General features: G+C 32.9%; 54 protein-coding genes (2 of these 54 running past the window's edge). 28 read left to right on the forward strand and 26 right to left on the reverse strand.

Features of this window, described 5'->3' with window-relative positions; translation table 11 throughout:
- The 4 genes from JBL43_RS04200 to JBL43_RS04215 all read left to right on the forward strand — a co-directional run.
- Positions 1-277, forward strand: the 3' portion of a protein-coding gene (locus tag JBL43_RS04200; protein WP_198840223.1) for a nitrophenyl compound nitroreductase subunit ArsF family protein. It extends 161 nt beyond the left edge of the window; 277 of the gene's 438 nt are visible here — the last part of the coding sequence; its start codon lies off the left edge, out of view; its stop codon occupies positions 275-277.
- A complete protein-coding gene (locus tag JBL43_RS04205; RefSeq protein WP_198840224.1) occupies positions 278-988 on the forward strand; it encodes an aromatic aminobenezylarsenical efflux permease ArsG family transporter in 711 nt (236 codons plus the stop codon).
- Between the two features lie 163 nt (positions 989-1,151).
- On the forward strand, positions 1,152-1,880 hold the full coding sequence (locus JBL43_RS04210; protein WP_198840225.1) for a hypothetical protein: 729 nt from the start codon (positions 1,152-1,154) through the stop codon (positions 1,878-1,880).
- Between the two features lie 247 nt (positions 1,881-2,127).
- Positions 2,128-2,934 (forward strand): polysaccharide deacetylase family protein, encoded by an 807-nt coding sequence (locus tag JBL43_RS04215; RefSeq protein ID WP_198840226.1) that lies wholly within the window; start codon positions 2,128-2,130, stop codon positions 2,932-2,934.
- 19 nt (positions 2,935-2,953) lie between these two features.
- Here JBL43_RS04215 and JBL43_RS04220 read toward each other — a convergent pair whose 3' ends face one another.
- Both JBL43_RS04220 and JBL43_RS04225 read right to left on the reverse strand, forming a co-directional pair.
- Entirely contained in the window at positions 2,954-3,346 is a 393-nt protein-coding gene (locus tag JBL43_RS04220) for a hypothetical protein (protein WP_198840227.1), read from the reverse strand.
- Positions 3,347-3,689: 343 nt separating this feature from the next.
- The gene (locus JBL43_RS04225) at positions 3,690-4,037 is read right to left on the reverse strand and encodes a hypothetical protein (RefSeq protein WP_198840228.1); all 348 of its coding nucleotides are present in this window, start codon (positions 4,035-4,037) and stop codon (positions 3,690-3,692) included.
- Positions 4,038-4,279: 242 nt separating this feature from the next.
- Here JBL43_RS04225 and JBL43_RS04230 point away from each other — a divergent pair, with 242 nt between their 5' ends.
- Positions 4,280-5,176, forward strand: a complete 897-nt coding sequence (locus JBL43_RS04230) for an SMP-30/gluconolactonase/LRE family protein (protein ID WP_233098687.1) — start codon at positions 4,280-4,282, stop codon at positions 5,174-5,176.
- A gap of 99 nt (positions 5,177-5,275) precedes the next feature.
- On the opposite strand, the gene JBL43_RS04235 is transcribed toward JBL43_RS04230, so the two are convergent.
- Complete coding sequence (locus JBL43_RS04235) at positions 5,276-6,250, reverse strand: hypothetical protein (protein WP_198840229.1); 975 nt, start codon at positions 6,248-6,250, stop codon at positions 5,276-5,278.
- A gap of 204 nt (positions 6,251-6,454) precedes the next feature.
- The gene (trxA, locus tag JBL43_RS04240; protein WP_117882225.1) at positions 6,455-6,814 is read right to left on the reverse strand and encodes a thioredoxin; all 360 of its coding nucleotides are present in this window, start codon (positions 6,812-6,814) and stop codon (positions 6,455-6,457) included.
- 263 nt (positions 6,815-7,077) lie between these two features.
- Between trxA and JBL43_RS04245 the strand changes: the two genes are divergently transcribed.
- The 5 genes from JBL43_RS04245 (at position 7,078) to JBL43_RS04265 (ending at position 11,933) form a co-directional block, all read left to right on the forward strand.
- Positions 7,078-7,455 carry a DoxX family membrane protein gene (locus JBL43_RS04245; protein WP_198840230.1) on the forward strand — a complete coding sequence of 126 codons (378 nt, stop codon included), beginning with the start codon at positions 7,078-7,080 and terminating at the stop codon, positions 7,453-7,455.
- Between the two features lie 89 nt (positions 7,456-7,544).
- Positions 7,545-9,692 (forward strand): prolyl oligopeptidase family serine peptidase, encoded by a 2,148-nt coding sequence (locus JBL43_RS04250; protein WP_198840231.1) that lies wholly within the window; start codon positions 7,545-7,547, stop codon positions 9,690-9,692.
- A 1-nt stretch (position 9,693) separates the two neighbouring features.
- The gene (locus JBL43_RS04255; RefSeq protein WP_198840232.1) at positions 9,694-10,161 is read left to right on the forward strand and encodes a hypothetical protein; all 468 of its coding nucleotides are present in this window, start codon (positions 9,694-9,696) and stop codon (positions 10,159-10,161) included.
- A gap of 157 nt (positions 10,162-10,318) precedes the next feature.
- Positions 10,319-11,284, forward strand: a complete 966-nt coding sequence (locus JBL43_RS04260) for an ABC transporter ATP-binding protein (RefSeq protein ID WP_198840233.1) — start codon at positions 10,319-10,321, stop codon at positions 11,282-11,284.
- A gap of 175 nt (positions 11,285-11,459) precedes the next feature.
- Complete coding sequence (locus JBL43_RS04265; RefSeq protein ID WP_198840234.1) at positions 11,460-11,933, forward strand: hypothetical protein; 474 nt, start codon at positions 11,460-11,462, stop codon at positions 11,931-11,933.
- 100 nt (positions 11,934-12,033) lie between these two features.
- On the opposite strand, the gene JBL43_RS04270 is transcribed toward JBL43_RS04265, so the two are convergent.
- The 13 genes from JBL43_RS04270 to JBL43_RS04330 form a co-directional block, all read right to left on the reverse strand.
- Positions 12,034-12,477 carry a GreA/GreB family elongation factor gene (locus JBL43_RS04270; RefSeq protein ID WP_198840235.1) on the reverse strand — a complete coding sequence of 148 codons (444 nt, stop codon included), beginning with the start codon at positions 12,475-12,477 and terminating at the stop codon, positions 12,034-12,036.
- Between the two features lie 2 nt (positions 12,478-12,479).
- Complete coding sequence (locus tag JBL43_RS04275; RefSeq protein ID WP_198840236.1) at positions 12,480-13,091, reverse strand: 4'-phosphopantetheinyl transferase family protein; 612 nt, start codon at positions 13,089-13,091, stop codon at positions 12,480-12,482.
- Entirely contained in the window at positions 13,088-13,342 is a 255-nt protein-coding gene (locus JBL43_RS04280; protein ID WP_198840237.1) for an acyl carrier protein, read from the reverse strand. The genes JBL43_RS04275 and JBL43_RS04280 overlap by 4 nt, the downstream gene beginning before the upstream one ends.
- A gap of 16 nt (positions 13,343-13,358) precedes the next feature.
- On the reverse strand, positions 13,359-14,630 hold the full coding sequence (locus JBL43_RS04285; RefSeq protein ID WP_198840238.1) for a beta-ketoacyl-[acyl-carrier-protein] synthase family protein: 1,272 nt from the start codon (positions 14,628-14,630) through the stop codon (positions 13,359-13,361).
- A complete protein-coding gene (locus tag JBL43_RS04290) occupies positions 14,627-15,061 on the reverse strand; it encodes a 3-hydroxyacyl-ACP dehydratase FabZ family protein (RefSeq protein WP_198840239.1) in 435 nt (144 codons plus the stop codon). The genes JBL43_RS04285 and JBL43_RS04290 overlap by 4 nt, the downstream gene beginning before the upstream one ends.
- Positions 15,062-15,064: 3 nt before the next feature.
- On the reverse strand, positions 15,065-15,574 hold the full coding sequence (locus tag JBL43_RS04295; RefSeq protein ID WP_198840240.1) for a MepB family protein: 510 nt from the start codon (positions 15,572-15,574) through the stop codon (positions 15,065-15,067).
- Between the two features lie 17 nt (positions 15,575-15,591).
- A complete protein-coding gene (locus JBL43_RS04300) occupies positions 15,592-15,897 on the reverse strand; it encodes a hypothetical protein (protein WP_198840241.1) in 306 nt (101 codons plus the stop codon).
- Between the two features lie 232 nt (positions 15,898-16,129).
- Complete coding sequence (locus JBL43_RS04305) at positions 16,130-16,924, reverse strand: enoyl-ACP reductase FabI (RefSeq protein ID WP_198840242.1); 795 nt, start codon at positions 16,922-16,924, stop codon at positions 16,130-16,132.
- The gene (locus JBL43_RS04310; RefSeq protein ID WP_198840243.1) at positions 16,918-17,970 is read right to left on the reverse strand and encodes a type III polyketide synthase; all 1,053 of its coding nucleotides are present in this window, start codon (positions 17,968-17,970) and stop codon (positions 16,918-16,920) included. The genes JBL43_RS04305 and JBL43_RS04310 overlap by 7 nt, the downstream gene beginning before the upstream one ends.
- Positions 17,967-18,680, reverse strand: coding sequence for a methyltransferase domain-containing protein (locus JBL43_RS04315; protein WP_198840244.1), 714 nt, complete (start codon positions 18,678-18,680; stop codon positions 17,967-17,969). Before JBL43_RS04315 ends, JBL43_RS04310 begins: the two co-directional genes overlap by 4 nt.
- Entirely contained in the window at positions 18,677-19,804 is a 1,128-nt protein-coding gene (locus tag JBL43_RS04320; RefSeq protein ID WP_198840245.1) for an NAD(P)/FAD-dependent oxidoreductase, read from the reverse strand. Before JBL43_RS04320 ends, JBL43_RS04315 begins: the two co-directional genes overlap by 4 nt.
- Before the next feature lie 2 nt (positions 19,805-19,806).
- The gene (locus JBL43_RS04325) at positions 19,807-20,334 is read right to left on the reverse strand and encodes a YceI family protein (RefSeq protein ID WP_198840246.1); all 528 of its coding nucleotides are present in this window, start codon (positions 20,332-20,334) and stop codon (positions 19,807-19,809) included.
- A 10-nt stretch (positions 20,335-20,344) separates the two neighbouring features.
- Entirely contained in the window at positions 20,345-21,454 is a 1,110-nt protein-coding gene (locus tag JBL43_RS04330) for an NAD(P)/FAD-dependent oxidoreductase (RefSeq protein WP_198840247.1), read from the reverse strand.
- Between the two features lie 129 nt (positions 21,455-21,583).
- On the opposite strand from JBL43_RS04330, the gene JBL43_RS04335 reads away from it, so the two are divergent.
- A complete protein-coding gene (locus JBL43_RS04335) occupies positions 21,584-22,147 on the forward strand; it encodes a DNA-3-methyladenine glycosylase I (RefSeq protein ID WP_198840248.1) in 564 nt (187 codons plus the stop codon).
- 280 nt (positions 22,148-22,427) lie between these two features.
- Here JBL43_RS04335 and JBL43_RS04340 read toward each other — a convergent pair whose 3' ends face one another.
- Positions 22,428-23,468, reverse strand: coding sequence for an SRPBCC family protein (locus JBL43_RS04340; protein WP_198840249.1), 1,041 nt, complete (start codon positions 23,466-23,468; stop codon positions 22,428-22,430).
- 162 nt (positions 23,469-23,630) lie between these two features.
- Between JBL43_RS04340 and JBL43_RS04345 the strand changes: the two genes are divergently transcribed.
- Positions 23,631-25,655 (forward strand): dipeptidyl-peptidase 3 family protein, encoded by a 2,025-nt coding sequence (locus tag JBL43_RS04345; protein WP_198840250.1) that lies wholly within the window; start codon positions 23,631-23,633, stop codon positions 25,653-25,655.
- Between the two features lie 46 nt (positions 25,656-25,701).
- Entirely contained in the window at positions 25,702-26,640 is a 939-nt protein-coding gene (gene rsgA, locus JBL43_RS04350; protein WP_198840251.1) for a ribosome small subunit-dependent GTPase A, read from the forward strand.
- A 230-nt stretch (positions 26,641-26,870) separates the two neighbouring features.
- On the opposite strand, the gene JBL43_RS04355 is transcribed toward rsgA, so the two are convergent.
- On the reverse strand, positions 26,871-27,854 hold the full coding sequence (locus JBL43_RS04355; RefSeq protein WP_198840252.1) for a Gfo/Idh/MocA family protein: 984 nt from the start codon (positions 27,852-27,854) through the stop codon (positions 26,871-26,873).
- A gap of 71 nt (positions 27,855-27,925) precedes the next feature.
- On the opposite strand from JBL43_RS04355, the gene JBL43_RS04360 reads away from it, so the two are divergent.
- The gene (locus tag JBL43_RS04360; protein ID WP_198840253.1) at positions 27,926-29,404 is read left to right on the forward strand and encodes a Na+/H+ antiporter NhaC family protein; all 1,479 of its coding nucleotides are present in this window, start codon (positions 27,926-27,928) and stop codon (positions 29,402-29,404) included.
- A 63-nt stretch (positions 29,405-29,467) separates the two neighbouring features.
- Here the strand turns inward: JBL43_RS04360 and JBL43_RS04365 are convergent, their stop codons facing one another.
- Positions 29,468-29,971 (reverse strand): GNAT family N-acetyltransferase, encoded by a 504-nt coding sequence (locus tag JBL43_RS04365; protein WP_198840254.1) that lies wholly within the window; start codon positions 29,969-29,971, stop codon positions 29,468-29,470.
- Positions 29,972-30,025: 54 nt separating this feature from the next.
- Positions 30,026-30,685, reverse strand: coding sequence for a hypothetical protein (locus JBL43_RS04370; RefSeq protein ID WP_198840255.1), 660 nt, complete (start codon positions 30,683-30,685; stop codon positions 30,026-30,028).
- Positions 30,686-30,838: 153 nt separating this feature from the next.
- Here JBL43_RS04370 and era point away from each other — a divergent pair, with 153 nt between their 5' ends.
- The 4 genes from era to JBL43_RS04390 all read left to right on the forward strand — a co-directional run bounded on the left by era (position 30,839) and on the right by JBL43_RS04390 (position 34,003).
- Entirely contained in the window at positions 30,839-31,717 is an 879-nt protein-coding gene (gene era, locus JBL43_RS04375; RefSeq protein ID WP_198840256.1) for a GTPase Era, read from the forward strand.
- A gap of 185 nt (positions 31,718-31,902) precedes the next feature.
- Complete coding sequence (locus JBL43_RS04380) at positions 31,903-32,475, forward strand: hypothetical protein (RefSeq protein WP_198840257.1); 573 nt, start codon at positions 31,903-31,905, stop codon at positions 32,473-32,475.
- A gap of 214 nt (positions 32,476-32,689) precedes the next feature.
- A complete protein-coding gene (locus JBL43_RS04385) occupies positions 32,690-33,226 on the forward strand; it encodes a TlpA family protein disulfide reductase (RefSeq protein ID WP_198840258.1) in 537 nt (178 codons plus the stop codon).
- Positions 33,227-33,241: 15 nt separating this feature from the next.
- Complete coding sequence (locus JBL43_RS04390; RefSeq protein ID WP_198840259.1) at positions 33,242-34,003, forward strand: thioredoxin family protein; 762 nt, start codon at positions 33,242-33,244, stop codon at positions 34,001-34,003.
- A 92-nt stretch (positions 34,004-34,095) separates the two neighbouring features.
- On the opposite strand, the gene JBL43_RS04395 is transcribed toward JBL43_RS04390, so the two are convergent.
- Positions 34,096-34,656 (reverse strand): Mur ligase domain-containing protein, encoded by a 561-nt coding sequence (locus tag JBL43_RS04395; protein ID WP_198840260.1) that lies wholly within the window; start codon positions 34,654-34,656, stop codon positions 34,096-34,098.
- A 303-nt stretch (positions 34,657-34,959) separates the two neighbouring features.
- Here JBL43_RS04395 and JBL43_RS04400 point away from each other — a divergent pair, with 303 nt between their 5' ends.
- The 4 genes from JBL43_RS04400 (at position 34,960) to JBL43_RS04415 (ending at position 43,507) form a co-directional block, all read left to right on the forward strand.
- The gene (locus JBL43_RS04400; protein ID WP_233098688.1) at positions 34,960-41,436 is read left to right on the forward strand and encodes an alpha-2-macroglobulin family protein; all 6,477 of its coding nucleotides are present in this window, start codon (positions 34,960-34,962) and stop codon (positions 41,434-41,436) included.
- 129 nt (positions 41,437-41,565) lie between these two features.
- The gene (locus JBL43_RS04405; protein WP_198840261.1) at positions 41,566-42,507 is read left to right on the forward strand and encodes an endonuclease/exonuclease/phosphatase family protein; all 942 of its coding nucleotides are present in this window, start codon (positions 41,566-41,568) and stop codon (positions 42,505-42,507) included.
- 72 nt (positions 42,508-42,579) lie between these two features.
- Positions 42,580-42,771, forward strand: a complete 192-nt coding sequence (locus JBL43_RS04410; RefSeq protein ID WP_117881456.1) for a cold-shock protein — start codon at positions 42,580-42,582, stop codon at positions 42,769-42,771.
- Positions 42,772-42,979: 208 nt separating this feature from the next.
- The gene (locus JBL43_RS04415) at positions 42,980-43,507 is read left to right on the forward strand and encodes a hypothetical protein (RefSeq protein WP_198840262.1); all 528 of its coding nucleotides are present in this window, start codon (positions 42,980-42,982) and stop codon (positions 43,505-43,507) included.
- Between the two features lie 3 nt (positions 43,508-43,510).
- Here the strand turns inward: JBL43_RS04415 and dnaE are convergent, their stop codons facing one another.
- Positions 43,511-47,830 carry a DNA polymerase III subunit alpha gene (dnaE, locus tag JBL43_RS04420; protein ID WP_198840263.1) on the reverse strand — a complete coding sequence of 1,440 codons (4,320 nt, stop codon included), beginning with the start codon at positions 47,828-47,830 and terminating at the stop codon, positions 43,511-43,513.
- Between the two features lie 312 nt (positions 47,831-48,142).
- Here dnaE and JBL43_RS04425 point away from each other — a divergent pair, with 312 nt between their 5' ends.
- Positions 48,143-50,920: a WD40/YVTN/BNR-like repeat-containing protein gene (locus JBL43_RS04425; RefSeq protein ID WP_198840264.1), complete on the forward strand. Its 2,778-nt coding sequence runs from the start codon at positions 48,143-48,145 to the stop codon at positions 50,918-50,920.
- Between the two features lie 112 nt (positions 50,921-51,032).
- Here JBL43_RS04425 and kdsB read toward each other — a convergent pair whose 3' ends face one another.
- On the reverse strand, positions 51,033-51,785 hold the full coding sequence (kdsB, locus tag JBL43_RS04430) for a 3-deoxy-manno-octulosonate cytidylyltransferase (RefSeq protein ID WP_198840265.1): 753 nt from the start codon (positions 51,783-51,785) through the stop codon (positions 51,033-51,035).
- A gap of 238 nt (positions 51,786-52,023) precedes the next feature.
- Between kdsB and JBL43_RS04435 the strand changes: the two genes are divergently transcribed.
- From JBL43_RS04435 to JBL43_RS04445, 3 genes are all read left to right on the forward strand, one after another.
- A complete protein-coding gene (locus tag JBL43_RS04435; RefSeq protein ID WP_198840266.1) occupies positions 52,024-52,617 on the forward strand; it encodes a 30S ribosomal protein S16 in 594 nt (197 codons plus the stop codon).
- A gap of 63 nt (positions 52,618-52,680) precedes the next feature.
- Complete coding sequence (rimM, locus tag JBL43_RS04440; protein WP_198840267.1) at positions 52,681-53,211, forward strand: ribosome maturation factor RimM; 531 nt, start codon at positions 52,681-52,683, stop codon at positions 53,209-53,211.
- On the forward strand, positions 53,204-53,917 hold the full coding sequence (locus JBL43_RS04445; protein ID WP_198840268.1) for a tRNA1(Val) (adenine(37)-N6)-methyltransferase: 714 nt from the start codon (positions 53,204-53,206) through the stop codon (positions 53,915-53,917). The genes rimM and JBL43_RS04445 overlap by 8 nt, the downstream gene beginning before the upstream one ends.
- Here JBL43_RS04445 and JBL43_RS04450 read toward each other — a convergent pair whose 3' ends face one another.
- Complete coding sequence (locus JBL43_RS04450) at positions 53,918-55,288, reverse strand: saccharopine dehydrogenase family protein (RefSeq protein ID WP_198840269.1); 1,371 nt, start codon at positions 55,286-55,288, stop codon at positions 53,918-53,920.
- Positions 55,289-55,449: 161 nt separating this feature from the next.
- On the opposite strand from JBL43_RS04450, the gene JBL43_RS04455 reads away from it, so the two are divergent.
- Together JBL43_RS04455 and pckA are read left to right on the forward strand one after the other, a co-directional pair.
- Complete coding sequence (locus tag JBL43_RS04455) at positions 55,450-55,818, forward strand: DUF423 domain-containing protein (RefSeq protein WP_198840270.1); 369 nt, start codon at positions 55,450-55,452, stop codon at positions 55,816-55,818.
- A 68-nt stretch (positions 55,819-55,886) separates the two neighbouring features.
- Positions 55,887-57,503, forward strand: a complete 1,617-nt coding sequence (gene pckA / locus JBL43_RS04460) for a phosphoenolpyruvate carboxykinase (ATP) (RefSeq protein ID WP_198840271.1) — start codon at positions 55,887-55,889, stop codon at positions 57,501-57,503.
- Here pckA and JBL43_RS04465 read toward each other — a convergent pair.
- Positions 57,500-57,671, reverse strand: partial view of a DUF6146 family protein gene (locus JBL43_RS04465; protein ID WP_198840272.1) — the 3' end only. 242 nt of this gene lie beyond the right edge of the window; 172 of the gene's 414 nt are visible here — the last part of the coding sequence; the start codon falls outside the window, past its right edge — the gene reads right to left on this strand; the stop codon is at positions 57,500-57,502. The genes pckA and JBL43_RS04465 overlap by 4 nt on opposite strands.

Raw genomic sequence — 57,671 nt, forward strand, 5'->3', positions numbered from 1 at the left:
TGAAGCGAACACAAAATATACCTTAGACACTTATTTCACTAAACAGCTAAAAGCGAACCAAATTACATTTCAAGTAATTGATGTAGATAAAGAGGAGAATGAAAAAATTGCTGAAAAATTTGAGGCCTCAGGAACGGCTTTAATTCTTAATGTGATAAAAAATGGTAAAGAAAAACAAATTGATTTAACAGAATTTGCCTTTATGGAAGGAAATGACAAAGATGCTTTTTCTAAAGAATTAAAAACAAAAATTGATACGGAGCTAAAAACATTCTAAATGGAGTTTCTACAATCTCTTTTAGAGAATTACAACATCCCCATATTATCAGCATTTATACTCGGACTAATGACAGCCATTAGTCCATGTCCTTTAGCAACTAATATAACCGCTACAGCATTTATTTCTAAAAATATTTCTAGCAAACGGAAAGTTTTTTTAAGCGGATTATTATACTCTTTAGGAAGGGGATTTAGTTATACTGTGATTGGATTAATTTTATATTTTGGTGCAAGTAAATTTCATATAGCTCGTTTTTTCAATCAGAACGGAGAAAAATATTTAGGACCATTATTGATCATCATCGGTTTGATAATGCTTAACGTTATTAAACTCAATTTCTTGGGGAAATTGAACTTTCAAGAAAAACTATCCGATAAATTCAAGGATAAAGGTTTATTGGGTTCATTTCTGATAGGTGTAATTTTCGCGTTAGCCTTTTGTCCCTATAGCGGAGCTTTGTTTTTTGGTATGTTAATCCCAATGACCATTGCCTCTACAGAAGGACTCTATTTGCCTATAATATTTGCATTCGGAACAGGTTTACCAGTAATTTTATTCACCTATTTATTAGCATTTACCGCAGGTAAAGTTGGTATATTTTATAATAAAATTACAAAAATTGAAAAAGTAATGAGAACAGTTGCTGGTGGCGTTTTTATATTGACTGGATTGTATTACGTTTCCATTTTCACTGGAATATTGGAATAGATAAAGACTAAAAAGACATTTACATTTACACCAATCTACAAAAGTCTTAAAGGAACTTTTAAATTTTGATTTAACAATAAAATGCTGATACTAATAAAAGACCATTCGCTACGTTAATAAGTACACTACAGAATTGTATTTTTTAAATAAACCCAGTAAAAAAATGACTTGGAAAAACACTTTTACTACATTAGTTGTAGCACTTTCTACTTTAATTTTAATACAAATAGGTATCATAGTTCAATATGGATTTGGAACTATATTGAATCCCTTTGGGATAATAGGCTTTGCCGGTTTAATTATTTATTTCATTTACATTTATTTTTTAAACAAAGCATTTGAGGAAAATAAACATAATAATAATCTTAAAAACTTAGAGTATGCTAGCTATGTATTTATAGCATTAAATATAATTCCTATTGTTAGAAGTCTTTTTTTTATTACGCTAAGTTATCAAACTTTTAAAGTTACTATATGGTTAATTCCAATGCTAATAAACATATTAACTATAGGCTTGCTAATTCATTCTTTTCTTCTTAGAAAAAAGACATTTGGCCGTTTTCTGAAAATTAAAAATGACGAATTAGTTTATGACTTAGAATCTTTAAAACATAAATCTTTTGAAACAGACAAGCAAAGATTAGAAGTATGTAAATTATGTACAAACAGAACCTTTGATAAAAATGTTGGAATGGTATGTTCTTTAACTCACGTTAAACCAACTTTTAAGAGCATGTGTACTGATTTCAATTTAGATACTAAAGAATACCAAAAACGAGTTAATGAAGTCATCGAGAATGGTAAAAATTCAAAGAAGAAATCGGTTTGGGCATATATTATAACTGCAATTATTGTTATTAGAATCATTATTAGGATAATACAAAGTAGTTAATATCGTATTTTTTTTACAACTCACCTTGAGCATTAGAAATACACCATACACCGAGAACTTTTATAAAGTGCAGCCTACTTTTAGTACACTAAAAAATAGTGCACTAGCTGCATGATCCTCTTTTTCTTATCCAACAAGAGTCTACTTTAGTTTCTATTTGCTAAATTAGTAACTTACAAAAAGATTTATTGTACCTAAAAACTTTGTAATGTATTTAGGTGCAAAAAAGTAATATGAAATACTGGATATGAAAAACTTATACATTTATGCAATAGTAACAATTGTAACTGCCCAATTTTCATATGCTCAAAATTTAGAGAAAAGCTTTAAATGGCCTGAAAATAAAAAGGCTGCTGTCAGTTTAACTTTTGATGATGGTCAAGATTCTCATCTAGATAATGCCATACCATTACTAGACTCACTAAATGTTAAAGCAACTTTTTACTGTCCCGGAAATTCAGAATCTTTACATAACCGTACTTCTGAATGGAAAAAGATTGTTGAAAACGGGCATGAACTTGGTAATCATTCTCTCTTTCATCCCTGTGACGGTACCATACATGATTGGGTTAAACCTGAATACGACTTAAACAGATATACAAAAGCACAAATACGAACGGAATTATATACTGCTAACACATTGCTTAAAGCGATTGATGGAAAAATAAATAGAACGTATGCTTATCCCTGCTCAAACTTTAAAGTACAAGGTGACACTACCTATGTTGACGTAGTTAAGAAACTATTTTCAGCAGCAAGAAGTGATGGTCCAATACCAACCACTATGGAAAATATTGACATTAATTATATGCCAAGTTGGGATGTAAACAATAATACTGGTAAAGAACTAATTGCTTATGTAAAAGAGGCAAGAGATAATGGAACCATAGCCACATTTATGTTTCATAGTGTTGGAGGTGGTTATTTAAACGTTTCTACAGAAGCATTACAAGAGTTATTAATTTATCTTAAAGCCAACGAGAAAGATTATTGGGTAGATACCTTCTATAATATTACCCATTACATCAAGATGACATTAGACGCAACTGAATAAACTCGTATTAACCTTTGGGTTATTCGTCATCACTTTTAGCTTGTGTTACCTCTCTAAATGTAGGCAAAGCTTCACTAATACTGCCCACACCCTTTTTATTAACTTTAAAGGTTACATCCTTTGTTGTAGTAAACAATAGTACAGACATAAAAGATTTTCTGATATGCGATTTCACAACTTCATGGGCTTGTTCTAATGTAAGCTCATCTTCTTTATCTTCGGTATCTCTAGATCTATAGCGTAATTTTAGTAAGACCTTAAAGCCATCTTTCGAATAAATTGGTCTTAAAAATATATTTCTCAAATTAGGTTTACCAATAGTTTTAGCCATAGTTAACTTAGCAAAACGGCCATCTTGGACACTTTCTTTTACTTGTTCCCAGAAAAGAACAAACACATCTTGGTAGGGCATAATTTAAAGATTTTTTCGGAAGTATTTCGTTATATCAAAAGTAATACTAATTATTGAATTCATATATTAGAATCTATCTACATTACTCCGGTATCTGGATAATTAGCAATTAACAATAGTCAACAAACACTAAAAAAAGCTTATAAATTCGTTTTTAACAATAAAATACATCCTCAAACTATGAGGGTTACTAAGTGCAAAATTTAGCATATTTTTGTATTAATCAGGTCATGCATTTTTATCATTTTCGTTGTGATAATTTGACAACATAAAAATCAACAACTAATAAAAGACAATTAAATAATATGGAAATGACTCTAGAATATTGGAACAGCCTGGCAAATCAGCTCATTTTAATTAGTGCTTTGCTAAGTGGATTTTCCATTGCAATAGTTGCCAACCTTATCGTTTCCGATAAATCTGATAAACTAAGTAATAGACTGTTAAGAACGGCAACAGTATCGGCTGCTTGCTTTCTCGTAAGTGTTTTTGCAATGACTAAAATTTCAATGATTACAACACCAGGAGGATACCTAAAAAATGTGACTTCGAGTGACTTCATATTGCCAAGAATTATTGGAATGATATGCTTTATGCTAGGTTTATTCGCTCTAACAACTTTAATTGCACTTTCAGGCTGGACAAAATCAAGAAAGGCCGGAATATTTTCAACAGTTATAGGAGTTATCACCCTTCTATTAATTTTAATAACATTGACTGATTTTCATGCCAGTTGAGTTTAAAACCAATGCTAAAAATTATTAATTATCGATATGCAAAACGAATTTTCTATATATAACTATTCTTTAACCCATTTTTTTTAATTAACGGGAAAACTATTACAATGAAAATTCAATACACTACAATTGTTGGCAATATACTTCATGGAAAAGTCAAACGGTTTAACACCTGTAACTTCTTATAAATATAGTTATGAAAAAAACACCCATCATTAAAATAGCCTTGCTTTGCATGCTATTATACTCATTTTCTAAATCAAAGAACGACAACGATATTATAGCCAAAAATGAAAAAGTAACATTGGCGGGTACCGGATTTAAATTTACCGAAGGTCCTGCTGTAAATTCAAAGGGTCAGGTTTATTTTACAGATCAACCCAATGACAAAATTCATATTTGGGATCAAAAAAAAGGTATTTCACTTTATTTAGAAGGTACAAGAAGATCAAACGGAATGTACTTTAATGCAAAACAACAATTGGTTTCATGTGCCGATGAAAACAATCAATTGGTCTATTTTGACGAAAACAAAAAACTTCATGTAATACATGAAAATTATAAAGGCAAACACCTAAACGCTCCCAATGACTTATGGATTGCCCCTAATGGTGGCATCTATTTCACTGATCCTTATTATCACAGAGAATGGTGGAATAAAAATCATATTGAGCTTCAAGATACACATGGTGTCTATTATTTGAATTCAAATGGAAAAATATCTCGAGTTATTAATGACTTTAAAAAGCCCAATGGAATTATAGGTACACCTGATGGCAAAACAATCTACGTTGCGGATATTGAAGACAACAAAATATGGAAATACACTATTGAACCGGATGGTAATTTAAGCAATAAAACCTTTTTCGCACCTCATGGTAGTGATGGGATGACCATTGACAATAAGGGAAACGTATATTTAACTTCAGAAAAAATATGGGTATATAATTCAAAAGGTGATCTTATTAAAGAAATTGAAACTCCAGAAAAACCGAGTAATCTCTGTTTTGGCGGAAAGAAAAGAAACCTACTTTTTATTACAGCACGGACTTCCGTATATACACTAAAAATGAAAGTAAAAGGTGTTCATTAATAACAACGCCACCAAAACACTGCAGCACCACTATTAATATGACATATTTCACATTAAAGCCTACCTAAACATTCACCAATTTTCTTGGCTAATAAGGTATTAAAAGGGTAACTTAATAGATTCTGGATCAATAAAATCTTTGGTATAAGGATTTTCAAGAAAACTAAGTCGTGGCTTTTGAAATTGAAGAATATCCTCTTTTTCAATACCGTAAACTTGCCAATAATTAGAGAGTAATTGGGCAAATATATCCTCATCCCAAAGACCGAAAACTGGAGGCTTATCAGCGGTTTTAACTTCTATAATAATTCCACTGTCTTGGCTCTCAATATTATATTCTGGTTTGTACTGTAAAATATAATCTGAATAATGAAACCTTGCATACAACTCTTCAAACTGAACGGGATGTAAAACGTGACCTTCAATTTTATCTAGTAACTCTTTCTGTTTCTCACCAATTACTCCGTTATCTTGTAAACATGCAACAAAACCAAAACCATTGACACCAAACGAGAACATTAAATTTATAGCATCGTCGCGATAGCTAAAAATATCAGAAGAATATTTAAGTGGAAACACAGCTATACTCCAAGGTTTTTTCCCTTTAAAAGAAATTGGTTCTATTAAAGATTGTAGCATTAAATGGAAGTAACCAAAGCGTTTTCTAAGGGTCTGTGAAAGTTTAAAGTCTTCACCTTTCTTTAGCAGTCTATCTCTTTCATACACCATTTCGTAGTATAACAGACCATAAACCATTCTACCCGTCCATTGAAAAAGCAACTCTTGATCGAGTTCCTCCATTCCTTCAAAACCTTTTTTAAATGCAGCCTGAACTTTTACATCCAGCTCCTCAAAAGCTTTTTTTACGTCTGCTGAACATGGTAATTTAAGATCTGCATAGGTATACGCCTTACTTTTATCCATCATCTCAATTCTTTCATCTCCAAATTTAAAATGATCCATCAGCCATTCTGGAAAAACGGTAATATTTTCATTTGTCAAGTCTCCAGAAAGGAAGCAAAAATGTTCGTCAAAAATTAAATCTTTAAAAGGGTTAAAAAGTGATTGGGACATAGATATTCGAAAAATTAAGATTGATTTTATTTTGCAAATATAGTTATAAACCATTATTTACTTTGCTCAATACACACAGATATTATACTTATAAAAAATAGCTAAAACACGCACTTATTTCAGTACTATTTTAAACAAAAAACCCGCTTAAATTTTAAATAAGCAGGTTTTATTTTTTCTATATCAATAATTAAGCAATAAATACTACTTTGTTACCTTTAACACATCCTCAATAATTTTCTCTAATTGCTCTTTAGGTAAAGCTCCTTGTGCCATTTGTGGTTGGCCTTCTGCTGGACAAAATAGCATCGATGGAATACTTCTTATTGCAAAAGCAGCAGAAAGTTCTTGTTCTTTTTCAGTATCTACCTTATAAATATTTATTTTACCTCCGTATTCTTCACTCAATGCTTCCAACACAGGAGCAATCGCTTTACACGGTCCACACCAATCTGCATAAAAATCTATAATACAAGGCACATCACCCTCAAACGTCCATTCTTTGTTTTTTTCGAAATTAAAAACTTTTTCTAGAAAAGTCTCTTTCGTTAATAATTCTGTCATATTTTCTCTTTTTAATGAAACTCGATTTTTGAGAATTCTGACTTTTTGCAGAAGAACTCAACATCGAAAGTTGAACTAATCCTACTCTTTCAGCGGGATCATTAACTCATTTCTGTTATGTACTATTAAACACAATAACTATTCCGTTATTTTAATAAGACAAATTGACATATTTTAGATTAAAACACTGCAACTTAAGTTACAATTGTTAGTATTTTTAAGTTTTATCGTCTAAACCAGCTAACCTACTAAAATAGTTTATTATGAATTCAAAAGTAACACTCGTATTAAGAATACTATTAGGATTAATTCTTATCATTTTCGGTGCTAATAAATTTTATCCCTTTATGCCAGCTCCAACAGAAATGTCTGAAGGAGCCATGAATTTTATGGGAGCCCTAGGCAAAAGTGGCTATATGTTTCCACTTATTGGTGGTGTTGAAGTTATCGTTGGTCTTTTACTACTCTTAAAAAAATGGGTGCCTTTTGCATTGATTTTATTAGCTCCTGTGGCTGTAAATATGGTTTTATTTCACCTTGTTCTTGAACCGGGTAGTACGGCTCCGGCATTAGTGGTACTTGTTATAAATGCCATCCTTATTTATGCCAATTGGGACAAATTCAAAACATTATTTAACTAGTTAAATAAACAATAAATGGTTATAAGCATATCTTTAAGGATATGCTTTTTTTATGTATTTTTGTTAGACTCAAATAAAAATTTCATCTCATGAAAAAATATCCATTTTTTATCTTAATTGCCCTACTAATAATGTCTTGTAAAACCGAAAACACCATTGAAGAACAAACTGCATTGTCCTATCCTGAAACCAAAAAAGTAGATACGGTAACCAATTATTTTGGTACTGATATTAAAGATCCATACAGATGGTTAGAAGATGATATGTCTGATGAAACCGGACAATGGGTAGAAGCTCAAAACAAAGTAACTTTTGACTATTTAGATAAAATTCCTTATCGGGAAGAGCTTAAAAAACGATTAGAAAAATTATGGAATTATGAAAAAGTAGGCTCGCCTTTTAAAGAAGGTGATTACACCTATTTTTATAAAAATGACGGATTACAAAATCAATATGTAGTGTATCGTCAAAAAGGAGATACTGAACCTGAAGTCTTTTTAGATCCTAATACATTTTCAGATGACGGTACCACTTCTTTAGCAGGATTATCTTTTTCTAAAAATGGAAAATTGGCTGCCTATTCTATTTCAGAAGGAGGCTCTGACTGGCGTAAAGTAATTTTAATAGACGCCATTACTAAAGATATTAAAGAGGATACGTTAATTGATGTAAAATTTAGTGGTGTTTCTTGGAAAGGAAATGAAGGTTTTTATTATTCAAGTTATGACAAACCTAAAGGAAGTGAATTGTCTGCAAAAACAGATCAACACAAATTGTTTTATCACAAATTAGGGACTTCTCAAAAAGAGGATGCACTTATTTTTGGCGGTACAGCAGCAGAAAAAAACAGATATGTTGGCGGTAGCGTTACTGAAGATGATCGATATTTAATTATTTCAGCTTCTACGTCTACCTCTGGAAACAAGCTTTTCATCAAAGACTTACAAGACAAAACGAATACACTTAAAACTGTTGTAGACAATTACGATAGTGACACTTACGTTATTGAAAACGTTGGGAGCAAATTATATATTGTAACCAATAGAAATGCTCCAAATCAAAAAATTGTAACCGTTGATGCAGCAAACCCTACCCCTGAAAATTGGAAAGATTTTATTCCTGAAACGGAGAATGTTTTAAGTCCAAGTACTGGTGCTGGATATTTTTATACAACGTACATGGTAGATGCGGTTTCTAAAGTTATGCAATACGATATGGATGGTAAATTAATCCGTGAAGTGAAACTACCTGGAGTTGGTTCAGCAGGTGGTTTTGGTGGTAAAAAAGAGGCTAAAGAATTGTATTTTTCTTTTACCAATTACATCACTCCTGGTACTATTTATAAATTAGATCCTAAAAGTGGGGCTTATGAAGTTTATAAGAAACCGGAAATTATTGGTTACGACAGTAGTAATTTCGAATCTAAACAAGTGTTTTACACTTCGAAAGATGGAACAAAAGTACCTATGATTATTACGCACAAAAAAGGTTTAAAATTAGATGGTAAAAACCCAACTATTCTTTATGGATATGGTGGATTTAACATTAGCCTTACCCCAAGTTTTAGCATTGCCAATGCGGTTTGGCTAGAACAAGGTGGCGTGTATGCTGTACCTAATTTACGTGGTGGTGGAGAATATGGAAAAGCTTGGCACGACGCCGGAACACAACAGAAAAAGCAAAATGTATTTGATGATTTTATCGCAGCCGCAGAATATTTAATTGCTCAAAAATATACATCTTCAGACTATTTGGCCATCCGAGGTGGTTCTAATGGCGGACTACTAGTTGGGGCAACAATGACGCAACGACCTGATTTAATGAAAGTAGCCTTACCTGCTGTTGGTGTATTAGACATGTTACGTTATCATACCTTTACTGCTGGTGCAGGATGGGCCTATGATTACGGAACTGCGGACCAAAGCAAAGAAATGTTTGAATATTTAAAAGGATATTCACCAGTACATAATGTAAAAGAAGGTGTTCAGTACCCTGCAACATTGGTAACCACTGGAGATCATGATGATAGAGTTGTACCTGCACATAGTTTCAAATTTGCAGCTGAATTACAAGATAAGCAATCAGGTAATAATCCTACGTTGATTAGAATTGAAACCAATGCTGGTCACGGAGCAGGAACGCCCGTGGCAAAAACAATTGAGCAATATGCTGATATTTTTGGGTTTACACTTTACAATATGGGCATTACAGAATTAAAAAGCGATTTTAAAGATTAATTTGGAAAAGAACTTTATTTTCATTGAAGAAATGTCAATTTTCAAAAAGATATTCTTCTCGGTTTTTCTTGCCCTAGGAATAGTTATACTTTTATCTGGAGGAATCTTTTATGGTTTCATTATCTTGGGAATAGCTGCTAAATTCTTAATGCAGGAAGGTGTTGAATTAGATTTGCATAATTTGAAATATAGAGAACTAATTTCTTGGTATGGAATTAAATTTGGCAAATGGAAAACGCTCCCTGATATTGAATATGTTTCGGTCTTTGAAACTAAAAAAACAAGTAGGTTTAGAGCAGGTGGTGGTAATGCCACTCATGTTTCAGAAGTAATATTTAAACTTAACTTATTTTATCAAAGAAACAAACACATCACTCTACTGGCCTCGGAAAATAAAGACAAAGCCTTGGAAATAGGAAGTAATATTTCCAAAATATTAGGTGTGCAATTAAATAATGCCACAAAGTGATTTTAAGTATTAAAGACAGCTCTGACAAATTTCACTTGTCATTCCGACAGAGCGACCAAAGGAGTGACGAGGAATCTTTTAGATGACTTCTTCTATTAATGAGATTCCTCCTGCGTCGGAATGATAGTTTTTAATAGATAATGACAAATAATTAACAATGCTTCAAATAAAAAACATCTCTTTTGGGTACCATAAAACAACCGTTTTAGAAAACATTAGCTTTACCGTTAATCAAGGTGACGTATTGGCTGTAGTTGGTGAAAGTGGTTCAGGAAAAAGCACCTTACTAAAAATACTATATGGAGCATATGATTTAGAAAAAGGACAACTTTTTTGGAAGGACAAAGAAATTTTAGGTCCTAAATTCAATTTAATTACAGGACCTGATTATATGAAGTTCTTAACTCAAGAATTCGACTTAATGCCCTCCACTACTGTTGAAAAAAACATTGGCGAATTCCTTTCTAATTTTTACTTGAAAGAGAAAAAACGACGTACCGATGAACTGATTAAGGTTGTAGAATTAGAAGACTTTGCAAAAACCAAGGTTCGATTTTTAAGTGGTGGGCAAAAACAACGTGTGGCATTAGCGAAAGCTTTAGCCAATCAACCAGAAGTTTTGCTGTTAGACGAACCCTTTAGTCATATTGATAATTTCAGAAAACGTAGTTTACGAAGAAACCTGTTTGCACATTTAAAAGAAAATAACATCACTGCCATCGTAGCCACCCACGACCAAGAAGATGTACTACCTTATGCAGATACCATGATGGTAATCCATGATGGTAAAAAGGTTGAGATGGATACACCCCAGCGATTATTTAAGAATCCGAAAAATAAACTTACAGCATCCTTTTTTGCTGAATTCAATGAGTTTAAACTTTCAGAACTTACAGATTCAAATAAAAATGACATCATTTTAGTTTACACACATGAACTTAAACTTGCAGAAAATTCAAAATTAAAAGCTGTCGTAAAAAAATCTTATTTTAAGGGAAATCATTTTTTAATTGAAGCGGAATTTAATGAGCGAAATATTTATTTTGAACATGAAAACGAGCTAATTAAAAATGAAAATGTTTATTTAGAAATTCAGGAAAGTATTATCAATAAACGACTATAATATTTTTTTTAATTCTCCTTCTTTTAAGGAAGAGTGGATTTATGTGTGCGATAGCAAACCATAAAGACAAGGTGGTTAAGACTCCTCCGTCCAAAAACGCTATTACAAGCTATTAAAATTCTAACGAGACACCTCTCCTTGAATTAAGGGGAGGAGCTTATTTTAAACAATATATATGAGTAATTATAATGATATAGAAGAATTTCTAAAAGAATTAGAAAATATCAAAGCTCTTCCCACAGAAAGTAAAGAGGATATCGAAACCAATAAATTAGCAGAAAACGGAACTGAATATTTAATGAGTCATAATTGGTGCGATAGTATAGAAGATGGTTGGCTAGCTATATCATGGGGTTATATTTTATGTGTTTTTTTATTTAAAATTAAATCAAGTGTACCTGAAGTAGATGATTATATATGGATTGTTAATGGGGATATTCCAACAGCATATATAGATATTGAAAGTGCTAAATATCCGCCTGAGGTATTACAAAGCTACATTTTCTTGATGAACGATTGGATTGAAGCAGTAGAATTAGGTAATTCTACTGAAGATTGCTACCCCATTGAAGTACCTCCAACAAAAGAGTTTGCGACCAATCTCAAAAGCAGAATAAATTTTATAGAAAAAGAAATTTCAAAGTGGTAATTGAAATCAAGATTGTCAATAGTAATCTTGATTTTCAAAAGTATTAGTTCTCGATACACCACACAAAAAGTGTGGCACTCGAACAGACGAAATGATACGTTTAAATAACCTTTTCAATTACCACATTACCATTAAACTCAAAAGCATCTCCTTCTTTTTTACCCAATAATAATTTTCCAATGGGTGAAGCTACAGAAACCACATAATACGCCTCGTTCTCCATTTTAAATTCACCAGCACTAATCGCTAAAAAGTAATTGTGTTTATTGGTAAGCACCAAACTACCTAGCTTGACAATCTCTGAATTATCGTTTATCAAAACTCTATCCAAAATCATTTTCATTTGGTCGATAACGGCGAGTTGTTGCCCAGCCTTTTCCATTTCTAACTGTAACATAGCTCTACCCGTTTCATGCTTATCACCGGCACTACTTTTGGTTTCAGAATGTAGTGCTTTTTGATTCGACGAAATGATTTCCTTTACCGTATTTTCACGTTTTAAGACATAGCTTTGACAAGCCTCAAATAATTGTTTTTTGATCATATTTAATTTACAAAAGCATAAGCACCATACAACCCATGATGTGAAATAGAAATTGATGTTCTCTCGACAGCTCCTTGCTTAATTGAAGCTGAAAGGCTTAAGTTGCCTTTTTTATATTTAACGAATGGAATTCCATTGTTATTTTTTTCTATTTTCACTTTAATTACTGGAACCTTAAATTGATTTGCAACAGCTAATTTTAGATTTTCATAAGTTGTATTGTGTTGAATGTCATAGGTACCATTTTTAAGTTTGAAAAAACCGGATGTAATTGACTCATCCTTATTTAATGTCGCCAACGTATGAATATTTTCTTTTGATATTGTTGATGATGTATAGTAGGTCATTCCATTAACACAAACGATATTCTGAATATCATTTAGATCACATTCAAATTTCTTAGGTGCAAAAAACCGTGAATTATGTTGACGACTATAAATTTTATAAGCACTTTCTTTCATACTCCACAGTAACCAAACTGTAGTAAAAGAATCCGCTGTATTATTAATAATCAACTGTTCTTTTTTTGTGAATACTTTATCCAAAAAACCATTTCGTTTCCAATTGCTTTGGCTTTTGGCTATATCTAAATCAACTACATCATTACCAATCATTTTTCCGATAATTTAGTTTCTATAATTGCCATAGCTGCTTTTACAGAGAGCATTTTCTCCATGGCTTCATTGTCAATTTCTATATCAAATTCATCCTCTACATCTAAAATAACATCTACCAAATTGGCAGAATTAATTTTTAAATCATTTATAAAATCGGTATCCTCATTTAAATTTTCAAAAGCAACTTCATCTTGAATATAAGGTTTTACAATTTTTTTTAAAGATTCTATAAGTTCGTTTTTTTTCATTTTATTATCGTTAAATTTAAATTTCAAATTTCTTAAAAATGACACACGCATTTACATCTCCAAATCCGAAACTGGCTTTCGCTATCAAATTTAATTCTTTTTGAATGCATTTCTTTGGAATTTTATCCACATCAATAATTTTTACAATTTCAGGATGCACATCATCACAATTGATCGTTGGGACAATAAAACCTTCTTTCAATTGAATTATAGATGCCACACTTTCTATAGCTCCCGCTGCTGCTAAACAATGGCCAATCATCGATTTAGTGGATTGGATATATGGAAAATTAGTACCCGCTCTATTTAATGCCGTAACCCAATTCTCAATTTCATCTGGATCTTTAATGGTTGCGGTTAAATGTCCGTTAATTAAATCGATGTCATTAGCGTCTATATTTGCGTCGTCAATAGCATCTTTAATACATCGTTGGACTGCCTCTGCATTTGGAGCCGTCATTGTACCGCCATTACGCTGTCCGCCAGAATTTACGGCTCCACCTAAAACTTCGCCATATATTATAGCATTCCGTTCTAAGGCACTTTCCAAAGATTCTAACATCAAAGCTCCTGCCCCACTACCTGGCACAAAACCTGAAGCTGCTGCACTCATAGGTCGAGAACCTTGTTCCGGACTATCATTATGCTTATAAGTCATAACACGCATTGCGTCAAAGCCACCCCAAAGGTATGGACCATGGTCACTACAACTGCCAACTAACATTCGTTTCGCTTTTCCATTTTTTATCCGTTCAAACCCCATCAAAATGGCTTCTGTACCTGTTGAACATGCTGATGAATTGGTACTCACTTGATTACCTAGCCCTAACATACCACCAAGATACGCACTAACACCACTCGCCATGGTTTGAGCAACCACTGTACTGCCTAAACGCCGTACCTGTTTATCATCTAGTTTGTAAATAGCTTCTCTAAATTTTTCTACTCCCGAAGTGCCTGTTCCGAAAATGGTTCCACTATCAAAATCCACATTTTCATCGTCCATTGATAACCCGGCATCTTTCCAAGCATCAATTCCTGCTATGCATCCATATAAAATCCCGGAACTATTAAAATTTCGCAATTGCAACTCGGAAAAATATTCTGATTTTTTTTCTTCCGAAATAGTAGGAATTCCACCAATACAACAAGAAAAATTCAAGGCGGATAATTCTTGACGAAACCTAATTCCAGATACCCCATTTTTGATGGCATTGGTAAAATCACTAAGACCTACTCCATTAGGAGCAACAACACCAAGACCAGTTATAACAACACGTTTTTTCATTTTATCATGCCTGAAATAGAGCCTCTACATACCAATTCATTAGAAGCATTTAACATTTTTACTTTACATTTCAATTTATTAAATCTAAAATATTCTTTCTCTGATATCACGGTAACTTTTTCATTAGGATACACGGGAAGGTAAAAATCAACAACCTGAGATGTCAACGCAATTTTAGGTCTATTATCTTCAGAAATATTGTTAGCCATCAAGTGAATTCCTAAACAAACTACACCAATCTGAGCCATAACTTCTGTTAAAATAACACCTGGCGTTATCGGGTTGTCTTTAAAATGACCTTTATAAAAATATTCGTCGCTTTTAAAGGTATAGCTCCCTTCAATTCCATTTTCAGAAACAGCAACGAGCTCTTCAACAAACAAAAAAGGATGCTGGTATGGCAAGTTCGATATAATTTCTTCTGGAGTCATATTTTAGTTTTCATTTAGCATAAAAAGCTCCTGTGCTTTAGCTACATCTATTGTACCATCCGTTATCTTTAAAAAATAGTTCAGTTGCCATTTTTGTGTTCGTATGGCTTGCTTGTTTAGAGCCTCATCCCACGGTGGATAAACTCTAAATCCTCTTTTACCTTCTTTAACTTTAGTAGACACTATTCCTTTTGAAACAAGTACTGACTTCGGAAAAACAAACTGTCCTATTTCATTTTCTTTTACCGTCGAAATAATCACCAAATCAAAATCATCATCAACATGAAACGGAGCTATTGGACCATTAAATACTCTTTTCCACAATGTAACAAATTGCCCCACTTTTGTTGGTGTAATTTTCGCCTTTCTATATAGAACTATTTTTTCATTAATTGTAAATCGGCATGCCCAATACTCCTTACTTTCTTCTTCAAATTCAGGGTTACTAAAATCGAATTTCATAGAAACCAGTTCTTGAATTAAAGAAAGTTGGTTTATTATATTTTTATTCATGAACTCAACTTAAATCTTTATTTACTAGAGAATCTACCATTAAACTTATTTTCAATAAAAATCAAATAATGGGACATATTTAAAATATCATTGTTTCCTTTAATTTCCAAAACAGCATATCTTACCTCATCATTCTCAGATTCAATTCCATTAGCCCAATCAACAATTACATAATCAGGTTGATTTTCTTTTACGGTCTGAATGCTAGTTCCGCTATCTAACGAATCCATCCATTTAATTGTATCATTATAGTAGTTATGACAACTAGTGTTTAATACCATGATAAATAGAAAAATTGAATAACACTTTGATACTCTTTTCATTTTATTTTATTTGATTAAACATTAATCAGACAAACTTTAAAAATAACCACCCCGCCCAAAATATTATTTGTTAAATTTGAACTATCAATTGGGCACCCCTCCTTGAAAAAAGGAGGGGAATTATTACGTTTCTATAATAATAATAGTAATATAATAATAATTTTCAAAAATTTAGAGCTATCCATAGTACACATCCACCTCCTTCGAAGAGTTCTTTCCTTTAAATACTCCATCAACTTAAACGCTCACCACCATCTACCGGAATGATACAACCGTTAATCCACCTTGCTTCGTCTTTACATAATAAGTATACTACGTTAGCGACATCTTCTGGCGTAGTTAAACGCTTAAATGGGCTTCGCAATAAGGTATGCTCTTTTATCTTTTCACTTCCTGGTATTGCTCTTAATGATGCTGTATCTGTAACTCCAGCTTGTATACAATTTGCTTTAATACCAAATGGAGCGAATTCCAATGCTATATTTCTGGTTATGGCTTCTAAAGCCGTTTTCGCTGCAGAAACCGCCGCATAATTTGGCCATGGTTTCGAATTCCCTTCACTGGTAAAACTTATTATTCTACTATCTTCGGCAAATAAATCAACATCAAATAGAGCTTTTGTCCAATCAAATAAACTAAAGGCCATCGCATCTAAGGTTAAGTGAAAATCGTCATTTTTTAAGGTAGGTTTATCATAAGCAACCATTGGTTTTAAATTTCCTTTGGCAACACTATGTACCATCACTTTCAACTTTCCTTTATCACCTAATTTATCGATAATCTTTTCAATAATATCAGTTCTTGATGCTGGTTTAAAAGCATCTTCATTAAAAGAAAGTAACGCTATCCCCTCTTGTTGAATTACCAAAAATTCCTTTTCAATTTGAGGCATTTCTGAACGTCTGTTTCTATGGACAATTATAATATTAAGTCCATGTTTTGCTAATTTTTTAGCCGTTGCTAAGCCTAGGCCACTAGAACCTCCTAAAATCAATGCCCATTCGTTATGTTGAAATTCTTTTACCATTTTAATAAAACTCTTTGTGCTGAAAAACCCGGACCAAAACTCAACATTAATCCAATATCGCCTTTTGGTAATTTTTTATTCATAAACCGTTCTAATACATATAAAACGGTTGCACTAGACATATTTCCATATTGTTTCAATACATCTTTTGTATCATCTATGTTTTTACCTAATGTGCCAAATAACTCTTCAACGGTTTGTACTATTTTTTTTCCTCCAGGGTGAAAAATAAGATGATCTACATCTTCTATCTTTAATTTATTTCTTTCTAAAAACGGATGTACAATAGCAGGAAAATGATTGGCAATTGTTTCCGGCACCGACTTATCTAAAATCATTTGCAGACCTGAATTCCGCAATTTAAAACCCATCATTTTTTCGGCGTCATAAAAATGATACATGGCATCATCTAAAATTTCTGGACCTTCTTCATTTTCATAAGAAGATAAGATAACAGAAGCTGCTCCGTCTCCAAAAATAGCAGCACTCACAATATTAACCATAGAATAATCGTCTAGCTGAAAAGTAGCTGTAGGCGATTCAACTGCAATTACTGCGGCCCGCTTATTTGGATTCGCTTTTAAAAAGTTCTTCGCATAAATAATACCTGAAACTCCTGCGGCACATCCCATTTCGGTTACTGGTAACCGAACAATATCTTGACGCATTTTTAAACGATTAATTAAATAGGCATCTAAAGAAGGAATCATTATGCCCGTGCAACTGACGGTAATTATAAAATCTATATCCTCAGCATTTAATTTCGCTTTATTCAATGATTTTTGCAATGCAGACTCTGCCAATTTGATAGACTCTCTGCTATAAATATCATTCTTTTCTTCAAAGGATGAATTTAAAAAAACTTCATGAGCATCCATAATGGAATAGCGTTTATCTACGCCTGCATTTTCAAACAACTTTATTACTTTTCTTTGAAAACGTTCCTCTTGACCTGTTAACCAAGTTTTTATATATGGTAAAATCTCCTTGGTAGTTCTCGTATATTGTGGTAGTTGTTTTGCAACTGCTGTTATTTTTACACTCATTTATTTTGAATTATCCACTGAAAACGAAAAGCCCATTTCCAACTAATTTCACTTTTAACATTCAATTCATTAGACATTTCCTCCAACTCTTTTCTTTTAAACCCACGTAAAACAGAAGTGAGTCCATCCTGTTTCACCATATGGTTTTTTATAAACAAACCCAATCCTTTAAATAAATAATAGGCCATTTTATGACGGTGCAAATCATTTACAAGAATTCCTAATTTTGCCGTTTTTAGCAGATCTGAAAGCAATGTTATTAATTGCTCTTTTTTAAAATGATGCAAAAACAACGTTGCCAACACTAAATCATATTTTAACAACTTGAATTCTTCAGAAAAAATATCTTGTTGAAGATACATAATTTCAGGATAATCTACAGATAATTTCTGAGCATACTCAATTGCACATGCATTGGCATCGACGCCAATAAGTTTAAAATTAAAATGATTCTTTTTTAGATATCGTGCAACAATTCGTAACATATCACCATTACCACAACCTAAATCAATTATAGTTAGTGGTTTGTGTTTTGGATACTTTTTAAGTACCTTTTTTAAACCATTTAACGTAACACTATTTCCCCCCAACCATTTGTTGATATTGGCTAACTGATCTAAGGTGTTTTCAAGAATAGCACCATCAATAGAAAAATCATCCATAATTTCTATGGCATCAGTTCTGTATTTTGTATTTATAAAAAAGCTCATTCTACGTTAAGGGGTTTACCATGCGTTTGTTTTATAATTTTAGGTAATAAACTTGGAAAGCTTTGCAGACCATATAACATCAATTCAGAAAATGCTTGCATCCTGAATAATTTAGCAATGAAGTGCCCCGTTTTTAATCGTGACTTAAATTCTTCATTCCATTTTTTTTCATAATTTTTTTCTAATACTTGTCTAGACATTTTATTATCCAAAAAATCAATGATCAATTCAGATGCGACCTTAGCTCCATGAATAGCCATACTCATACCATTTCCGCACAATGGGTGAATCATACCCGCTGTATCACCACACATAATGATATGGTTATCAACTGGATTTTTTGATGAAAATGAAACTTGACTTATTGTTAAAGGCTTTTCAAAAACGGAAATAGAATTTTCAAAAATCTCCTTCAAGTGTGTATTTTTATTAAGTACTTTTTGTTGAAAATCATCAATGTTTTTATACTTTTTAAAGGCTTTATAATTCGTAATATAACACAAATTAACGTGATCATTTTCTACTTTTGACACACCGCAATACCCTCCTTTAAAATTGTGAAGTGCTACCAAATCGTCTGGGAAATCACCTTTTACATGTGTTTTTACCGCCAAATAAGGCGAATCATTTTTTATAAAATCTCTTTTTAATTGCACATCAATAGCTGAGCGTTTCCCATAAGCACCGATAACCACTTTAGAAATATATTTCTTTTGAGTCTTTGTGAAAACAGAGAATTCATCGTTTTGAAAGGAAATATCAACAACAGCATCTTTACTAATTGTTACGCCATTTTCAATAGCTTTTTCTGCCAACAACTGATCCAAGGTATATCTACTAATTCCGAAGCCACCTAACGGTAATCTAGTTTCTATTAATTTACTATCTACGGTGCTAATTGCAAACTTTGTAATTTTCTTAGCTCCATACTCATGTGGATTAACTTCCAAAAAACTCAAATAAGGCAAGACCTCATTTGATATGTACTCACCACAGACTTTATGTTTAGGATACTCATTTTTTTCAATGACTGTTACATGAACTCCCTGCTTTGAAAGGTGTATGGCACTAACCAACCCCGCCAATCCTCCACCAACAATGATTACCTCTTTTTTGTGACCCATACCTATTTTTTACCCGTGTAATCTACTTGAATTTTAACGGTATCTGATAGTACCCAACTGCTCGTTCCAACACCATAATCTAATCGGTTTATGGAAAAATTTGATTTTATAGCAATGGAATTTGCTGATTCCGTTATTTCTAATGGAACTACAATTATTTTTGTTGTTTTCCTAATCGTTAAACTTGCAGTTAATAGATATTTATTAGATGCGTTTTTTTCTATTTTTTTTGAACTTAACTTTATGAAAGGAAAATTTTCAGCTTCAAAATAATCCGCTGTGAGCAGGTGTTTATCTCTTTTTATTATATCTGTATCTATTGAAGTCACATTAATTGTTCCTTTGATATAACTATTTTCTAAATCATTTGATTTAAAATTAGTCGCAATTTTCACATCACTAAAAAATCCATCAACATTAAACCCCATGTTTTTTATCTTAAAATCTACCGAAGCTGAATTTTGAGTTAGTTCTTGTGATGATATACTAAACACTGACAAACAAAAAACAATAATTAATTTAAGTTTCATAATTCATAATTTATTCCATTAGTGATGCTAATTCCTTACCTACCAAAAAACCGATAGCAATACCCATTCCGCCGAGTCGAACACCGCAAACCACATGATTACTAATTGGTTTTACTATTGTTTTTTTCTGATTTCCAACCCCCATAATTCCACTCCATCTGTGATCAATTTCTACTTTTTTATTAGGTAAAATTATAGTCGATAAAATTTCTTCCAGCTTATTCTGTATCATTTCAGTTTGTCCGAACGTGGTGGTTTCTTCAGTTTTAAAGTCTAAGTTTCTTCCTCCACCAAGTAAAATTCTATTATTAATGTTTCTAAAGTAAAAATAGCCCTTATCCAGGTGAAAAGTACCTCTAATAGATAAATCTTTAATCGGTTTGGTAATTAGCACTTGTGCTCTTGCGGGCTTAACTTCTAAGTTTAGCAATTGGTTGGCAAAACCGTTTGTAGCAATCAATAATTTATGAGTCGAAAACTCTCCAATATTTGTTTTTACGGTAACACAATTTGCTGCTTCTATGTAACTTTCAACGTTGCAACTATTCAGTATTTTAATTCCCTTCATTTGAATTTTCCGAAGTAGTTCTGACATCATCTTACCCGTATCAATTTGCCCCTCAAACGGATTGAAAGCAAGCTTTTTATTTACTTTTAAAAAATGAAACGCATCATCATTAAAGGAAAAAACCGCTTTTTTAAAAATATCCTGCAAAAGACCATTTACTTTATCTTTATTTGAATAACATTCATCAAAGACATTATTATCATTAAATAATTCATATCCCCCTAATTGCTGATAATCGAGTGCTTTATCACCCACTATTTTTCTCAGTAAGTTTAATCCTTCCCATCGTTTTTGAACCAAATCATAAACTTCTTGTTCTGTATGCGATTTTAAATCGTCAATAATTTCAGACAAACTTCCAAAACAAGTAAAGCCCGCATTTTTCGTACTTGCCCCATAAGGCAACATGCCCCTTTCCAAAATAAGAATAGTTGCTTTTGGATATTTTTCATTCAAAAACAAGGCCGTACTTAAACCGACAATACCACTACCTACAATGGTAAAATCAATATTTGTAAACCATGATTTTATTTCCCAATAACTTAAGTTCATTTTTTAAAGATAAGGTAATTATTAGAATTCCAACCCCCTCCGCCTTCGGCAACTCCCCTTGAAAAAAGGGGTGGAACCAACGGAGCATTACCAATTAAAATTTCTATTTTAGTAAAAATTTTAGATTAAATGGATAAAAACAGATGTGCTTGGTGCGGCAATGACCCCTTATATATGGCATACCATGATGAAGAATGGGGTGTCCCCGTTTATGATGATGCAAAATTATTTGAATTTCTAGTATTGGAAACTTTTCAAGCGGGATTGAGTTGGATCACAATTCTTAAAAAGCGAGAAAATTTCAGAGTAGCATTTGACAATTTTGATTATAAAAAAATAGCCAACTATGGTGAAGATAAATATGAATCTTTACTTCAAGATGCTGGAATTATTAGAAACAAATTAAAAATAAGAGCCACCATTGCTAATGCACAAGCCTATATGGAAATTCAGAAAGAGTTCGGTTCTTTTTCAGATTATATTTGGGAATTTACCAATGGGAAACCCATAAAAAACAAACACAAAAGTATGTCTGATGTCCCTGCAACAACAGAATTATCTGATAAACTATCTAAAGATCTAAAAAAACGCGGATTCAAATTTGTTGGCAGCACCGTTATCTATGCAAACATGCAAGCCACAGGTATGGTGAACGATCATGTTGCAGATTGTTTTAGATATAACGAAGTATAGTTTAGAGAATAGAGAATAGAGAATAGAGAATAGAGAATAGAGAATAGAGAATAGAGAATAGAGAATAGAGAATAGAGAATAGAGAATAGAGAATAGAGAATAGAGAATAGAGAATAGAGAATAGAGAATAGAGAATAGAGAAATTTAAAAAATCTCAAATTAAACGATTCTCTTATAGTAATATTATTAAGATTGCAATCGTATATATTTTAGACTTTCACTTCAATCTCAGTTAAGTCACAGGTTAAAAAACCCATATTAATTCATACAACTTAAGTCCTTATTCAACCTCCAGCACTTCCTTAATTGGAACAAAAATTTCAGTGACTAAATCTGCTGGGTTTGGTGTATTTAAAGGATCATTTATGTACACTTCTAACGAAGGCATTTCTTCTAAAGGAATAAGAGCTTTATCGGTTATGTATTTGTACGTTGCATCCCATGCCTTTTTTGAGTTTTTATAATCTCCTTTCAACACCGTCTTTACCGCACTAAAAGGCTTTAACATTCCTGTTAATATATCACTCCCTTTATCAGTAATTACTTTTTCAGTTACCGGCACTGCACTTGAAAACATAACGGCATCATTTTCTTCGTCAAACTTATGATATAAAGTAAAAGGTGGCCCTGCCATGGTTATATTATTCTTTTTAGCATATTCAGCCACTTTTGGCATCATCATTTCCTTCTTTTGAGTCAATTCCTCAATTTTACACGAAGTCGTATTATACAAGTAATATCCACCACCATGTGTAGTGGTTCCTTTTACCGAAACACTATATTTTTGCATATCTGCATTTACCACACTGTCTAATTTTGAAAGACCAAGTTCATAATCAGGACCAATTTGCTTGTCCATGCCGCCCATAAATGCCATATAGGCCTTAGACATAAAATCTAAATCGCCTTTCATACCCCAAGTGACCTCTGTTCCATTATCAACTTTATTAAATTTCCAATACACATTTGAAGTAGACTCCCAAGGTGTAATAAAAGTAATTTTCTGGCTAATACTATCTTTTTGCACTGACAAGGTTTCCATACTACCTTCTCCAGTAATGTCTCCCTTCCATGAATAAGAAGCTCCAACACCACTTGTTTTATCTCCATAAGTCAATTTTGCTTCTGGATCTTTCCCTAACCAAGGTGACCAGCTAGTCCATGTTTTATATTCATTTACCACATTAAAAACCACTACATCGGGTGCTTGAATAACTTTGGTTCGCTCAACGCTATAACTATTTTCGAGTGTGGCTATATAAATTGATCCTGCTACTACTAATAAAAGTAACAATAAAAATACATACTTTAGAGCTTTCATTCTTTACTATTTGGAGTTAATGACTGATTTAAACGGATTCTTTTCTATAAAAATAGGCCTTTTTAATATAAATGCAAAACAGTCCAATCTCGTTCTATACAAATGTAAGGTTTTATGGCTATTTTGCCTATTTTTGTATAAATATATAAATCTATAGCTGAAATGAAAATCAAATATTTTTTAAACCTACTTTTACTTACTGCTTTTTTCTGGTCATGTGATAAAAAAGACGAAAACAAGAGTGAAGATAATGCTGTTACTGTAGCGAAAGAATTTAAAACTGAAGTTGAACAATTTGCTGATATTAAGATTTTAAGGTATGAAATTCCTGGTTTTGAAGCCCTGACTTTAAAAGAGAAGAAATTGGTGTATTATTTAAGTCAAGCGGGATTGGCAGGTCGTGATATTATGTGGGATCAAAACTATCGCTACAACTTACCAATCAGAAATGCTTTAGAAAACATTTACACGGCATATAAAGGAGATAAATCTACTGAAGATTGGAAAAATTTTGAAGTTTATTTAAAACGGGTCTGGTTTGCTAATGGTATTCATCATCATTATTCAACAACGAAAATGAAGCCTAGTTTTTCAAAAACCTATCTTGAAGGATTATTAAAGGAAACCAACACTGCACTTGACGCTGAAATAATCGATGTATTATTTAATGATAAAGATTCTAAAAAAGTCAATCTATCTAAGGATGCTGATATCGTTTTAGAATCTGCCGTTAATTTTTACGGACCAGATGTAACCACACAAGATGTAGAAAATTATTATGGAGCTATAAAAGTTGATGAAACAAAACCTATCGAAAAAGGATTAAACACTAGATTGGTAAAAGAAAATGGAAAATTAGTTGAACACGTATATAAATCAGGTGGATTATACGGTGCTGCTATTGACGAAATTATTAAATGGTTAACAAAAGCTCAAGAGGTTGCCGAAAATGAAAATCAAGGAAAAGCCTTAGGACTTTTAATTGATTTTTATAAAACAGGTGATATCCATACTTGGGATGAATATGCTATTGCTTGGGTAACATCTACCGAAGGTAATATTGATTGGATTAATGGGTTTATAGAAGTATATAACGACCCTAAAGGTTATAAAGGTTCTTACGAAAGTATTGTACAATTGAAGGATTTTGAAATGTCTAAAAAAATGTCAGTATTATCTAAAAACGCTCAATGGTTTGAGGATAATTCTCCATTAATGGATCAACATAAAAAGAAAAATGTAGTTGGTGTTTCGTATAAAACAGTGAATGTTGCTGCTGAAGCAGGTGACGCTTCACCGAGTACGCCAATAGGTGTTAACTTACCTAATAACAATTGGATTAGACAAGACCATGGTAGTAAATCCGTTTCTTTAGGAAATATTATTGCGGCTTATAACAGTGCTGGTGGTACTGACAGACTTAAAGAATTTGCAAACGATGAAGAAGAAGTTGAATTAGAAGAAAAATATGGTAAACAAGCAGATAAATTACATACTGCATTGCACGAGGTTGTTGGGCATGCTTCTGGGCAAATCAATAAAGGAGTAGGCACTCCAAAAGAAACCTTGAAATCTTATAAATCTACCATTGAAGAGGGCCGTGCAGATTTAGTGGGGCTTTATTATTTATATAATTCTAAAATACAGGAAATAGGCCTTGTTGATAACTGGGAAAATATAGGCAAAGCGGCTTATGATGGTTATATAAGAAACGGATTGCTTACCCAATTGGTAAGACTTAATTTAGGTGATGATGTTGAAGAAGCACATATGAGAAACAGACAATGGGTTTCGGCTTGGGCTTTTGAACAAGGAAAAAAGGACAACATTATTGAAAAAATAGAAAGAGATGGTAAGACCTACTATAACATTAATGATTACGCCAAGTTAAGAGAAATTTTTGGTAAATTATTAAGAGAAACACAACGTATTACTTCTGAAGGCGATTATGAGGCTGCTAAAAACTTAGTAGAAGATTATGGTGTAAAAGTTGACCAAGATATTCATAAAGAAATTTTAGAACGTAATAGCCAGTTTAAATCTGCTCCATATAGTGGCTTTGTAAATCCTATTTTAGTGCCTGTAACCGATAAAGAGGGTGAAATTACAGATGTAAAAGTTACACAGCCTGAAACTTTTGCAGGACAAATGTTAGACTATGCAAAATCTTATGAATTTTTAAAATAACAGAATAAAGATCAAAAAAAATTACTTTATGATTAAAGCTTTATAAATGACAGGTGTTGTAACAAAATCAACGGGGAGTTGGTATTCAGTAAGGGTTGATAATGACACAGTTATTGATTGCCGGATTAAAGGAAAATTCCGTTTAAGCGGTATAAAAAGTACAAATCCCGTTACAGTAGGAGATGTGGTTGATTTCGATATGGAAGCTGATAATGAAAATGGTATTATCAATAAAATTCATAAACGAAAGAATTATATCATAAGAAAATCGGTTAATCTGTCGAAGCAAACACATATTATTGCTGCAAATATTGATCAAGTTTTTTTATTAGTAACCATAGATAATCCACCAACATCTACCTCATTTATAGATCGCTTTTTAGCTACTGCTGAAGCCTACTCAATACCAGCGGTAATTTTATTTAATAAAATTGATTTATACAGTAAAGAGTTGTTGGCTAAAAAACAAGCCATTGAAAAAACGTATAGAGATATTGGTTATGAATGTCTAGATGTATCTGCCACTGAAAAAATAAATATTGATAAGTTAAAAATATTTATGAAAGATAAAGTGAGTATGTTCTCAGGACATTCAGGTGTTGGTAAATCAACCTTAATCAATGCTGTTTTTCCTGAGTTAGATTTAAAAACGGCTAAAATATCATCACAGCATAAACAAGGACAACACACTACTACTTTTGCAGAAATGTTTGTACTTCCTTTTGGTGGATACATTATTGACACTCCTGGAATTAAAGGTTTTGGAGTAGTCGACTTTGAGAAACATGAAATTGGAGATTATTTTCCTGAATTTTTTGCCATAAAACAACATTGTAAATTTAACAACTGCTTGCATCTAAACGAACCTGATTGTGCTATTAAAAAGGCAGTTGAAAATGAAAAAATTGCCGAATCTAGATATGTAAGCTATCTGCAATTATTAGAAGGCGAAAATGAAAATTATCGCATCGACGACTGGAGTTAAAAATTAGTTGATAGTCTTCAGCAACAGTTGGCAGGTTGCTAAATAATAGTGTGCACAATACCATTCAATAGATTGCCACGTAGTGTATAAAATTACCACTAATTGATGGAAATTCGTTTACACTCCTCGCAATGACACTGACTATAAACTAATTATGTTTCACTTCTATTTACCTTTCTACATTTTCCATCTTCCATATTATAAAAAATTTGTGAAAACTTGTGTTATGTCTAGTCTTGCGGATAAATCAATCCTACGTCACATCTAACTTCGTCTAAGATAGAAATCAAATCCATACTGTTTTTATGTGACCAATGTTTACTTTCTATTTGATTGTTATTCAAACAATTATGGCATTCCATAATTTCATACGAAAATCCAATACCTTTTGTGGGCAACTCAAACACTTCTTCTTTCCCGTTTTTAACTAAGGTATAACCTTGAGCCATATGCCATTGGTTATGGATATAAATTTCACCTTCAGAACCACTAATACGAGCAATCATTTTGGCGTTTGACATAAAACCACTGTACAATATGGCTTGTGCATTTTCATAATGAAATATCATTGAAGATTGAACATCGCACTTTGTAGCCTCATTAAAAATAGATTTTGCCAAAATTTCTTTTGGTTTACCCAATAAAGCATAGGTTAAAAAGGCTGGGTATATACCTATATCTAATAATGCTCCACCTCCTAATTTCAAATCAAAAACTCTACTATCTAATGCATGGTTTGATTTAAAAGAAAAATCAGCATTTATGAATTTTATATCGCCAATTTCACCACTATCAATTATTTTTTTTATGGCAACAAATGTTGGGTTAAACCGGGTCCATAAACCTTCCATAAAGAAAAGTCCTTTTTCTTTGGACATGGCTATCATTTTCGCAGCTTCCACCTTATTAATCGCTAAGGGTTTTTCACTTAACACATGTTTGTTATTTTGCATCGCTTTTAAGCTCAATTCACAATGTGAACTGTGCGGCGTGGCTATATAAACAATATCCACCTCTGTATCTGAAAACAATTCTTCGTAATTGTCATAACAATTTTTCGAATGATGCTTTTTTCCGAAATGTTGTGATTTTTCCATACTGCGAGAAGCTACAGCTTGTAGCTCAGCATCCTCAATTAGAGCTAAATCACTAGCAAATTTATTAGCTATGTTTCCGCAACCTATAATGCCCCATTTTATTTTTACTTTATCCATAATCTTTATAAAAGAACAATATTACGAAAAGTATTATTATATTTAAAATTTTAAACCACCCAAAACTACTTATGACAGATTACGGTTTCCTATCCATTTTACCCCCAGTATTAGCCATAATTTTAGCCTTAAAAACCAAACAGGTATATGTATCCTTGGTGTTAGGTATTTGGTTATCATGGCTTATCATGAGCGATTGGAACTTTTTAGAAGGTACTTTGGCTACATTAGAAGGTTTTGTAAATGTTTTTAAATCGGAAGGAAATACCAGAACTATAATGTTTAGTGCCTTAGTCGGTGCTTTATTGCTTTTTATTCAATACTCTCGTGGTGTTGAAGGTTTTGTAAATCAGTTAAATAAACTCATTGTTTATTTTGAAAATAAACAAAGTGGGTATAGCCGCGTAGTAGTTCAATTATTAGCTTTCCTTACGGGAATGGCTCTTTTTGTTGAAACCAGTATTAGTTCGTTAACCGTAGGTACTATTTATCGTCCCGTTTTTGATAAACTTAAAATTCCCCGTGAAAAATTAGCCTATATAGCAGATTCTAGTTCCGCTCCATCCTCAATTTTAATACCCTTTAATGCTTGGGGAGCCTTTATCATGGGCTTATTATTAACTCAAGGAATAGATAACCCCTTCGGCGTATTAATGTCTTCTATAAAGTATAATTTTTACCCAATTATAGCCTTGCTTTTAGTTGTTGTTGTTATAGTCTCAAAGAAAGATTTTGGACCTATGGCTAAAGCTGAAAAACGAACTCGTGATACTGGAAAATTATTGAATGATGGATCTAAACCCATGATATCTGAGGCCGTAACATCATATGAGCCTAAAGAAGGTATCCCTGCTAGAGCTTTTAATATGATTGTTCCTCTGGTTACAATGGTCATTATGATGCCTGTTTGGTTGGCATATACGGGATGGAATAATGTTACAGACGCTACCTCTTGGTGGAATCATTTTGTAACGTCATTAGGTGAAGGCTCAGGGTCTTCCTCTGTACTTTACGCGGTAACTACTTCTATTGTTGTGGGTATGATTTTATACCGCTCGCAAGGCATAATGCGAAGTAGAGAAATGGTAGACCTCATTTTAAAAGGAATTAGTGAATTAATGCCTTTAGCGTTGCTAATGTTATTGGCCTTTGCCATTGGAGATGCCTGTAAGGCACTAGGCACAGGACAGTTTGTTGCCAATTGGTCTAAAGACTGGTTGTCACCTGAATTTTTACCTGCCATTGTTTTTATAATAAGTTCTTTTATAGCTTTTTCCACAGGAACCTCTTGGGGTACCTTTGCCATAATGTTAGCCATTTCAATACCCATGGCAAATTTACACGGGTCGGATGTTACCTTAGTCGTTGCTGCAACATTAGGTGGCGGTATTTTTGGTGATCACTGCTCCCCTATTTCAGACACCTCCATAATTTCCTCCATGGCATCGGCCAGTGACCATATTGACCACGTTCGGACACAATTACCATACGCATTAGTTGGCGGTATAATTACGGTGATTTTATATTTGATTTTAGGATTTACAATGTAAAAAAGGTAAGCGGTACAAGGTTGGAAATCCGAGATGAAAAAAGATGGTAGAACGAAGTCCCTTTTAGCCTATCACCTTTTGATATAAATTATAAATACCCAACGGTAGTTGTTTTTCCCCAACCAATATAAACCCAAGGTTTTCGTAGTATGTACATAGCTTTGTATTTGTGGCATCGCAATCTAATCTTAAATACTCAAAATTGTTCTTTTTCGCATTTTCTTCAATCAATAGAATGACTTGTTTCCCCAAATTATTACCAGAAAAGGCCTTATCAATAACCAATGAGTGTATATATTTTGACTTATCATTCATTGCACCCCAATAGCTCAAATCTTCTTCTAAAATCCGCACCATTCCCATAACTGCATTATTCTCATTTTTAATAAAGTAGCATTCCTTGTTTAAAAAACCCTCCTTCACCCATTTAATTTTCTCAACAGGAGGATCTTGCCAATACTTCCATTGGTTTATTTTTTTAGCTTCCAATGTTTTAGATGCCAATTTCAATAAATCGAAGGCTGTTTGTATGTCATCTGGATGGGCTTGCTTGAGCTTAAAGGTCATATTTCATTATTGATTTTAATACTACATGATATCTACGTGTTGTATTTTTTTAATTTAAATCATTCTAATTTCAACAATCTTAGTCTCTTTTTTTAAACTTTCCTTTTTTACGGAAACCCACTCATCAGATATCTTAGGTTTCTCAATACGTTCATCATTATCTAGAATACATTGAATTGCCAATTCATTAGTTTTAACATAATACAAATCACTAAAATTATTATACAAAATTTCATAATCTGGATATACTTCTGAAAAAGCTTCAATAGTGGCACCAACGCCTATCCCTTCTTTTGTTTTATATTTTTCAGAAATCACAATAATCTCACCAATAATTTTTGTGTACTCTCCTTTTTCATCTTCATATTTTGGTTTTAAGTGTACTAAAATAGGTCCTTTTCCATTAACAATATAAGTAATGTCTTCTGACATAGTTGAACCATCTTCGTTCATTTTTGACATCGTTTTTTTGTTAATCATATAATAATCATATCCACCTACATCTGGAATTCTATCACCAATTTTGAACTCTCCAACTGCGTTATTCGAAATCAAATAGATTTTGTCTTTTGGCGTTACCGCATCAACTTCACTGATTTCTTTTGAGATTTCATTTTTCTCACCTGCTGCCTTGTTTTTCTTGGTATTGCTATTCGAATTACACCCTACTATTAAAAAAGTGAGTACCCCTACTATTAAAAAATAGAACTTCATGTTGCTTTATTTATTTTTAAATTAAGCTACAAAAATAGAATTAGTTGCGAATAACAATACAAATATTCTACAAAATGATGACTTTAAGAAGCTACGATACGCTATCTTTTTATAATTAAAACCTACCTTTGCAGGATTAAAACTAAGAAGACAATGCATAAAGCAGGATTTGTAAATATAATCGGTAACCCAAACGTAGGTAAATCTACACTAATGAACGCCTTTGTAGGTGAACGTTTATCTATCATTACCTCAAAAGCTCAAACTACACGACATCGTATTTTGGGTATCGTTAATGGTGAAGATTTTCAGATACTATTTTCTGATACACCAGGTATTATAAAACCTGCCTATGAACTACAAGCATCAATGATGGACTTTGTCAAATCTGCTTTTGAAGATGCAGATGTGCTTATCTATATGGTTGAAATTGGTGAAAAAGATTTAAAAGACGAAGCCTTTTTCGAAAAGATTACCAATGCCAAAATTCCCGTTTTGTTATTGATTAATAAAATTGATACATCAAAACAGGAAATCTTGGAAGATCAAATGGTGTATTGGCAAGAAAAAGTACCTAATGCCAGAGTTGTTCCTATTTCGGCATTACAGAATTTTAATATTAAGAGCGTGCTCGAAAATATTATAGAACTGTTACCTGAATCTCCAGCATTTTATCCTAAAGATCAGTTAACGGACAAGCCTGAACGCTTTTTTGTAAATGAAGCCATTAGAGAAAAAATATTAGTGCATTACAAAAAGGAGATTCCTTATGCTGTAGAAATTGATACAGAAGAATTTGTTGAAGAACCTAATATTATTAAAATCCGTTCTATTATTATGGTTGAGCGTGAGTCTCAAAAAGGAATTATTATAGGCCATAAAGGTGCTGGATTAAAACGTGTAGGCACGGAAGCCCGTCGTGATTTAGAAAAATTCTTTGATAAAAAAGTATATTTAGAACTCTATGTTAAGGTAAACAAAGACTGGCGTTCCAATAAAAATCAGTTGAAAAGGTTTGGATATAAGGAGTAGGTTAAAACGTCCTGTTATAAAAAAATAAATGAAAATTCGAACTAAAAAAATAATTATTAGTTCCAATCTCCTTAAGATTTAAAAAAGTATTGACTCCCAAATTTTCAATTTGGCAGAAATTAAATAATAACTTTAATGTTAACCTTTTAAAAAACAAATCATAAAAGAAGTACTTAAAACCTTTTATGATGAAAAATTTAAATTATGTATGGGTAGCACTCGTTACTTTTTTACTCTTTAGTTGTGATACCGAATTAGCGGAAATAGATAATGATGCACCAGAAGTATCAATACACATTTCAGGGCCAGGTGTTGATCTAACCTTAGACAATGACATGGTTACGGCTGATGTAGAAATTAACTTATTACACAATTCGGTATATACGTTTACCATTTCGGCAAATGATGGTGGCACAGGCGGTTTAGAACGGTTTCTTTACCAAACCGATTATCGCAATTTTGAAAGAATTTCTGACATACCAAACAACTTCACCGCCACAACTGTTGATAACCCTGGGAATGATCTAGATTTTATACAATACGATTGGTTAGGAGATAGGTCAAATCCAAAAAGTGGAATGATTGGAGGTGGAACGTATAAAACACTTCCATTACCACCAACACATGGGTTACCATCAAGTTCTTTTATTGTAGGTGAAGCAATGGATTTTAGAAATAGCGGTGGGGTAAACAACCAAACTAGAAAGTATTTTAACCTTACCATTGTTAGAGAAAACCCCGGTGTTGTTCAATTATAAAACCAGTAAAAACCACTGTCTATTTAAGACAACTGTGAAATCATTTTAATAGGCTTCCCATTGTATATTTCTTTGGAGCAACACCTAAATAGTTATCCCCATAATTTCTGACATACAAGTGAAATTGTTAAATCTTAGTAAAGATTTAACAATTTCACTTTATATAAAATGCTCAAATACAATACCTTGCACTCATTATTTTTATTAAAAATTAATGATCAAGAACAGCATACCACTTTTTATTGTAACACTTTTGCTGAGTATAAGCGTCAGTTGTAACAAGCAGAAAATAACAAATACCACAGAAAAGGTAGCTGTAGACGTACTTCAAACTGAAATACCTGTCTACGACTTTAACCAATTAGAACCACTACTCTATACCGAGAGTGATAAAATTTATATCGTAAACTTTTGGGCCATGTGGTGTGCTCCGTGTGTTAAAGAATTGCCTTATTTACAAGAGTTTGCTACTCAAAACCCAGAAATAGAATTGATTTTGGTAAGTCTCGATTTTACAAAAGATATAGAAACGAAACTGAAACCCTTTTTAAAGAAAAATAATATTACTGAAAAGGTGGTTTTATTAGATGATCCTGATGCCAATGCATGGATAGATAAAATAGACCCCAATTGGTCAGGTGCCATTCCATTTACCATAATTTTTAACAATAAAAAACGTCTATTTTTTGAACGTGCTTTCGAAGATTTGAAAGATTTAGAAAATGAAATTAATAAAATACGTAACCACTAATAATAAATTTTAAAAATGAAAAAAATCAATTTACTAATAGCATTTGTCTTTATAACGGCAAGTATCATTTCATGTAAAGATAAACCTGCAAACGATAAAGACGTTGCAACCACAGAGCAACATGAAGGCCCTGGTGATCACCCTCCAAAAGGAGAAGGTCATCCACCAAGAGGAGACGGTGATAGAAAGGGACCTCCAAAAGGCGGACTTCCTGAGCAAACAAAAACCCTTGAAGAAATTGGAGGCTATAAAATAGGTGATGTAGCTACTGATTTTAATCTCAAAAATGTGGATGGCAATATGGTTTCTTTAGCGGGTATAAAAGATGCGAAAGGCTACATTGTGACGTTTACGTGCAATGGATGTCCTTTTTCTGTACTTTATGAAGATCGTTTAATTGAATTACATAACAAGTACGCGAGTCAAGGCTATTCAGTCATTGCTATTAATCCGAATACGGCATCAGGTGGTGAAAACGAAAGTTACGAAGCCATGCAAAAACGTGCGAAGGAAAAAGGATTCCCTTTTGCATATCTCGTTGACGAAGGTCAAAAAGTAGCACCTCAATATGGTGCGGTAAGAACACCTCATGTATTTTTACTAGATAAAGATAGAAAAGTACAATATATTGGTACCATTGATGACAATTCAAGAGCTCCAGAAAACGTAAAAGTAAAATACGTTGAAGATGCTATTAAAGCATTAGAAAATGGAGAAAAACCAAACCCTAATTTTACAAAGGCGATTGGTTGTCCTGTTAAACCTCATAAAGCTTAATTTAATATTCAGATTCTTTCTGACTATAACAAAAAAGAGATAAAAAATAGACAATTATTTTTTACCTCTTTTTTTATGTTAACACCTTAAGTTTAAGCTCTAAATTCTCCAACGGCTTCGTAAAAATCATCTTCGTCTACACCCATATGTTGGCAGATCCACTTTGCACCCAACAGGTGTTTAATGTCATTTTCATTCGTTATTTCTAAGGGTAATTTGCCTTCATTGGTATCTATAAAGTAGACCTCATTTTCGAATGAATAATCTGGAGCTTTATAAGGATATTTTTTAATGGTATTTGTACTCGACTCTACTATTAGTTTAACAGCTGCAACTTCTTCATAATAGACTAACATCCCTCCATTAGTAATAGAATTTACAAAACCTGCAGTGTGTATCTCAGGATTCACATCAATTACAAGTGCTATATTCCCTTTTAAGGCATCGGCATTTTTAGCTGCTTCAATTACAATAAATTCGTTGCTTTCATCAATAGATTGTTTGCCATTAGCTAAAACAAAATCAACTTGTTTATCATAATAATTTAAAACATGAAGTAACATAGCTGTGATGTTATTTTCATCTTTAGAAGCTAAGATAACAACTCTCGTTTTGCCTTGAACTTGTTGGTATAATTGTTGTTCTGAAATCATTGTGTAAAAATAAATAAAATACAAATTACAAGCACTAAAAAATAAATAACAAATAAATTCTAAAAATGAAAGTCCAAATAACAATTGTGACCATCTAACAATAAAAATTTCGAGTAAGATTCATAAGGTTGCCATGGGTATTTTAAATAGTTCTTTTATGACACTATTATATGAATCCCTCGCAATGACAGGTTTGTGAAAATTAGTGAAATTCGTGTCTTACTCATCAAAACGACCACTTTACTCAATATAAATTGTAATTTTAGGTTATACTATCGTTATTTGTTTTCAAATAAAAGAATTATGCAAAAGTCAATCACCATATTAACAATGATACTCTTATTTTCTACAACTATAGAAGCACAACCTACTGACAATTACTCAGAGGCTTGGTATAAAGTAGAATCTCATGAACTAGAAGGTTTACCAAAATCTGCCTTGGCTGAAGTTGAAAAAATATATAAAAAAGCCAAAAAGGATAAGAACGATCCTCAATTGGTAAAGGCCTTGCTTTATATTTCAAAATTCGCATTGACTTTAGAGGAAGATGCTCAACTAAATACAATCATAAATTTAAAAAAAGAAGCTACAAAAAGTAAATTCCCAACAAAAAACATCTTGGAAAGCATAATTGCAGATATCTATTGGCAATATTTTCAACAAAACCGATATAAATTTTACAATCGTACAAATACTTCAGAGAAGGTAGATACTCTTGATTTTAGAACGTGGGACTTACAAACTATTTTTGAAGAAACGCATCATCATTTTCAGGCATCATTAATCAATTCAATATCTTTACAAGAAACTGATTTAACTGCTTATAATGCCATTTTACATCTGCAAGGAAACTCTAAAGTTTACAGACCCACTTTATATGATTTTTTAGCTCATAGAGCCATTGATTTTTACAAAACCGACGAACGTAATTTAAAACGACCTGCTTATAAATTTGAAATAGATAATGCAGCTTTATTGGCTCCCAATAGTGATTTTACTAAAACTCAACTATTTGCAAAAGATAGTTTATCACAACAATTACATGCCTTACGTTTATATAAAAACTTAACATTATCTCATGCAAAAGACAAAGACCCAACGGCTTTAGTTACGTTAACCTTAGAGCGTTTAGATTTTGTGCGTACAAACGCTGTATTCAGCAATAAAGATGCTGTTTATTTTCATACACTGAACGCTCTTAAAAAACAGCATAATAAACACGAAATAGTTACAGAAATTGATTATAAAATTGCTGTTTATCTAGACAGTCAAGCAAATGCATATGATCCCATAACGAACAACAATCAATGGAAACGTAAAGAGGCTTTAAAAGTTTGTGAAGATGCCATGGCTCTTTTTCCAAAATCTACAGGAGCCGAAAAATGCAAGAGTTTACAAAGTCAAATACTAAACCCTAGTTTACAAATTACAGCAGAAAAATTTACACCTATACATAAACCTGCTAAGCTATTGGTTACTTATAAAAACACAGATCAACTATACTTTATAGCATTAAAAATCTCCAAAAGTCAACAAAAAATGTTTTCTGAAATTTATCAGGATGATAAAAAAATAGCCTTTATCAAAAAATTAAAGGTTATTAAAACATGGAACAGTACATTAAAAAATGAAAGTGATTATCTTCAGCATACTACAGAGGTTTTATTACCTGAGTTAGAAGGTGGAAATTATATGATCTTCACTTCTGTAAATGAGACTATTTCAGATCAATTTACTTTTGGGCATACCTTTACACAAGTAACAGATATTGCTTTAGTTGAAAACACATTAGAGGGTAACAAAATCTATCAAATCGTAGACAGAAACACTGGTAAACCTATCAAGGATGCCCGAGTAAATATTAAAAATTACAATACAGGCAGGTATAATAAAGCAATAAACAGAACGCTAACTACTAATAAAAACGGACAGGTCTTTTTCAAAAACAATGTGTATAGAAATAACGTTGTAATCACAGTAAACTATAAAAATGATGAAGCAACATTTGGCGACTATTATTTATATGAAACTCACAAACCTGTAATAAACGAAAATAAATCGGCTCGTATCTTTTTATTTACGGATAGGAGTATTTACAGACCAGGGCAAACCGTTTATTTCAAAGGTATTGCAGTAGCCTCTGAAGACAATAAATCGCATGCTATTGATGGAAAAGAAGTAACCGTGAAGCTAAACGATGTTAATTATCAAGAAGTGAAATCATTCACTTTTAAAACCAACGAATTTGGATCTTTTAGTGGCGAATTTATCTTGCCAAATACGGGATTAACAGGAAATTTTAATATCTATGCATCTTCCAGTTATCATTTTGGAAATTCACTCAATGGTAATTCACACTTTTCAGTAGAAGAATATAAACGTCCCAAATTTGAGACTGAATTTAAGCCCGTAACAGAAACCTACAGAGTTAATGATACCGTAACTATTAATGGTACTGCAAATGCATTTGCTGGAAGTACCATAACCGACGCTAAAGTCACTTATCGCGTATTTAGAACCGCACAATTTCCTAGGTGGTGTTGGTGGTATTATAATGATTATAGTAACAATTCAGAATCGCAAGAAATAACACATGGCGAAACAACAACAGATGCCAGTGGTAATTATAAAATTGCTTTTAAATCTATTCCAGATATTAAAATAGACCCTAGTAATCAGCCTACTTTTAATTATAAAGTATTGGCAGATGTTACAGATATTAACGGTGAAACACGAAGTACAGAAACTACTGTAAATGTCGGCTACCATGCGTTAACTTTGGCAATATCTATGCCTGACAAACTTGAAAAGTCTGACAAAAACCATACTATTAATTTACAATCTAACAATTTAAATGGAGAATTTGTTGCCGCAAAAGGCAACTTGAAAATTTACAAGTTAGTGGCTCCAAAATTTGTTTTGAGAGCACGACCATGGGAAGCCCCAGATTATCAATCATTTTCAGAGGCAGCGTTTAAAAAATTATTCCCTCATGAAGCTTATCAAAAGGAAAATGATTCGAATACATGGAAACAAGGAAAACTAGTTTTTGAAACCACTTTTAATACTGAAAAAGAAAAAGACTTAAAATTGAAAAACATCAGTAAATGGGTTTCAGGCTTGTATATCGTTATTGCAGAAAGTGAAGACAAATTTAAACAGGCGGTAAAAGATGAGTTCCGTTTTGAGGTTTTTAACACCAATGACAAGGTAGTTTCTGACAAGCAATTACTTTTTATTAAAACAAATAAAAATGAATACCAACCTAACGAATTTGTAAAATTACAATTAGGGTCGGCATCAGAAGATATTTCTGTAACGGTTACCGTTGTTAAAAAATATAATATCGTCGAGACTAAAATTGTAAAACTCTCTAATGAGATAAAAACCATATCTATACCTGTTAAACCTGAAGATCTTGGTGGTTTTACCATACAATACCAGCTCGTAAATAACAATGCATTTAGCAATGGAAATTTAAATATTAATGTGCCCTATCCTAAAAAGGAATTGTTTATTGAGACTACTACGTTCAGAGATAAATTACAACCAGGGCAAAACGAAACATGGAGTTTTAAAATAAAAGGAAACAAAAAAGACAAGGTGGCCGCAGAAGTATTGGCTTCTATGTATGATGCTTCTTTAGATGAATTTAGACCTCACAATTGGTATTTTAGTCCGTTAAACCAACGCTATTATTACAGTTACAACCAAAGTGCAGCAAGTCATAGTTTTGGGAATATTAATTTTAATATTGATCAAAAGAATTATAAGTATCACGGTTTTTCTAACCAAAATTACGACCAACTCAATTGGTTCGGATTTAGTTTAACGAATAGCTGGTTTAATAATAATTATTTAAACTCAATAAGAAGAAATCACGCACCAGATAGAGTTTCCTCATCTATAGATACAAATAAAGAGAAAGGCTACATCTATGGTAATGTTTCTGATGAGACTGGAGTATTGCCAGGTGTAACCGTATTAATTAAAGGAACTACTAATGGTGTTATAACCGATTTTGACGGTAACTATAAAATAAAAGCTTCTCAGGGTGCAGTACTTGTTTTTATCTACATAGGATTTTACACTTCAGAAATTACGATTAAAGGTGATAACATATATAACATACGATTGAAAGCAGATGAACAAGCATTAGATGAAGTGGTTGTTACTGGTTATGGCAGTCAAAGACGAGAAAAAAAATCTGCAAGCAAAGCTTTAAGGGGAAGTGTTTCTGGTATTCAAGTAGTAGAAGACCAATTGGAGGTAGAAGAAACTGTAATGTATAATAGTGAAATACAACCACTGATGAGTCCTAAATTAGAAAGCGACAAGGATGGAGAAAAAAACAAAGAAAATAATCCTGTAGGTGGAGAACAATCACCTTTAAAAGGCATTGTTGCTCGTAAAAATCTGCAAGAAACCGCTTTTTTCTATCCACATTTAAAAACGGATAAAGATGGTAATGTAAGTTTTAATTTTACCATTCCTGAAAGTTTAACACGTTGGAATTTAAATCTTTTGGCACACACCAAAGATATGGCAACGGCACAATCACGTTTGTCAACCGTTACTCAAAAAGAACTGATGGTAATGCCAAATCCACCTCGTTTTTTACGGGAAGGTGATGAAATTGTTTTTGCTTCTAAAATTTCTAATTTAACGGAGAATACATTGGACGGAATTAGCGAATTACAATTGTTTGATGCCTTAACAGACAAACCCATTGATGCCAAATTAGGGAATGCTGATAATCGTAAAACTTTTAGGGTAGACGCAAAAGGAAATGTCAATGTAAGTTGGACCTTAAAAATTCCATTTGACGTACAAGCGGTAAAGTATAAAATTGTTGCTAAAGCGGGTGACTTTTCAGATGGTGAAGAAAATGCCTTACCTGTATTGTCAAACCGAATGTTAGTAACTGAATCTTTACCTATGTGGTTACGTTCTAACGAAACCAGAACGTTTACCCTTGATAAGTTAAAGAACAATACCTCAACCAGCTTAAAACATCACAATTTAACCTTAGAAATAACTTCAAACCCAGCTTGGTATGCTGTTCAGGCCTTGCCGTATTTGATGGAATATCCTTATGAATGTGCAGAGCAAACTTTTTCTCGATACTATTCAAATGCATTGGCTAGTCATATTGCCAATTCGAATCCACGGATTCAAGAGGTATTTAATCAATGGGCGTCAGCTGACGCATTAGTTTCTAATTTAGAGAAAAACCAAGAATTAAAATCGTTGATTATTCAAGAAACCCCTTGGTTACGAGATGCTCAATCGGAAACTGAACAGAAAAAACGTATCGCCTTATTATTCGATTTGAATAAAATGAAAAACGAATTGGCCTCTGCCCTACGTAAATTAGAACAAGCTCAAATGAGCAATGGTGGTTTCCCTTGGTTTAAAGGAGCACGATATCCTAATCGATATATTACACAACACATTGCGTCAGGCTTTGGTCATTTAAACAAATTAGGTGTTGCTAACCCTGAATCTAAACAAATGCTTAACAAAGCAGTAAAGTTTTTAGATGATGAAATTTTATCTGATTTCAATGAGCTTATAAAACAAGCTAGAAAAATTAAAGCCAGAGCCAAAACAAAAGCCGAAGGTGAACGCTTGGAAAAAGAGTTTTGGGCAAGTAATCATACCTATCATTTTCAAATTCAATATTTGTATATGCGTAGTTTTTATAAAGATATTACTATTCGTAACAACGTTCAAACAGCTGTTGATTATTTTACCAATCAAGCTTATGAGTTTTGGAAAGACAACAACTTATACACGAAAGGAATGATTTCATTGGTTGCAAAAAGAAATGATAAAACGGCAGTTGCTAATAAAATAATAACTTCACTAAAAGAAAATTCAATATCAAGTCAAGAGCTGGGAATGTATTGGAAAGAGAACACCGCTAGTTGGTATTGGTATCAAGCTCCAATCGAAACACAAGCATTATTGATAGAAGCTTTTACAGAAGTTGAAGGGGATACAAAAACCATTGACGAACTTAAGGTTTGGTTGTTAAAGAATAAACAAACCAACCGTTGGAAAACAACAAAAGCGACTACAGAAGCTGTTTATGCTTTACTACTGCAAGGTACAAATTGGTTGGAAGTAACCGAATTTGTAGACATCACTATTGGTGATCAAAAAATTGACCCTTTACAATTGGAAGATACGAAAGTAGAAGCAGGAACAGGTTATTTTAAAACGTCATGGAAAGGTGAAGAGATAAAAGAAAGTATGGCAACTGTAACTTTGAGTAAAAAAACAGAAGGTGTTGCTTGGGGAGCATTGTATTGGCAGTATTTTGAGGATTTAGATAAAATAACTTCAGCCAAAACACCATTGCAATTGTCTAAAAAACTATTCCTAAAAAAGAATAGCGATAAAGGTGAAGAGCTTACAATAATTACTGAAGCAACCGATTTAAAATTGGGTGATTTAGTTCGTGTTCGAATAGAATTAAAAGTGGATAGAACCATGGAGTTTGTGCATATGAAAGATATGCGTGCTGCAGGGTTTGAACCAATAAATGTACTATCACAATACAAATGGCAAGACAATTTAGGCTATTACGAAAGCACCAAAGATGCAGCCACTAATTTCTTTTTTGACTATTTACCAAAAGGTGTTTACGTTTTTGAATACAACTTACGTGTAAATAATAAAGGTGATTTCTCTAATGGTATAACAACCATTCAAAGTATGTACGCACCCGAGTTTAGTAGTCATAGTGAAGGTGTACGGGTAAATGTTAAGTAAAACCCCCTCAAGGGGACAGTAGTTACCTAATTACTTTAGTATTGTCCCCTTGAGCCTGATGAGAAACAAAATATATTTTGTTTAGAAATTATCGAGCGAAGCTCTTAGGGATGTTTATAAATTATATTAATGATAAAAAAAATAATTAATTTTTCACTAAAGCTAGGAATAGTAGTTGCACTCTTGACATCAATATTGCCAAACATCTTTCCCAATTATTGGCTTATTGATATTATGTCAAACTTTAAGCTGCAAATAGGAATCTTTCTAATCGTAGTGCTGGTACTTAACTTAAGTACCAAAAAAAGTAAGGTTATTACGATTATTTCCATTCTACTGATAACTTGGAACCTGTCTTTTTTATACACGCTTTATTTCCCAAGTAAACTTGGAGTTATACACAAGCAAAGAGGTACAACAATTGTGAGTATCAATTTACTTTCTAGTAACAATGATTCTGAAAAAGTCATAAACTTTATAAAAGATAAAAATCCCGACATCTTAATTTTACTTGAATATAATTCAAAGTGGGAAGCTTTTTTAAGTGACATAACGGAGCAGTATACTTTTAAAAAACGGGTACTTCGTAACGACAATTTCGGAATTGGATACTTTAGTAAGATAGCCTCAGAAACATCCGTTTTGAGCTTTGATTCATCAAAAGTTCCATCTATTGTGGCTCGCCTAAAAATTGATAACAATCCCATAGATATAATTGCAACGCACCCTTTTCCTCCAATGGGTAAAAGAAACTTTGATATTCGAAATGCCCATTTTAAGAACCTAGAAAAAAAGACGAAGGAGCTTTCTGAAAATTTAATTATCATAGGCGATTTAAACACCTCTTCTTATTCAAAACACTTTAAAGATTTATTATTAAACACGAATTTAAGAGATTCGCGAAATGGATTAGGGATACTACCCACTTGGCCAACAATGTTTACTACCTTAAATACCACTCTAGATCATGCTTTGATAAGTAAGGCTATTGGCGTAATAGATCGTGGTACTGGGCCTAATATTGGTTCAGATCATTTACCTATCTTTATGGAGTTCAGAATTAAGGAATAAAAAGAATGCATTTAATTCTTTGGCACCATATTTGCATACTACTAAGTAATTAATAATAAATTATAAATAATTATGAGTAAAGGAACAGTAAAGTTCTTCAACGACGCCAAAGGATTTGGCTTTGTAACTGAAGAAGGTTCAAACAAAGAACATTTCGTTCACATTTCTGGATTAATCGATGAAATTCGCGAAGGCGATGAAGTTGAGTTCGATTTAGAAGAAGGAAGAAAAGGTTTAAACGCAGTAAATGTAAAAGTTATATAACATATATATATTACTAGTTAAAATTAAAGAAAAGTCCATCATCCCGAAACTTCGGGAGATGGGCTTTTTTATTGTAAAAAATTGTATGTTATAACAATTTTAAAGCTAACCCCATTGATATCAATACTATAAAAACAATTAACATTTAACCAATACTACGTTACTATTCTTATCGTTTATAATAGGACAATACAAAATAAGTGGAAATATGTTTGAAGACGACGATGATGACTATAAGTCTCACGAGGAAATAGAAAAAATGCCCATCTATAAAAAAGCGTGGGAAATTATGTTACTAGGTAGAAAAATTGGAAGTTTAGTTTCAAAGGATGATGTTGAAACTGCTGATGAAGCCGAAGGTGAAATGTTAGAAAACTACGCTACTTACATCATCGAAAATGCTTTAATGATACCTGCAAAAATTGCTGGAGCAGAAGGAGCTAACATCTATGATATTAGAATGGAAAATGCAGCTATTATAAGAAAATCAGCTCGTGAAATTTTAACCAGTTGTTCTGGTATGCAGCTATGTGGTTACCAAGACAATGACTATATAGAATTATTAAGAAACGAAATTGAAGAATTCCGCGTCATCTTTGCTGAATGGGTCACTAGTTTTGATCCAAATAACTATATGATTGACCGTTGGGGATTGTTTAATCCTCCCGGCGTAAATTATAATGACTATGACCCAGATGACGATATGTCATTTGACCCAGATGACTTTTTTGAATAAATCTTAGTTTAATTTATACCGTAAATTACGCGTATCTAATTCATTCAATAAATCTTGAGATATTTTGACTTTGGCAGATCTACTAGGCATTTGAAGCTTCAATTTTTCTTCACGATCAAATACTAAAAAGTTCAATACATCTTTACCTTTATGGTCTTCTAAAATTTCTTCCAAGGTATTTATCCTTTGGTCAGTAAGCTCTAATATATCCAATTGTAACGTCAGCTTATTGGCCAAAAGATCTAACACATCTTGTAACATTTGTATGTTATTGAATTGTATACGAACATCACCTTCTCTCCATCCTTTACGGACAGAAATTTTGACATGCAAAAAAGAATTGGGTATTAAAAAATGCTTATACCTTAAATATTCCTCGCCAAACATTCTAAACTCATAGGCTTCTGAATAATCTTCTATTGTAAATAATGCCCAGCCTTTACCATTTTTTGAAACTCTATGTTGTACGTCAGTAACAATACCCGCAATAGTTAAATCTTTATTTACTAAACTTGGTAAATCATTAAAGGAACTGATAGGAGCATTGCAAAAATATTTTATTTCTGTTTTAAAATCGTCTAATGGGTGACCTGAAATATAGATACCAATCATCTCTTTTTCTTTTGCTAATTTCTCCATAACTCCCCAAGGTTCACAATCTGGAATTATAGGTTCTTCAAATTGAATTTCTGAAGTTTCACCAAACATAGAAATCTGTGCTGAGTTTTTATTTTCTTGGTATTTATGTCCAAAACGAATGGCTCTTTCAATAAAGGTTTGTCCACGTTCATCATGTTCAAAATATTGAGCCCTGTGGGTTTCTATAAATGAATCAAATGCACCCGCTAACACTAATCCGTCAAAGGCTTTTTTATTGGTAGACCGTAAATCTACACGTTTGGCCATATCAAAAATTGAAGTATAAGGACCATTCTCTTTACGTTCAGAAACAATGGCTTCTACAGCATTAGCCCCAACCCCTCTAACGGCTCCCATTCCGAACCGGATGGCACCTTCATTATTTACGGCAAACTTGTAAAAAGATTCGTTAACATCTGGACTTAACACCTCAATACCCGCACGTCTACATTCATCCATAAAGAACGTAACCTGCTTAATATCATTCATATTATTTGACAATACCGCCGCCATATATTCCGCAGGATAATGTGCTTTTAAATACGCCGTTTGATATGCTATATAAGCATAACATGTTGAGTGAGATTTGTTAAAGGCATAGGCAGCAAAAGCTTCCCAATCTTTCCAAATTTTTTCTAATGCATCTTCTGGATGTCCATTTTTAGTACCTCCAGCTATAAATTTTGGTTTTAATTTTTCAAGTAAAGCAAATATTTTTTTACCCATCGCCTTACGCAAACCATCGGCTTCACCTTTGGTAAACCCAGCTAATTTTTGAGACAGTAACATTACTTGCTCTTGGTATACCGTTACCCCATACGTTTCCTTAAGGTATTCTTCCATTTCTGGAAGATCATATTCAATAGCTTCCGTACCGTGTTTACGATTAATAAACAAAGGTATATACTCCATTGGCCCTGGTCTATACAAGGCATTCATCGCAATTAAATCAGCAAACTCCGTCGGTCGTAAAGACTTCATATGCTTCTGCATTCCAGGTGATTCATACTGAAAAATACCTACCGTTTCTCCACGTTGAAAGAGCTCATACGTCTTCACATCATCTAATGGAAATTCATCAGGATCTAAATCAACACCATGAATCGCTTTAATTATTTTTACCGCATCTTTAATTAAGGTTAATGTTTTTAACCCTAAAAAATCCATTTTTAGTAGGCCGGCATCTTCAACAACATTATTATCAAACTGAGTTACATAAAGATCAGAACCTTTAGCTGTTGCTACGGGTATTAAATTGGTAATATCTTCAGGAGTAATAATGACACCACAAGCGTGTGTACCTGTATTACGAACGGATCCTTCTAAAGCAACGGCTTGCGTAATAGTCTCTGCGACAATACCATGACCCTCTGCCAAATTCCGTAGTTCATTTACATTGACAACCTCTTCACTTCGTAACGCTTTTATTTTGGCAATACTTTTTGGATCTTCTCCAAAAATGTGAGCCAACTTTGTATTTGGTATTAATTTAGCAATTCTATCAGCATCTTGTAAAGGCAAGTCTAATACACGAGCTGTATCTCGTATAGAAGATTTGGCCGCCATTGTACCATAGGTGATAATTTGAGCCACTTGACTGGCTCCATATTTTTCAATTACAAAATCTATTACTTTCTGTCTACCTTCATCATCAAAATCAATATCAATATCGGGTAATGAAACACGATCGGGATTTAAAAAACGCTCAAAAAGTAAGTCATACTTAATAGGGTCAATATTTGTAATCCACAAACAATAAGCCACTGCCGAACCTGCCGCAGAACCACGACCTGGACCCACAGACACTCCCATCTTTCGAGCCTCCAGAATAAAATCCCATACAATTAAGAAATATCCAGGATATCCAGTTTTTTCAATAATTTCTAATTCAAAATCAAGACGTTCTTGCTTTTCTTTATCTAATTTTCCATATCGTTTTTCGGCACCTTCAAAAGTTAAATGCTTTAAAAATGCATTTTCTCCTCTTACACCACCATCTTCAGCATCTTTTGGATCTACAAACTGTTCAGGAATGTCAAATTTAGGAAGTAACACATCGCGTTGCAACGTATACACCTCAATTTTATCGACAATTTCTTCAATATTAACAATAGCTTCAGGCGTATGACGAAACAATTGTTTCATCTCTTCTTGACTCTTAAAATAATATTCTTCATTCGGCAAACCATAACGGAAGCCTCTTCCCCTACCCTTTGGTGTAGCTACTTTTTCACCATCTTTTACACACAGTAAAATATCATGCGAATCAGCATCGGACTTATTAATGTAATAGGTGTTGTTAGCAGCTATTAATTTTATATCATGTTTTTTTGAGAAATCAATCAACACATTATTTACATGCTGCTCATTTTCTTGATTATGGTTATTTAATTCTATATAAAAATCATCTCCAAAGGTATCTTTCCACCAAACCAGTGCTTCCTCGGCTTGATTTTCACCCATATTAAGAATCTTTGAGGCAATTTCCCCATAAATATTACCACTCAATACAATGATATCTTCTTTGTATTTTTCAACAATGGTTTTATCTATTCTAGGTACATAATAAAAGCCATCAACATAAGCTGTGGATGCCATTTTCGCTAAATTATGATATCCATTTTTATTTTTGGCCAACAAGACCATTTGGTAACCATTATCCTTTACCGATTTGTTTTTGTGATCTTCACAAACAAAAAATTCACAACCTACAATCGGTTTAATTTGATGCTCATTATTTTTATTACTACTTAAAGCTTCCTTTACAAAGTAAAAAGCACCCATCATATTACCTGTATCCGTCAAACCTACGGCTGGCATTTTGTTTTTTACTGCTGTTTCTACAAGTTTTTTTATACTCGCTGTTGATTGTAAAATGGAAAATTGAGAATGATTGTGTAAATGAGAAAACGCAAAATCATCTAAGTTTATATCTGAATTAGATGCTGTACTTCCAGATTGTCCCTCTGCTTTTTCACTCTTTTTTCTTAGTTTTTTACTCTCTTTTTTAAGGTTTGTATGTTTAAGACCTATCAGCTCTATTTCTTTAGGATTTTCTCTCGAAAATTCTTCAAAATACTTGGCATCAACATCTAATTCTTCTTTGGTATATAAACGTCTTCTAATCAGCTCAAAAAAGCATCGTGTGGTGGCTTCAACATCCGCGGTAGCATTGTGAGCTTCAGCAAAAGGAGCATTAAATAAATGTTGGTGTAATTCTGTTAATGTTGGTAATTTAAACTTACCTCCTCTACCTCCAGGTATTTGACATAACGTAGCGGTTTTCTCAGTACAGGTATCTAACAGCGGTAAATCATTCAACGGCGTCTCAATGCCTTGACGATAATATTCACTCCCCATAATATTCAAGTCAAAACCAACATTCTGACCAACCACAAAAGTTGTTTTTGAAAGAGCCTCATTAAATAACTTTAATACGGTATCTAACTCTTCCCCTTTTGATGCTGCTAACTCTGTAGAAATACCATGAATTTGTTCCGCATCATAAGGAATATTAAATCCTTCTGGTTTAATTAAATACTCATGACTTTCTATCAATTTACCGCACTTATCATGTGTTTGCCACGCTATCTGAACACACCTTGGCCAATTATCGGTATCGGTAATTGGGGCATTCCATTTTTTAGGCAATCCGGTAGTTTCGGTGTCAAAAATTAAGTACATAAATAGAAGTGATTTTTATTGCGAGAACGGGTTTAAAACTACCCTTATTTCGAATGTTTAAAATTAGTGTTTTAATTGTTTTTTTTGATCAGATTTTTAAGGATTTTATTAACAGGGAATTTTAACGTCAATTGCATGAGAGAATAGCTCGAATAGACTACTGAAACATTTTTTAAACAGGACAGTAAAACCCTCAAACCAAACTCCTTATTCTTCTTAAAATTGAAAACGGAACATTACTTTAGTTTTAGTTCAAAAATTAAATTTAAAAACCTTTATATTTGAACATCGACAAAAAACAAACCTACCAACATGAAAAACAAGTTCCTTTTTCTATCCTTCTTATTTCTTTCTTTTAATTTTTTCGGACAATCTATCGTCAAAAACGTACCATTTACTAATATTGGCCCCACGGTGATGAGTGGTCGTGTGGTAGATTTTGATGTAAACCCTGACCAGCCTACTGAATTTTATGTAGCCTATGCTTCTGGAGGTTTATGGTATACAAATAATAACGGCACTTCATTTACTGCTGTTACCGAAACGGCTCCAACCCAAAATATGGGTGATGTTGCTGTTGACTGGAAATCAGGCACAATTTATATTGGAACTGGAGAAAGCAATTCCTCTCGTTCTTCTTATGCGGGCGTTGGAATTTTAAAAAGTACCGACAAAGGTAAAACGTGGACAAACGTTGGCTTACCAGATTCGCATCATATTGGTAGAATGATAATCAATAAAAACAATACTGATGAAGTGGTTGTTGGTGCTATTGGACATCTTTATTCTTCAAATGCTGAACGTGGTATTTTTAAAACTACAGATGGTGGAAAATCGTGGAATAATGTACTATTTATTGATAATAATACGGGGGTAATAGACATTTCTGTCTCTCCGACCAATCCTGATGTAATGTATGCAGCTTCTTGGGAAAGAACAAGAAAAGCATGGGACTTTGATGGTGACGGAGAACATTCAGCAATATATAAAAGTACAGACGCAGGTTCTACTTGGACTAAAATGACCGATACTAAAAGTGGTTTTCCATCAGATGGTGGCGTTGGCCGAATTGGCTTAGCTGCATTTAGTGATACCGTTATTTATGCTTTATTAGATAATCAAAATAGAAGACCTGCTGAGAAAAAAATTACATCTGAAGGTTTGAAAAAGGAAGATTTTGAAACCATGAGCACTGTTGATTTTTCAAAACTTGACAATAAAAAACTAGACGCATTTTTAAAAGCCAATCGTTTTGATAAAAAATACACGGCCAAAAGTGTGAAAGAAAAAGTAGAAAATGGCAGTATAAAACTGATTGATTTATCAGTTTATTTAACCGATGCTAATTCAGTTATGTTTGACACTCCAGTCATTGGAGCTGAAGTTTACAAATCAACAGACGGCGGTAAAACGTGGTCAAAAACACACAAAGGTTTTATAGATGGTCTTTATAGTTCTTATGGTTATTACTTTGGTTTAATTGCCGTAAATACTAAAAATGAAGCTAAAGTTTATATAGGAGGTGTTCCTTTATTAAAATCAGTTGATGGGGGTAAAACTTTCGAATCAATTGGTAAAGAAAACGTACACTCAGATCATCAAGCCATTTGGGTGAACCCTAACTTAAACGGTCATGTTATTAATGGAAATGATGGAGGTGTTAACATTACCTATGATGATGGTGAAAACTGGACAAAAAACAACTCACTAGCAGTTGGGCAATATTATTATGTAAATGTTGATAATAAAAAACCATATAATGTTTACGGTGGTTTTCAAGATAATGGTGTTTGGTATGGCCCTAGCACATATAAGGCTTCTAAAAGTTGGGAAGGCACAGGACAATATCCTTATAAAAGAATTGGAGGTGGTGATGGCATGCAGGTTCAAATTGACAGTCGCGACAACAATCTTGTCTATTCTGGATCTCAGTTTGGTTATTACACCCGTCTTAATATAGAAACTGGCGAGCGTTTAAGCTTTAATCCAAAACACGAATTAGGCGATTCTCCATATCGTTATAATTGGCAAACACCAATTTTATTATCTCCTCACAATCAGGATATTTTATATATGGCTGCTAATAAATTGTTACGCTCTATGGATAAAGGTGAAAATTTTGAAGTGATTTCGGGCGACTTAACCACAGGTGGTAAAAAAGGAAATGTGCCTTTTGGTACCATAGCTACAATTTCAGAAAGTCCTTTTCAATTTGGGATGATTTACACGGGTTCTGATGATGGATTAATTCAGCTAACAAAAGATGGTGGTACTACTTGGTCAAAAATCTCTGATGACTTACCTCAAGGATTATGGGTGTCTCGTATCATTGCTTCACAACATGAAAAAAATCGTGTATACGCTACGTTAAATGGATATAGAAGTGACGATTTTAAAGCGTATGCTTTTATAAGTGAAGACATGGGTAATACATGGAAATCAATTGCAAACAGATTGCCTGATTATTCTATAAACGTAATTAAAGAAGACCCAACAGATGAAAACATATTGTATTTAGGAACAGACAATGAAGCCTTAGTAAGCTTTAATAAAGGACAAAATTGGCACGTGTTTTCTAATGGAATTCCAAAAGTTGCTGTACACGATTTAGTCATCCAAGAACGAGAAAAAGATTTGATTATCGGTACACATGGACGTTCACTTTATAAAGCGAATATTGCGACACTTGAACAATACAACACCGTAAAAAACAAAACGGTTGCTGTTTTTAAATTACCTGAAACGAGACACTCTTCACGTTGGGGTAATTCTTGGAGTCAGTTTTCAAAACCATATCTACCTAATATTGAGGTTTCCTATTTTACATTAAACGCTGGTAATGTTACATTAGAAATATTGGCCGATGAAAAAAATGTATTGTATAGTGAAACTTTAAAAACAGATAGTGGATTCAATTTCACCGATTACGATTTATCGGTTTCTGAAAAAAGTTTAAAAAGTTATTTTGGCAAAAATAAAATTGAAATCAAAAAAGCAGATAATGGGCAATATTATTTACCAAAAGGAGAATATCTATTGAAAGTTACTAGCGGAAAGGAAAGTGTGACGGAGAAGTTGGTGGTTAAATAAACTCATTTTTCAAACCCTCAAATAATTGTTAAACTAAATTAAAAAAAAACGCATCATTTGTTATTTTTAATTAGTCATACTATGGAAGCATTAGAATGTAAAAGTGAAGTGACTAACTTTTTTTTGTAATTATATTTCTCACCTTATTTAAATCTTCCAACGTATCCACTGCAATGGTTTCAAACTCTGTGGTGGCTACTTTTATCTTATTTCCATTTTCTAACCAGCGGTTTTGCTCTAAAGATTCTGCAATTTCAAGTGATGTCTGAGATAAATTGGCAAATTCTTCTAAAGCTGCAGGAGTAAACGCATACATACCGACATGTTTGTAAAAAGTATGTTGTTGCTGCCAATTTTTTTTATCAGCATCACGCACAAAAGGAATTACAGAGCGGCTAAAATACATGGCATTATTATTCTTATCCATCACTACAAAAACACCACCATCAAATACATTTTCCGATGCTTTTACAGGAATAACTAAAGTTGCCATTTGCGTTGATTTATCATCAAAGCAAGAAAGGATTTGATTGATTTGTTCTGGCTCTAACAAAGGTTCATCTCCTTGAATATTAATAACAACATCATAATCAACTCCTGAAGTAGATTTAAATATTTCATATGCTTCTAAACACCGGTTTGTACCAGTATTATGCTTGTCGGAAGTCATGACTACATTGCCTCCAAAAGCCTTTACCGCTTTTTCAATACGCTTATCATCAGTCGCAACTAAAACATCTGTCAATGCTTTTTTTGCCTGTTCGTAAACACGTTGAATCATGGGTTTTCCACAAATATCTAGTAAAGGTTTGCCTTCTAATCTTGTGGAGCCATATCGGGCAGGTAATATTCCTAAAATGTTCATGATATTTTTTATGTATTTACAAATATGCCAATTAAAATTCATTTATAAAATCAAATGATTAGATTTATAACATACTACAGACCAAAGACAACTAAAATTCTCATCAAGAGCAAGGGAATTAAAAAAACGCTATCAACATACTTTATAACAAAAAAACGTAGTATATTTGCAGCCCACTTCGAGAAAGTGAATAAATCATTAATAATCAAGGTCGTGTACCTTAAATAATTAACAACAAATGCCAGTAAAAATTAGATTACAAAGACACGGTAAAAAAGGAAAACCATTCTATTGGATCGTTGCAGCAGATGCTCGTTCAAAAAGAGATGGTAAGTCTTTAGAAAAATTAGGAACGTACAACCCAAATACTAATCCTGCAACAATCAATTTAGATATTGATGGTGCTGTAAAATGGTTACAAAATGGAGCTCAACCTACTGATACTGCAAAAGCAATTTTGTCGTATAAAGGTGCTTTATTAAAAAATCATTTAGCTGGTGGTGTTAGAAAAGGTGCTTTAACTGAAGAACAAGCTGAAGAAAAATTCCAAGCTTGGTTAGATGATAAAGCAAAAAGAGTTGATGCTAAAGTTGATGGCTTATCTAAAGCTGATGCTCAAGTAAAAGCTAAAGCTCTAGAAGCTGAAAAAGAAGCTAACGAAGCTAGAATTGCTAAAAACGCACCTGCTCCTGTAGTAGCTGAAGTTGAAGCACCTACTGAAGAAGCTGTTGAAGAAGCTCCTCAAACTATTGACGAAGCTGCTGCTGAAGCTCAAGAAGCTCCAGTTGCTGAAAAAGTTGAAGAAGTAAAAGCTTCTAAAGAAGAAGAATAAATTTATTTATTATATCTTATATTTAAAGCCTGACAAATTTTGTCGGGCTTTTTAATTTTTATTATGCAAAAAAAAGATTGTTTCTATTTAGGAAAAGTAGTTAGAAAACACAGTTTTAAAGGAGAAGTCGTTATTAAGTTAGATACGGATGAGCCAGACTTGTATCAAAATATGGATGCCGTATTTTTAGAAGCTGGTAATAACTTTATTCCCTTTTTTATAGAGAAAAGCCTTTTACAAAAAGGTAATCAACTTCGTGTACAGTTCGAAAACTTTACCACAGAAGAAGATGCAGATTCTATTATGAAATGTGGTGTGTATCTGCCTTTAACCTTATTACCAAAACTAACCGGAAATAAATTTTACTATCACGAAGTAATTGGGTTTACTATTGAAGATGTAAATTACGGCAACGTTGGTAGTCTAGTAGGGGTTAATGACAAAACAGCTCAACCTCTTTTTATAATTGAGAATGGAGACAAAGAAGTTTTGATTCCCATGATAGATGACTTTATAAAAAAAGTAGATAGAGCTAACAAAAAGATTGTTGTGGAAACTCCTGAGGGATTAATTGAAATGTATTTAGATGAATAAACTCTTTTCATTCAAACAATTCACCGTCAATCAAGACCAATGTGCAATGAAAATTGGCACTGATGGTGTGTTATTAGGTGCTTGGACTTCTATAAAGCACCATCCTGAATCAATATTAGACATTGGAACAGGAACTGGTATTATTGCATTACAATTGGCTCAACGAAGTGATGCTGAAATTATTGATGCCATAGAAATTGACGACAGTGCTTTTGAACAAGCCGTTGAAAATTTTGAAAACTCACCTTGGGGTGATCGATTATTTTGCTATCATGCTTCTTTGGAAGAATTTACAAATGAGATTGATGACAACTATGATTTGATAATTTCAAATCCCCCATTTTATAACGATGCGTTTCAAAGTGACGACAATGCTAGAAACACAGCTCGTTTCACAGATTCATTACCTTTTGATATACTTCTTAAATCGGTGTCTAAACTCTTAAGTAGCCATGGTGTTTTTACCGTTATTATACCCTTTAAAGAAGAAGAAAATTTTATAAACTTAGCAAAAGAACACAACCTTTTCGTCAACACTATCTGTAACGTAAAAGGCACACCAACTTCTGATATTAAAAGAAGTTTATTAGAATTTTCATTTACAGAAAATGAAGTAATTATTGAAGATCTGGTAATTGAAACAACTAGACATCAATACACGGACACTTATATTGAATTGGTAAAGGACTTTTATTTAAAAATGTAATTAGCCAATAACGATATCTGGATTGTACCCTAAATAGGGTGTCTTAATTTCGTTAAACACAATTCCATGACTTTCCAACTCTTTTAATATGGGATCATATACTTCTTTGGTTATTGGAATTTGAACACCTGGCGTCGTAATCTTTTTATTTAGAATTAATAGAGTCGCTATAGCTACCGGTAAGCCTACCGTTTTTGCCATCGCCGTATAGGTTTGATCTTCACCAAGAACAACCATAGTCGATTCTATTTGACGTTTTTCGTTTTGATATTCATAACCAAATTTATGTTGCATTACAATCATGTCTTTGTCCTCTTTTTTCAAAGTCCAACTGTCCATTAGTATTTTCTGTAATACTTGTGCAGGTGTCGCATTTTTTAACCCAACTTTTTTTGTATGATCAAAAATATTTAACTCTAATAACTTCTCCCACATGATATCATCTTGGTCAATTTTTAAATAAGACCGTAATTTTAACTCCACAGAATCATGAGGATTATAAGCTAAAAAAGAATTTGTAAACTCGCGATAACTCATATGCTCTGAACCTTCTAACGTATAACTATCATCTGTCATACCCAACTGTACAAACAAATTCCAAGCTCTCGAAAAACCAACACGTCTAATGGTACCTCTATACATTGTCAGTATATTTTCTAATCCATAGGTTTCAATATATTTCAAGGAATCTCTGTTGGCATAGGCTTCAAACTTTCCAACATTTGGCAGATTCAATATTTCTGTTCTCCTAAATAATTTATGATAGGGTATGTATTTATAAGTACCTTCTTGTATAAATTTTGCAGCACCGCCTTGTCCAGCCAACACTACATTTCTAGGGTTCCATGTAAATTTGTAATTCCACAAATTAGTATCACTCTCTGGAGCTACTAAACCACCAGTAAATGACTCAAACAATAACATTTTAGCGTCATTTTCTCTAATCCTATCAATAACTTTCATCGCACTCATGTGATCAACTCCTGGATCCAATCCAATCTCATTCATAAAGACCAACCCTTGTGCTTTAACCTCTTCATCTAAGGCCTTCATTTCGTCAGAGACATAAGAAGCAGTAACCATATTCTTTTTATACGTAATACAATCTTTAGCCACTTCAATATGAAATCTTGCGGGTAACATTGAAACTACAATGTCGGCATTTTTAATAGCTGAAACTCGCGATTTTTCATCGAAAATATCAAGTACCATTGCTTTTGCATTTTCATGATTTTTTATGATAGATTCTGCTAAATCAATAGAAATATCTGCTATGGTAATCTGTAATTTTTCAGTTACAGATTTTTCCAATAAATATTTGATAAGTGAAGCAGATGAGCGACCTGCACCAATAATAAGAATGTTACGCATAGATTTAAAAAATTGATTCACGAATGTATAAAATTTACTGACCATAATCAAAAATAGAGCTTATCATTTTCTCGAATAAAAATAGTAGAAAACGTTAAAAACATTCACAAGTACGATGTTACAAATATGTACTACTTTTGTAATAGAACAATCCTTTTAAAATGAAAAAAAATTTATCAATTACTGCCATTTTAGGTATGCTTGCCATTGTTTTAGGTGCCTTTGGTGCTCACGCTCTTAAAGAAAAATTAGGAGCTGATGCCCTACTGAGTTATGAAACAGGAGTACGCTATCAAATGTACCACGTATTTGCTCTCCTTTTCGTTAACACCTATTCTGGTTTCAGTTCTAAAGGAAGGCAGACAATAAGTTGGCTATTTTTCCTAGGTATTTTATTATTCTCTGGCTCTATTTACGCTATAACTGCGGGTGGTGTTGACCCTAAACTTATTTGGTTTATCACTCCATTAGGTGGTTTATTATTTATTATAGGATGGCTCGTAATGTTTTTTAACTTTCTTAAGAAATAAAAAATTTACGAAAACGTTTTCGTAAAAAGTAATATTGCTTAATTTTGTAGTTCAAACTAACTTATAATATGAAAGATTCTACAAAATCAGTAAATGCAGTATTAAAAAAATACGGCATAAAAAATGCCAATGTACATTGGAACTCATCACCCGAAGAACTGACAAAAATATGCGTTGATAAAGGTTTGGGTAAAATTGCCGATTCCGGAGCTTTAATGGTAAATACAGGTGAATTTACAGGAAGGTCTCCTCAAGATCGATTTATCGTAAAAGATGAGATTTCTGAAGATAAAGTTTGGTGGGGTAACATAAATCTACCTTTTGAAGCTGAAAAATTTGACCGCCTTTATGATAAAGTAATTGAGCATTTATCAGGTAAAGAACTCTATGCTCGTGATGCCTATGCTTGTGCTGACGACAGATATAGAATGAATATTAGAATAATAACTGAACTTCCTTGGTCTAACTTATTTGCATATAATATGTTTTTAAGACCTACGGCAAGTGAATTGGAATCGTTCCAACCCGAATGGCTCATATTACAAGCTCCTAGCTTTATGGCTGTTGCTAAGGAAGATGGTACACGCCAGCATAATTTTGCCATATTAAATTTTAAAAGAAAAGTTATTCTCATTGGAGGTACAGGCTATACTGGTGAAATAAAGAAGGGAATTTTTTCTGCTTTAAATTTTATTCTTCCTGTTGAAAAAGAAACATTACCAATGCATTGTTCATCAAATGTTGGTGAAAATGGAGAAACTGCAATTTTCTTCGGATTATCAGGCACAGGTAAAACAACATTGTCCGCAGATCCTAATCGTAAATTAATTGGCGATGATGAACATGGTTGGACAAAAGACAATACCATATTTAATTTTGAAGGCGGTTGTTATGCGAAGGTCATAAATCTTTCTGAAGAAAATGAACCCGATATTTTTAAAGCAATTAAGTCTGGAGCAATCTTAGAAAACGTGGTATGCAAAGCTGGTACTAATGAAGTTGATTTTGAAAATACTTCAATTACTCAAAACACTAGAGTTAGTTATCCTATCAATCACATAAAAAACATAAAAACGCCTTCTTTAGCAGGTAATCCCAAAAATATATTCTTTCTAACGGCCGATGCTTTTGGAGTTTTACCTCCAATTTCACGGTTATTACCAAATCAAGCTGCGTATCATTTCATATCAGGCTATACGGCAAAAGTTGCAGGAACCGAAGCTGGAGTTACAGAACCTGTTCCTTCTTTTTCTGCCTGTTTTGGTGCTCCTTTTATGCCGTTACACCCTGCTAAATATGCAGAAATGTTAAGTAAAAAAATGAAAGATTCAAATGTAAATGTTTGGTTGGTAAATACTGGCTGGACAGGAGGACCCTATGGTGTTGGTACCCGAATGAAATTAAAATACACAAGAGCAATGATCAATGCCGCATTAAACGGTGATTTAGGACCTTACAATTATAAAGATTACCATATTCACTCTGTATTTGGTGTTGCCCAGCCTAGAAGTTGCCCAGGTGTACCTACAGATGTTTTAAGTCCGCGAACTACTTGGAACGATGATGAAGCGTATTATAAAATGGCCTTTAAATTATCAAATGCTTTTAGAGAAAATTTTGACAAATTTGAAGCTATTGCCAACGAAGAAATAAGACGTGGTGGTCCACAACGTTTCGCTTTTTAATCAATCCGAAAAGAACTTAAACGCATATTGTATTTTCTCTGTGCAAACTGAAAATACTGATAAAGCTTGTAATTGACTTCCATTCCATAATCTATATTGGACTGGTAGTCAATTTCATTTTCATATATATTAGTATTATATCTAGTTGGGCTCCTAAACCTACTATTC

Origin of the sequence: Aureibaculum flavum, from assembly GCF_016406085.1 — a bacterium.
GTDB classification, from domain to species: domain Bacteria; phylum Bacteroidota; class Bacteroidia; order Flavobacteriales; family Flavobacteriaceae; genus Aureibaculum; species Aureibaculum flavum.

Coding starts and splice junctions, on each gene's coding strand:
- JBL43_RS04320 (WP_198840245.1), bottom strand. CDS start 19,804: ATGGGTCACAAAAAAGAGGTAATCATTGTTGGTGGAGGATTGGCGGGG.
- JBL43_RS04435 (WP_198840266.1), top strand. CDS start 52,024: ATGCCAGTAAAAATTAGATTACAAAGACACGGTAAAAAAGGAAAACCA.
- JBL43_RS04285 (WP_198840238.1), bottom strand. CDS start 14,630: ATGAAAAAACGTGTTGTTATAACTGGTCTTGGTGTTGTTGCTCCTAAT.
- rsgA (WP_198840251.1), top strand. CDS start 25,702: ATGACAGGTGTTGTAACAAAATCAACGGGGAGTTGGTATTCAGTAAGG.
- JBL43_RS04250 (WP_198840231.1), top strand. CDS start 7,545: ATGAAAAAATATCCATTTTTTATCTTAATTGCCCTACTAATAATGTCT.
- JBL43_RS04295 (WP_198840240.1), bottom strand. CDS start 15,574: ATGAATAAAAATATAATAAACCAACTTTCTTTAATTCAAGAACTGGTT.
- dnaE (WP_198840263.1), bottom strand. CDS start 47,830: ATGTACTTAATTTTTGACACCGAAACTACCGGATTGCCTAAAAAATGG.
- JBL43_RS04410 (WP_117881456.1), top strand. CDS start 42,580: ATGAGTAAAGGAACAGTAAAGTTCTTCAACGACGCCAAAGGATTTGGC.
- trxA (WP_117882225.1), bottom strand. CDS start 6,814: ATGACAGAATTATTAACGAAAGAGACTTTTCTAGAAAAAGTTTTTAAT.
- JBL43_RS04290 (WP_198840239.1), bottom strand. CDS start 15,061: ATGACTCCAGAAGAAATTATATCGAACTTGCCATACCAGCATCCTTTT.
- JBL43_RS04280 (WP_198840237.1), bottom strand. CDS start 13,342: ATGAAAAAAAACGAACTTATAGAATCTTTAAAAAAAATTGTAAAACCT.
- JBL43_RS04315 (WP_198840244.1), bottom strand. CDS start 18,680: ATGAGCTTTTTTATAAATACAAAATACAGAACTGATGCCATAGAAATT.
- JBL43_RS04445 (WP_198840268.1), top strand. CDS start 53,204: ATGAATAAACTCTTTTCATTCAAACAATTCACCGTCAATCAAGACCAA.
- JBL43_RS04415 (WP_198840262.1), top strand. CDS start 42,980: ATGTTTGAAGACGACGATGATGACTATAAGTCTCACGAGGAAATAGAA.
- pckA (WP_198840271.1), top strand. CDS start 55,887: ATGAAAGATTCTACAAAATCAGTAAATGCAGTATTAAAAAAATACGGC.
- JBL43_RS04215 (WP_198840226.1), top strand. CDS start 2,128: ATGAAAAACTTATACATTTATGCAATAGTAACAATTGTAACTGCCCAA.
- JBL43_RS04265 (WP_198840234.1), top strand. CDS start 11,460: ATGAGTAATTATAATGATATAGAAGAATTTCTAAAAGAATTAGAAAAT.
- JBL43_RS04425 (WP_198840264.1), top strand. CDS start 48,143: ATGAAAAACAAGTTCCTTTTTCTATCCTTCTTATTTCTTTCTTTTAAT.
- JBL43_RS04305 (WP_198840242.1), bottom strand. CDS start 16,924: ATGGTAAAAGAATTTCAACATAACGAATGGGCATTGATTTTAGGAGGT.
- JBL43_RS04360 (WP_198840253.1), top strand. CDS start 27,926: ATGACAGATTACGGTTTCCTATCCATTTTACCCCCAGTATTAGCCATA.
- JBL43_RS04270 (WP_198840235.1), bottom strand. CDS start 12,477: ATGATCAAAAAACAATTATTTGAGGCTTGTCAAAGCTATGTCTTAAAA.
- JBL43_RS04355 (WP_198840252.1), bottom strand. CDS start 27,854: ATGGATAAAGTAAAAATAAAATGGGGCATTATAGGTTGCGGAAACATA.
- rimM (WP_198840267.1), top strand. CDS start 52,681: ATGCAAAAAAAAGATTGTTTCTATTTAGGAAAAGTAGTTAGAAAACAC.
- JBL43_RS04395 (WP_198840260.1), bottom strand. CDS start 34,656: ATGATTTCAGAACAACAATTATACCAACAAGTTCAAGGCAAAACGAGA.
- JBL43_RS04310 (WP_198840243.1), bottom strand. CDS start 17,970: ATGAGTGTAAAAATAACAGCAGTTGCAAAACAACTACCACAATATACG.
- JBL43_RS04365 (WP_198840254.1), bottom strand. CDS start 29,971: ATGACCTTTAAGCTCAAGCAAGCCCATCCAGATGACATACAAACAGCC.
- JBL43_RS04230 (WP_233098687.1), top strand. CDS start 4,280: ATGAAAAAAACACCCATCATTAAAATAGCCTTGCTTTGCATGCTATTA.
- JBL43_RS04235 (WP_198840229.1), bottom strand. CDS start 6,250: ATGTCCCAATCACTTTTTAACCCTTTTAAAGATTTAATTTTTGACGAA.
- JBL43_RS04405 (WP_198840261.1), top strand. CDS start 41,566: ATGATAAAAAAAATAATTAATTTTTCACTAAAGCTAGGAATAGTAGTT.
- JBL43_RS04455 (WP_198840270.1), top strand. CDS start 55,450: ATGAAAAAAAATTTATCAATTACTGCCATTTTAGGTATGCTTGCCATT.
- JBL43_RS04245 (WP_198840230.1), top strand. CDS start 7,078: ATGAATTCAAAAGTAACACTCGTATTAAGAATACTATTAGGATTAATT.
- JBL43_RS04330 (WP_198840247.1), bottom strand. CDS start 21,454: ATGAACTTAAGTTATTGGGAAATAAAATCATGGTTTACAAATATTGAT.
- JBL43_RS04325 (WP_198840246.1), bottom strand. CDS start 20,334: ATGAAACTTAAATTAATTATTGTTTTTTGTTTGTCAGTGTTTAGTATA.
- JBL43_RS04450 (WP_198840269.1), bottom strand. CDS start 55,288: ATGCGTAACATTCTTATTATTGGTGCAGGTCGCTCATCTGCTTCACTT.
- JBL43_RS04340 (WP_198840249.1), bottom strand. CDS start 23,468: ATGAAAGCTCTAAAGTATGTATTTTTATTGTTACTTTTATTAGTAGTA.
- kdsB (WP_198840265.1), bottom strand. CDS start 51,785: ATGAACATTTTAGGAATATTACCTGCCCGATATGGCTCCACAAGATTA.
- JBL43_RS04275 (WP_198840236.1), bottom strand. CDS start 13,091: ATGATTGGTAATGATGTAGTTGATTTAGATATAGCCAAAAGCCAAAGC.
- JBL43_RS04345 (WP_198840250.1), top strand. CDS start 23,631: ATGAAAATCAAATATTTTTTAAACCTACTTTTACTTACTGCTTTTTTC.
- era (WP_198840256.1), top strand. CDS start 30,839: ATGCATAAAGCAGGATTTGTAAATATAATCGGTAACCCAAACGTAGGT.
- JBL43_RS04335 (WP_198840248.1), top strand. CDS start 21,584: ATGGATAAAAACAGATGTGCTTGGTGCGGCAATGACCCCTTATATATG.
- JBL43_RS04400 (WP_233098688.1), top strand. CDS start 34,960: ATGCAAAAGTCAATCACCATATTAACAATGATACTCTTATTTTCTACA.
- JBL43_RS04390 (WP_198840259.1), top strand. CDS start 33,242: ATGAAAAAAATCAATTTACTAATAGCATTTGTCTTTATAACGGCAAGT.
- JBL43_RS04220 (WP_198840227.1), bottom strand. CDS start 3,346: ATGCCCTACCAAGATGTGTTTGTTCTTTTCTGGGAACAAGTAAAAGAA.
- JBL43_RS04385 (WP_198840258.1), top strand. CDS start 32,690: ATGATCAAGAACAGCATACCACTTTTTATTGTAACACTTTTGCTGAGT.
- JBL43_RS04300 (WP_198840241.1), bottom strand. CDS start 15,897: ATGAAAAGAGTATCAAAGTGTTATTCAATTTTTCTATTTATCATGGTA.
- JBL43_RS04260 (WP_198840233.1), top strand. CDS start 10,319: ATGCTTCAAATAAAAAACATCTCTTTTGGGTACCATAAAACAACCGTT.
- JBL43_RS04370 (WP_198840255.1), bottom strand. CDS start 30,685: ATGAAGTTCTATTTTTTAATAGTAGGGGTACTCACTTTTTTAATAGTA.
- JBL43_RS04210 (WP_198840225.1), top strand. CDS start 1,152: ATGACTTGGAAAAACACTTTTACTACATTAGTTGTAGCACTTTCTACT.
- JBL43_RS04380 (WP_198840257.1), top strand. CDS start 31,903: ATGATGAAAAATTTAAATTATGTATGGGTAGCACTCGTTACTTTTTTA.
- JBL43_RS04205 (WP_198840224.1), top strand. CDS start 278: ATGGAGTTTCTACAATCTCTTTTAGAGAATTACAACATCCCCATATTA.